Here is a 44,976-nt window from a genome sequence, read left to right as displayed (position 1 = left end):
AAGTTAAGACTGCTTGCGCTGATGGTACTGCCCTTTTAAGGGTGGGAGAGTAAGTCGACGCCACTTTTTAAAAACCTCATACATTCATTTGTGTGAGGTTTTTTGTTTTATATACTTTTTTTATTTGCGTTGATGATACTGTCCGTCAATCGATGGGTAGGTTATTTATTCGATTCAATCTGTTTGTAGTATATTATGATTTTAAATCCAGTTTATCACTAAACTATATATTCGAGAATATTGAATTCCACTAATGTTTTTATAAAGCCAAAAGTTTTAACTTTATATTATATTTTAATTCATAAATCAATGAAACTCCTAACAACACTTCCGTTACTTTCTATCATTCTTTCTTGTAATTCTAATCAAAATGAAAATTATCATGTCTTGACTGATATAAATGTTAGCGAATCTGATGTACTAGAAGAAGCTTCACAAAATGAAGATGAATTAATGATGGGAGAAAGAATTGATGGTCCAGCAAATATTCGAGATAAGCCAAATGGAGATGTGTTATTTGAATTATATGATAATGTCCTAGTAGATGTATCTTCGAAGTCGAATAACGGTTGGCATGAGCTCGTAGTTTATTTTGATTTAAATGAAGATGAATATGATTTAGATTCATTAACTACAAATCGACCAATTCTTTCTAGTAATGATACAATTGGTAAAATTCTGAAAGGTCATTATGTTAGTACTGGGAGAGGAAAAGAAGATGTGTATGCTATGCTTTATGGATACACCTATGAATCCAACATTAAACCTGAATCTGTCATAGAAACTGTTTTGACCGAATACTTAGATTCAAAAAGTAGAAATTATAATGACTGGAAGCCTTTTATCCATACATTTCAATTGATGGATGATGCGGTAGATTTTAAAGGTTTAAATACTTATTATAACTATGAGAATGTTGTTGATGATCCCTCTCCAGGATTCAGAATAGTGTTATTATTTAAAGAGAAAATATTAGTTGGTATTTTGCACTCTCGAAAACTTCTGGTTGAAAATATGCAAACACATAAATTAAATTGGAACTATTACACATCCTTTTTTAATGATTACCCTGAAGACGATCAAAAGAAGTTTATAGAGTATATGAATGAATGGTTAGAGGGAGTAGATTAAATCGATTACTGGATTCCAAAATTGAATTCTAAAACTCAGAACTGTTTTTTTTTTTTTTCTAAATTTAAATAAACAAAAAAAAGGAACATCTTTCGATATTCCTTTTATATAATTTTATGGTTTTGGAAATTACAGTCCTAACAATACTTGATAAGGATCTTTTCCTCCAAAAATCATTCTTTCTGGATTTTCCAACATTTCTTTCACTTTCACTAAGAAACTAACTGATTCTTTACCATCAATAATACGGTGGTCATACGAAAGTGCTAAATACATCATCGGACGAATTTCAACTTTACCATCAATGGCCATTGGACGTTCAACGATGTTGTGCATTCCAAGAATAGCTGATTGTGGTGGGTTGATGATTGGCGTAGACATCATCGAACCAAAAACACCTCCATTAGTAATCGTAAATGTACCTCCAGTCATTTCGTCTGGTGTAATTTTTCCATCACGTGCCTTAATTGCTAATCTTTTGATTTCCTTTTCGATTTCAGCTAATGACATTTGCTCTGCATTACGCACAACTGGTACCATTAATCCTTTTGGAGAAGAAACAGCAATTCCGATATCTGCATAATCATGCATAATCATGTTCTTACCGTCGATTTGTGCATTAACAGCTGGGTATAAATTTAACGCTTCTGTAACCGCTTTTGTGAAGAAAGACATAAATCCTAAATTCACTTCATGGTGCTCAGAGAACGATTTCTTGTATTGCTTTCTTAAGTCCATAATTGGCTTCATGTCTACTTCGTTAAAAGTAGTCAACATTGCAGTTTCGCTTTTTACAGCAACCAAACGTTCAGCAACTTTACGACGTAGCATTGACATTTTCTTAGGATTCTTTTCGCGTGTTCCACCCCATCCTGAAGTAGATTCTGTATCAAATCCTGCAGCCATTGCACTAACAACATCTTGCTTTGTGATACGTCCATCTTTACCTGTACCAGATACTTGGTTAGATGAAACGTTATTTTCTTTCATTATTTTAGAAGCAGCAGGAGAAGCTGTTCCTGAAGCGTAAGAATCTTTAGCAGCTGGTTTTGCCTCCTCTTTCTTTTTTTCTTTTTTCTCTTCCTTAACTTCTTTAGCAGGAGCTTCCTTTTTCTCCTCTTTTGGTTCTTCTTTTTTCTCTGGTGCTTCAGCTGAAGTGTCGATTAAACAAACCACTTGACCAACTTCAACAGTGTCTCCTTCTTCAGCTTTAAGCGTGATTTTACCCGCTGCTTCTGCAGGAAGTTCTAAAGTTGCTTTGTCAGAATCTACTTCTGCAATTGTTTGATCTTTTTCTACATAGTCTCCATCAGAGACAAGCCATTCAGCGATTTCTACTTCGGAAATAGACTCTCCTGGACTTGGTACTTTCATTTCTAAAACTGACATCTGTTCTTAAAATTTTATTTTGCAGCTACAGCCGCATATTGAAATAAGTTATCGTGTAATTCTTTTAACCTTCTTAGATGAATTTCTTTTGCTCCAGCAGCTGGTGCAGCAGAAGCTCTACGTGAAACACATTTCAAATCAATGTGTCTTAAATTCATTGCCATAAAGGTCCATGCACCCATGTTTTCTGGCTCTTCTTGTCCCCAAATGATATTTTCTGTTTTCTTATATTTTGCTAAAATATCATCTATTTGTTTCTGAGGTAAAGGATAAAGTTGTTCAACTCTAACAAAAGCCATATCCGTAATTTCTCTTTTTTCTGCCTCAGCAAGGAAGTCGTAATAAGCTTTTCCTGAACATAAAACTACGTTTGTAGCTGTATCATGAATGTTACGTGGATCATCAATTACTTCTTGGAAACTACCTGTTGCTAAATCATCAATTGTTGAAACTGCTTTTGAGTAACGTAACAACATTTTTGGAGAAAATACTATTAATGGTTTTCTAAAGTTTCTTTTTAATTGTCTACGCAATGCATGGAAGTTATTTGCTGGAGTCGTTGGATTAATCACTTGCATGTTTAAATCCCCACAACTTTGTAAATATCGTTCCATTCTTCCTGAAGAATGCTCTGCTCCTTGACCTTCATATCCATGAGGAAGTAGCATAACCAAACCTGACTGAACATTCCATTTGTCTTCACCAGCACTAATGAATTGGTCAATCATAATTTGTGCACCATTCATAAAGTCGCCAAATTGGGCTTCCCAAATTGTTAAACCGTTTGGTTGTGCAATTGAATATCCGTATTCGTAACCTAAAACTCCATACTCAGAAAGTAGTGAGTTGTAAATCGACATTTCTGCTTGGTCTTTTTCAAGTAGATTAAGCGTAATAATTTCCTCTTCTTCATCCTCTGTTTTTACAACAGCATGACGGTGAGAGAATGTTCCACGTTCAACATCTTGACCAGAAACTCGAACAGGGTGTCCTTCAACTAATAATGTTGCATAGGCTAGCATTTCTGCCATTCCCCAATCCAATTTGTCGTTTTCAATCATCTTCAGACGATCTTTAAACAACTTAAGTACTTTTCTAAATACTTGTTTACCTTCAGGAAGTGTAGCTAACTTTTTACCAAGTTCAACTAACTTTTCTTTAGGGAATTTTGTGTCAATTACTTTTTGGAAATCTTCTTCTGTTGCTGATTCAAAATCAGTAGAGCTGTCGTCTAAGAAGTTGGTAACACTTACCTTATCTTCTTTTTTAGAAGCTTCGTATTTTGAGTCGAGCTTTCCTGTTAATTCCTCTTTAATCTTTTTATCGTAAGCTTCATCAATAACACCTTCTTCGATCAATTGAGATTTGTAAATCTCTCTTGGGTTAGGGTGTTTAGAAATCTTATTGTAAAGTTTTGGTTGCGTAAATTTCGGTTCATCACCTTCGTTATGACCATATTTTCTATAGGATAGTAAATCAATAAAGATATCCTTATTGAATTTCTGTCTGTATTCTAAAGCAATTAAAAATGTTTGTGCAACTGCTTCAACATCGTCTCCATTTACGTGGAAAACTGGACTTAAAGTAGTTTTAGCAATATCCGTACAGTATGTACTTGATCGACCATCTTTATAATTTGTGGTAAATCCAACTTGGTTGTTTACAACAATATGAATTGTACCTCCAGTTTGGTAACCATCCAATTCAGACATTTGAATTACTTCATACACCACACCTTGTGCAGCAATGGCAGCATCACCATGAATGATAATTGGAACAACTTCGTTTTCTGATTCTAAATAATCATCCACTTTAGCTCTTGTAATTCCTTCTACAACCGGACCTACGGCCTCAAGGTGAGAAGGGTTTGGAGCAAGTGTAAGTTGCATTTCCTTATCCTTAACTTTAACGTTACGCGTTAATCCTAAATGGTATTTTACATCACCGTCAAAAGTGTCAGCATCATCGAATTCTTTTCCTTCGATCTCTCCAAACAACTCAGTTAAATCTTTGTCAAAAATATTCACCAAAGTATTCAATCGACCTCGGTGTGCCATTCCAACAACAAATTCTTTAACGTTTAGGTCAGCACCTCTTCGAATCATTAACTCTAAACCAGAAATTAAAGATTCACTTCCTTCTACTGAGAAACGCTTTTGACCAACATATTTCTTTTGTAAGAATTGTTCAAATAAAGTTGCTTCACTTAGTTTTCTGAAAATTTTCTTTTTGTCATCCCCTGTGAATTTTGGTCGATTATCCAACTCTAATTCATCCATAAACCATTGCTTACGCTTTGGATTTCTGATGTAGTGGAATTCTAAACCGATACTTTCGCAGTAAGCACTTTTCATATGTGCCACAATATCTTTCAGTGTTGCTGGACCTAATCCAATTCTTGAACCGGCTTGAAAAACAGTGTCCAAATCACCTTCAGATAAATCGAAGTTTTCGATAGAAAGATCCGGTGCGTATTGTCTTCTTTCACGAACTGGATTCGTTTGTGTAAAAAGATGACCACGCGTACGGTAGGCTTCTATTAAGTTTATTACTTTAAATTCTTTCTGGAAATTTTCTGGTACTTCACCACCTTCTTCATAGTTGGTTTGACCAAATTCAAATCCTTCAAAAAATTTTCTCCACCCTTCGTCTACACTATTAGGGTCTTTTCGGTACGTGTTGTACAGTTCGTCAATTGCATTAACGTCGGCGTTGCCTATATATGATACTTTGTCCATGTTATTTTTAAACATTATCTGGAATAGCAAATTTAAAATTTTATTACAGTTATTACATCAAATAATACGAATTTGTTTTGAGTGTTTAAATTCACAATAATCCCAGTTTGTATTTTCTTTTAAAATTCACTTTTTCAGCAGCTCTTACCAATAGCATTTTTGCTAATTCATCAACGGGATTTTCCGCGTCTTGAATTGCCGTTTTGACTTTGCTTTCTGGAATGTCAGCCAAATAGAAAAGTTGGTCAACCCTGTTAGAAGAGCTACGCATAATCAAATCAAGCTCCTCTGATAGCCTTTCTTTGAATGCTTCAAATGTTGCTAAATCATCCTCGTTAAATTCTATTAGGATTCCAACTTTACCGAATTCTTTTGTTAATTGGGAAAAAACTTCTTTCGCGAAATCACTCTCATTGAATGATGAAATTAGTTCTGTACTTTGGGGCTGCTCTAAGTCTTCCATTTTGGTTTTAGTTCTTCTAATTTTATTTTTGTTCTAGAAGATTGAAGGGTCTAATATAATAAGATTATTTTCGCAATGAAAATCTAAAGGCATGAAAGTATTTAAATTTGGTGGAGCATCTGTTAAAACAGCTAAAGCAGTTCGAAATGTGAAAACTATTTTGAGTCAATCTGGTCAAGAACAATTGTTTGTGGTGATTTCTGCAATGGGGAAAACGACCAATGCGATGGAAGGAATTGTGAAGGCGCTTTATGATAAAAATTATACCATTTTTGATCGATTGGTTAAAGACCGAAAAGAATTTCATTTAGAGATAATGCTTGATCTTTTCGAAGATCAAAATCATTCGATTTTTAACGAAGTAAATGACATTTTTGAAAATTTACTTGCCTTGAAGTCTCAACGATTAGTTGAAAATTACAATTTCCAGTATGACCAAATAGTGTCACTAGGAGAAATTTTATCAACCAAAATTATAGCCGCTTACCTTTCTATTTGTGATGAGAATGTTGCTTGGATGGATGCTCGAACATTTATTCGAACTGATGATCATTACCGACAGGCAGAAGTCGATTGGGTAAAAACACAAGAATTACTTGATTTTGAATTGGCATCAAATAACGCTCGAATTTTAATTACGCAAGGTTTTTTAGGTCATACTAAAGAAGGTTTTACTACTACTTTGGGGAGAGAAGGTTCAGATTTTACAGCTGGAATTATCGCCTATTGTACGAATGCCGAAAGTGTAACTATATGGAAAGATGTTCCAGGAATGCTCAATGCCGACCCAAAATGGTTTGAAAACACAGTGAAACTTGACAAAATTTCATTTAAAGAAGCCATCGAACTCGCCTATTACGGTGCTTCTGTAATTCACCCAAAAACAATAAAGCCATTACAAAATAAAAATATTCCACTTCTAATTAAGTCATTCCTCGACCCAAATTCTGAAGGTTCGATAATTCAAGATTCTACCGAACACGATGATTTAATTCCTTCTTTTATTTTTAAAATCAATCAAGTTTTATTGTCCATAACACCAAAGGATTTTTCTTTTGTCGTTGAAGAAAACTTAAGCGATATTATTAAAAAACTAGCCTTGTCTGGAGGACACATAAACGTGATGCAGAACTCTGCAGTGAGTTTTTCAGTGTGTTTAGATATTGATAATTTCGGACTTAATCGTTTGGTTGGAATGTTACAAGATGAATATGAAGTTCGTTATAATAACAACCTTGAATTAGTAACGATTCGTCATTATGACCAGGCAACAATTGATCGTGTAACTCATGGACGTGAAATCTTGATGGAACAGAAGACGAGGCAAACTGTGAGGATTGTGATGCGGAATTTGGAGTAATAGTTTTGTACATTAAATTCTGTACAATTAAAAATCGAAAGAGTTTTGAGTATAATTATGCCTCAAAACTCTCATTTAATTCTGCTAATGAAATGTTATAATTTGAAAAAATCCAAAACCTTATCTGCCAAAACATTACTCAACTTAAAATAACTTTCTACCGTCCATCCACCAACGTGTGGAGAGAATAGAACTTTATCTGATTTTAAAAGCGCATTAAACTCAGGATGTTCATCTCCCGAAATTGTCTTTTCAAACGAGGTACTTTCATATTCTAATACGTCTAAACAAGCTCCTAAGATTTTACCCGAATTTATTCCTTTAAGTAGGGCAGAAGTACGAACAATCTTACCTCTAGCTAAATTGATCACATAAATTGGATTTTTAAAAGCGTTAAAAAACTCGTCGTCAGCCAAAAACATCGTTTCTTCGTTCTGTGGAATGTGAAATGAAATTACATCAGCTTCCTTATAAATTTCTTCCATAGTTTCAGCTTGGGCATATTGATTTCCGTAATTCTCTTTGTATTTATCGTAAGCCAAAACTTTTACATCAAAACCAGCTAATTTCTTGGCAAATGCTCCTCCGTTATTTCCAAATCCAATAATTCCAACAGTTTTTCCATCGAGTTCAATTCCACGATTTTCTTCACGATCCCAAATTCCTTGACGGACTTCTTTATCTCCTTTGTTAAGATTATTAAATAAAGAAAGTAACATTCCAAGTGCATGTTCACCAACTGCATTTCTGTTTCCTTCAGGAGCATTAAAACATTGAATGTTGTGTTGCTTGGTATATTCTAAATCAATATTTTCCATTCCAGCTCCACTTCTTGCAATGAACTTTAATTGTGTTCCATGTTTTAGGAAATCTTCATTCATAGGAAAACGAGAACGAATAACAATGCCATCCATTTGTGGAAGGGCATCTATACATTTATCTCTAGACCAAGAAGTCCCATCTATGCAAGCCCCCCCCTTTTCTGTTAATCGTTCTTCTAAAATTGGGTGAACTGTATCGATGAATAGTACTTGCATTTTATTTTGTTTTAAATAATTATTTTGTCTTCAAATCTTAATAAAATTATTTCTCCAAAGTTTCAGAAAAGTAATTTCTCAAAATCTTCGCTTTTGCTAAACCAACAACCTCAACCAATTCTTTTTCGCTTGCCGCTTTAATTTTTGAAACAGTTTTAAAATGCTTCATTAATTCTTCTTGCGTTTTATCTCCAATTCCTTTGATTTGAATTAATTCTGAAACCAAGGCTCCTTTACTGCGTCGGTTTCGGTGATGTTCAATTCCAAATCTGTGCGCTTCATTTCGCATGTGTTGAATCACCTTTAAACTTTCACTTTTCTTGTCTATATATAAAGGTAAACTATCCCCAGGGAAAAATATTTCTTCTAAACGTTTAGCGATTCCCACAATTGGAAGTTTTCCACGCAATCCAAGTTTCTCTAAGGCATCTAGTCCTGCGCTTAATTGACCTTTTCCACCATCGACTATGACCAATTGTGGTAAGTCTTGGCCTTCTTCAAGCATTCTTTTATAACGGCGATAAAGCGCTTCCCGCATGGACTCAAAATCATCAGGACCCTCAACGGTTTTGATATTGAAATGACGATAATCTTTCTTGCTTGGTTTTCCGTTTTTAAAAACTACGCACGCCGAAACAGGATTTGTTCCTTGAATATTTGAGTTGTCGAAACATTCCATATGATAAGGCATTTCTTTTAATCTGAAATCCTTTTGAATGGTTTTTAATATACGCTCCGTTTTAATTTCTGGATTTTTTAGAGTCTCCTGTTTTTGCTGTTGAAGTTTAAAATACTTCGCGTTACGTTTTGAAAGATCTAATAAATGTTTTTTGTCTCCTCTTTGTGGCGTGAAGAATGTTAACCCTTCAATTTTATATTTATCAGCGTTTTCAATCAGAATTTCTTTAGACTGACTATTGAATTTTTCCCGCATATTCAATAAAACAAATGAAAGTATTTCTTCGTCTGTTTCATCTAATTTTTGTTTTACTTCAACTGTAAATCCATTAATGATTGTACCATTATTGATGACCAAATAATTAACGAAAGCCCTGTTTTCAGATCGCTCTAAGGCGATAACATCTACTTGATGGATAGTTGGAGAAACAACAGTTGACTTAGCTCTGTATTTCTCTAAAGCGTTAATTTTCTGTTTGAATTCTTCTGCCTCTTCAAAAGCAAAGCGCTCAGCGGATTCGGTCATCTTTGTTTTTAGCATGCGAATCACTGAAGCAATATTCCCTTTTACAATGTGTTCAATTTGATTGATGTATTCATTGTAATCGGCTTCTTTTTCTTTCCCAACACATGGCGCCTTGCAATTACCGATATGATATTCAAGACACACTTTATATTTTCCAGCATCAATTTTCTCCTGATTTAAGTCATAATTACAATTGCGTAAAGGATACAATTCACGCATTAAATCCAACAAAGTGTTCACCACATAAACAGAAGGATAAGGTCCGAAATATTTTGAACCGTCTTTTATTACTCTACGTGTTGTAAAAACCCTAGGGAACCTTTCGTTTTTGATACAAATCCAAGGATAAGTTTTATCGTCCTTTAATGCGATATTGTATTTGGGTAAATATTTTTTTATCAGGTTGTTTTCCAGTAATAATGCATCAGTTTCATTATCGACCACGATGTAATGCATATCATGGATTTTGCGAACTAAAATTCTTGTTTTCGCAGTGTCATGATTCTTTGTGAAATAGGAATTAACACGCTTCTTTAAATTCTTTGCTTTACCAATATAAATGATCTTTCCAGATTCATCGAAATACTGATAAATTCCCGGCTTATCGGGCAGCGTTTTGATTTTCTCGTTGAGTTTTTTTAACCTTTCTGACACTTTACAAAGATAGGTTTTTTATGAGAATGTAAGAGGTGTTTGGTTGACATATTGTATCGACATACGGCCGTTACTATTTGAAGTGCCCCAATTATTTAATTCAGTGGGGAAAGGATAAGCTTTGAGAAGAAAATGTCAAAAACAAGGCTTGTGTAGATTTTAATTGCATGAGTTTATTTCTAATAAATGATTGCAATTAAAAGCAAACATAACGCAGGATTTGGTTTTTTCTTACAAAGATTTCTTTTTTTTATATACAGGGACAGTAGAACAAGGCTCTCCGTACATTATGCTTTTTACGACAGGCTGTAATTTTTTTACTAATTCTGTCATGGCAAATGCTGGGTGTGCAACATCAGAACAACCTTTAATGATTAATCTTCCGTCGGTATATTCATTTAAGTCAATTGCAGAAATATTGGCCAATATCAATTGTTTTTCAACTTCATCTTGATCGCCGACAAAAGCTATGACACCATGTTCTTGTAACTTTGAAATCACGAGCATGAAAGCCCAAGTAGGAATAATTGCATCAACAGAACAATAAACACCAATCACTTTTCCTTGATATTTTGTCCAATCGTTTTCCTTAATAAAAGCACGAAAATCCTTTTCCTTAAGCGCAATTCCTTGCCATAAATTTTCTTTTAAATCAAAAAGTTCAATTTCTTCTTTTGGTTTAAAGTCCGCTAAATCCATTTGAATTAAACCACTTTGCTTTATTTTATTTACAATCTCTGACATCTCAATTTGTTTGTTCTAATGTTTAACAAATGTATAAGAAGTTTGTTGATTATTAATTATGAATTACCAAGAGAATTCTAACTTCGTGGAAATTGAGTTTGGTTTTACACGTAGGTTTTAGGGAGGAGTCACAGAGTACCACGGAGTTGTTTGGGTTGATGGTTTTACTCTTAGAACACAAATCTTTTTATTCCATTTTTTAATAGTTTTTCATTAAAATTGATCAATAGACCTAAATCATATCCGCCTAATTTCATACATGTTAGAATTTGAGCGGTATGTACATCGGTAAATTTTTCAACTGCTTTTAGCTCAATAACAATTTTGTTCTCCACTAATAAATCAATTCTGTAACCATGGTCAATAACGACTTCTTTATAAATTATCGGTAAAGCTATTTCACATTGGACATTTAGGCCTCTTAATTCCAATTCATAGGCTAAACATTCGTTATATGCTGATTCAAGAAGTCCTAGTCCAAGTGCTTTATGAACCTCGATTGCGCCCCCAATTATTTCTGATGTTACTTTATTGTCAATCACCGTTTTTGTTTTTAATATAAATATAGTGTTTTCTTTATTGTCTTTAAAAATCAATCAGTTATATTTTTTTTTCTCCACATAATTTACCTTTTTTTACTCTGTGTACCTCTGTGAAAATTATCTTTTTTCCCTCTGTGTAAAATTCAAGTACCGCAGGTGATAACAGTATTGAGCAAGAGTATAGAGTTTTGAGGTGAAATAATTGAAAATTCTTTTTTTTCTCTGAGATACTCTCTTGATAACTTTAAACCTAATCCCCGTGTAAATACCAGATATTTTATGATTTTTGTATTATGAAATTAAAAAGCTGGATTCAAGCCGCGCGATTAAGAACTTTGCCATTATCTCTTTCTGGGATTATTGTTGGAAGCTTCGCTGCTTATCAATATGGTTTTTGGGATGCAACAATCTTTTCCCTAGCAATGCTAACAACTTTGTTTTTACAAGTCTTGTCGAATTTCGCAAATGACTTAGGGGACAGTTATAAAGGTGCTGATAACGAACATAGGGTAGGACCAAAGCGTGCTATTCAATCTGGAGCAATCTCTCAAAAAGAAATGATTATTGGGACAATTATTATGGCAATTTGTTCTTTATTGACTGCAATTCCGCTCATTATAATTGGAACCGCTCAAATGCCTGCTTCTGTTTTATGGACCTATGTTGTTTTGGCCATGTTGTGTATATTAGCAGCAATTACTTATACTGTCGGGAAAAAAGCATACGGTTATAATGGAATGGGAGACGTGATGGTCTTTATTTTCTTTGGATTGGTTGGTGTACTTGGTGTTTTTAGTTTGTACACCAAACAATTTGATTATAGTATGGTTGGATTGGCTATAGGCGTTGGATTGTTGAGCGTTGCAGTATTAAATTTAAACAATATGCGAGACCATGAAAATGATAAAGCAGTAAATAAAATCACACTCGTTGTTTCGATGGGATTCAATACAGCTAAAATTTACCATACTTTATTAATCATTGGATCATTTGTAGGGTTTGTGATTAGTTTTTGGTTAAATGAGTGGTGGTTCAGTATGTTAAGCTTGTTGCCTTTTGTATTGTTAATCAAGCACCTTGCAACAGTTTGGCAAACTAAAATTCCCCAAAGTTTAGATCCTGAATTAAAGAAAGTAGCCTTGTCTACCTTTTTTATTTCCATCCTATTTTTAATATCGTCGTTTTTATGAGTTTAAAAGCCAGTTTCGAAAAGAAAATATTTGAATTTAAACGTCCAAGCGGAACCAGTCGTGGTATTTTGACTGAGAAAAAAGCTTGGTTCATAACAGTATGGAATAAACATAATCCTGAAATTAAAGGAGTAGGAGAGTGTAGTATTATTCCTGGACTTTCACCCGATTATGAAAATGATGAATTATACGAATCGAAGGTTAATTCGGTAATAAAAGATGTTGATTATTTCTCAACGAATCCGGATGAGATTAAAGACTTTCCTTCTATTTTCTTTGGATTGGAAATGGCACTTTTGGATCTTAAAAATGGAGGAAAGGGCGTTTTTTATGATACAGAATTCACCAAAGGAAATCAATCTTTGCCAATCAATGGATTGATATGGATGGGCGATGAAGATTTTATGAAATCTCAGATTGAAGATAAACTAAAAGAAGGTTTTTCTTGTATCAAGATGAAAATTGGTGCTATTGATTTTGAAAAGGAATTGGATATTTTAGCTGGAATTCGAAAACAAGTTTCTGCAAAAGAAATCACTTTAAGAGTAGATGCGAACGGCGCTTTTTCTCCAGAGGACGCACCAGAAAAATTAAAAAGACTATCTCAATTTGAATTACATTCCATAGAACAACCGATTCGTCAAGGTCAGATAGCAGCAATGCACCAACTTTGTGTAAAAAATATTCTACCGATTGCTTTAGATGAAGAATTAATCGGGGTTCATAATTACGAAGACAAAAAACAACTTCTAGACGATATTCAACCACAATATATTATTCTAAAACCAAGTCTAATTGGAGGTTTCAAAGGAACAAAAGAATGGATAGAACTGGCTGAAGAAAGAAATATTCCATGGTGGATTACCAGTGCTTTAGAATCCAATGTTGGCTTAGATGCCATTGCACAATTTACAAGTACCTATGAAATTACGCTGCCGCAAGGTTTGGGAACTGGAGCGTTGTATACGAATAATACACCGAGTTTATTGAAGGTGGAGAATGGTGATATTTCGAGGGTGATTGTGTAGGGGCGATTAGCAAATCGCCCCTACACAAACCACCTCTACCAATACCTATCCAACAAATACAACAACGCACTCAAACTCCCAGCACCTAAGTGCAATTCTCGTTTGTTTACATTCTCGAAGACATCATTTGCATTGTGGTGAAAATCAAAATAACGTTGACTATCTGGGACAAGTCCGATTAATCCAATATTTTCAAATTCGTTTTTTAAAGGACCAATATCAACACCACCAAATCCAGGTTCAAAATAATGAATTAAATAAGGTTTAAATAAACTTTTAAATGAGCGAACTAATTCAAGGTGCTGGGTATTTCCATCTACAGCAAAACCGCGTGGACTAAAGCCACCACGATCGCTTTCAATTGCTAAGATGTGATTTTCTCCTTTTGCTTTCACTTTTTTGGCATAAGTTTTTCCACCCATATTTCCATTTTCTTCATTCATAAAGAAAACAACTCGTAAAGTGTTTTTAGGCTGATAATTCAATGCTTTTAAAATACGCACAGCTTCCATGGAGTGAACAATTCCCGCACCATCATCATGTGCGCCTTCACCTACATCCCAAGAATCTAAATGCCCTCCAATTGTGATGATATTGTTTGGATTTTCACTTCCTTTAATTTCAGCAATTACATTGTGGGATTTTTTATCTGGCAAAACTTTACAATCCATTTCAAAATGAAAAGTGACTGTACTGTTGCTTTCTTGCATAAAAGCTTCAAGTTGAGTCGCGTCTTCTGTGGAAATAGCAGCAGCCGGTATTTTATTTAAGCCTTCTTCATAATGCATTGTTCCTGTATGCGGATGTTCATGTTCACTCAAACTTAAAGAACGAATAATTACAGCTTTTGCACCAAGTTTTGCAGCGCCTATTGCGCCATAACCTCTGATCGGATAACAAGCTCCATACGCTCTGAAAGTGGTAATCATTTTTTGATCCATTGGTTGAGCGATAAATACAATTTTACCTTCAATATCTTTTTTGTCTGCTTTTAATAATGCATCACGATTTTTAAACATGATCATTTCACCTGTCATTGTTCCATTGGTTGGAACAGAACCACCAAGCGCCAAAAGATTTACTTTGGTTATCTTACCATCTGATGTTATATAATATCCATTTTCTCTTGTGCCTCTTTCCCAATGTGGAACCATTACTTCTTGCAAGTAAACGGTGTCAAAATCATAACTTTTTAATTTGTCATACCCCCATAGAACCGCCATTTCTGCACTCACTGATCCAGAAAGTCTTGCCCCAATATCTTTACATAAACCTCTTAAATCGTCATACGCTCTTCCTTTTTCTAAGGCCTCATCAAAAACTTTACGTACCATGATACTGTCTTTGGTAGAATTAGTTTCTTGTGCATTAAATATTGAGGAATAGAAGATGGAAATAATCAAAAAGAAAGGAGCTAAAAGTCGCATTTTATTAAGTTTTTAGGCGCAAAATAAGAATAAAATATTAGTCTTTAAATGGAGATGAAAGGATGCACACTTTGAAATCTTTTAGATTCGATTAACTTTGTATAGAAACAATTTCTAATTATGAAAAGTAAACTCAAACGCGGATTAAATTTTTTAATGTTGATCTTTCTTATGATTTCAGCAATTTACGTGTTCTTTTATTATGTGAGTGCTGATCAAATTGCAGATCTTCGTAATTTACCAACAGCCATCCTTGTTGCGGTTATTGTTTATCTTGCGATCCAATTCGTTAAACGATATTTACAGAAAGTAATGCCGTGGTACAATTGGTTATATTATATAGGTATAATTGCGATAATAATTCCATTACCTCTTTTTTCTGTAGAAGGAGATTGGGTTTTTTCCGTTACAAGATGGGGGTCTTTATTTCTATTAATTCCACCAGTAATAGAATTTCTTGTTCTTTTAAAAGCTAAGGAGAAGTAGTATTATCTCATTATAATTATAACCTTTTTTAGCCTATAAAGTTAATTTAGCTAAAAAATAGCTGGTGTTTAACGGAAGTTTTTGGGTATTGGTCGAAAAGTTTATTCAGAATCCATATTGTTTTGATATTACTTCGTAATTAATTCATAACTTGCTCATTTAATTACAAGTACTACATGTCGATTGATTTATTAAATAGCGTTGATAAGGAGGAGGATCCTGTTAAGATTACTTTGTTTATTGATGTAATTCATCAATTCAGTCAAGATATTATTTCGGCAAAATCAGAAGTAGAAATTTTCAAAATATTAGCCAATGAAGTTGCGCGCCAGATGGATTTTCTGGATTGTGTGATATATAAGGTTGATAATTCACAAAAGAGATTAAAACAAGTTGCATCTTTAGGTTCTTCAAAATATTCGTCACTTGGAGTTTCAAATTCTATTGAATTAGATTTTGGTCAGGGACATGCAGGAACTGTGGCTCAGACAGGAGAGACACTGTTGGTTGATGATGTAACAAAAAGTAGTAATTATCTTTTGGATATTGTTCAAGCGGGTTCTGAACTTGTGGTACCAGTAAAAATTAATAATGTGGTGTATGCTGTAATTACTAGTGAGCATCCAGAAAAATATTTTTACAAAGTTCATCATCAGAAAATATTGGAAGTTATTACCTCCATTGCTGTTGGTGCATTGGTGAAAATTCAAGAGACAAAGGAGCTTGAAGCTGTTAAGGAAAAGTTAGAGATTGTAATTCAGAAGAAAAGTTCAGATTTAGATATTGCAATAGATACCTTATCCGAGCAATACTCTACCTTGAAGTATCAACATGAACGTCAAGAGTCTTTAATTCAAGAGGTGAATCACCGAGTAACCAATAATCTTCAAATTATTTCGAGTATTCTTCGATTGTATTTAGCTCAAGAAAAATCAGAATCAATTAGTTCGCTTAAAGAAGTTCATAATCGTGTTCAAGCGATGGCATTAATTTATAAAAATGTTTATAAATCAATTGAGGTGAATCTTGTGAATATCAATTCGTATTTATATGATTTGATTAGTTATTTGAAAAGCTCCTTGACTGGCAATAACTTTGAGATTGACGTTAAAGCCGAGTTTGAACATTTTGGTGCTGACGTTCTTGTTCCTTTAGGTTTGTATATTACTGAAATGTATTATTATTGGTTCGCTCATTTACCTTCAGACACAACTGTACATTTAGAATTAAATTTAACAAAAGAACAAGAAGGTGATTATGCATACTGTATTTGTTTGTCTGATAATTCAAATATTCAATTTTCAAATATTACAGAAGATTTTGAAAGTGATGAGGTGAGTTTAACCTTGATATCTGCCTTAGTTGATCAATTAGATGGTCGATTTGTCCAAGAGTTCAACAATGGGAATATTTTAAAATTAAAATTTTAGTTTCTTCTTTTTAATTCCCTTTATTGTCATTTGTACATTTTTATTTGATGATATCCTAAAAAGATTAATTTTGTAGCTTTTGTTTATAAGTTATAATCAAGTCATGAGGATACTGTATATCATTACAAAATTCATTTTAAAACTTACCCTTTGGGTTTATTATCCTAGAAAAAAAATTGTAAACGCTCCACAAAAGCGATTTACTAGAACCATATTTATGTGTAATCATCCATCTTCATTTATGGATCCTCTAGCTGTGGTTGGAAGTCAAAAACCGATTACATTCTTTATGACAAGATCGGATGTCTTTAAACCTTTTTTAAAACCGATACTTTGGGCAGCACACATGTTACCAATATATCGTCAACAGGATGGTGTAGATACAAAAAAGAAAAATGAAAAAGTTTTCGATAAATGCGCTACAATTTTAAAGAATGGTCGAGGGCTTATAGTTTTCTCTGAAGGATTTACAGATAATGTTTTTATTCGAAGATTGAAACCGATTAAAAAAGGTGCTGTAAGAATTGGTTTTACTGCATTAGAAAAAATAGATTGGAAGAAAAAAATATACCTTCAAGCTGTGGGGTCTAGCTTTGCAGATCCAAATCAATTGGGTAGTGATTTAGTGATTTCTAACGGTGATCCGATTTGTTTAAATGATTACAGAAAAGATTATGAAAAAGATCCAAATAAAATTATTCATGAGTTAACTTTGAAAATGGAACTTCAAATGCGAGATCAAATTGTTGATGTTCGTAATGAAAAAGTAGCACCCTTTCATGAAAATGTAATGCGTATCACTAGAAAAGGGATGAATGCAAATGATAGTGATTTCAATATTCCTTTATTGAAAAGGTGGAATTATGCGAAGAGATTAGCCGATTGGTTTAATAAAGTAGATGTAGAAAATAATGAAGAATTGATGAAGTTAAAAGCGAAGTTAGAAGCGTATTTTAATCTTCAAAAGGAAGAGGGTGTTGAAGAGACACCATTATATAAAGTTCTTTCTGATCAACGCAAGAAAAATCAAGATCTTTTCTACCTTATTGCTTTATTCCCTGTAATGCTTTTGGGCTTAATTCATTGTTATTTACCTTATCGTTTTATTAAAAACTTCGTAGAGAAATCCTTTAAAAGAAGAGTTTTTTGGGGAAGTGTGAAGATGTTGCTTGGTTTTGTGGCTATTTGTATTTATAACTTACCTATTATCTTTTTAATGAAATCGCTTTTGGGTATGGACGGAGCTTTAGCAATGCTTTATTACCTGACGGTTATTCCATTATCTGGTGTTATTGCCTACAATTGGTTTAAGGTTAAATCTAAACATCAAAAGATGAATGTGCTTGAAAAGTCAGATGTGTCAAAAATTGCAGAAATGCGAAATGAAATTGAAAATGAAATTGACCGTCTAATTCCAGTTGCTTAATTTAAGTTCTATTTTGAATGGTTCGTCTATAAAAGTAATGAAAGACAAAAGCAACTGATGTGCCCCAAATTGTACCTCCAATAATATCTGAAGGATAGTGGACACCCAGATACATTCTGCTGTAGCTCACCAATAATGCCCAAAATATTAATAAAGGAGCAATATATTTAAATTTGGACTTCAATTGAAGTATAAACATACACGCGATTACGAATGAATTAGTAGCGTGTCCCGAAATGAAACCATATTGTCCTCCTTTGTAGAAATTTCCAGGTCTTGTTTCATAGAACCTTAGTTGCTCGCCCAACGTGAGATGGTGAGAAGGGCGATATCTCATAATGGTATGTTTGAAGCCGAAGTTGGCAGTAAAATCTGCAAATCCCACCGCAGCAAATCCAAACAAGGTGAACCACAATGCGTGTTTGAGGGAGTACTTTACATAAACTAAAACAAATAGAAGAATGTATAAAGGAAACCAAATAAACTTATCACTCACCAACCACATGAATTCATCCAAAAAAGGAGTGTGTGACTGATTAATCGCAATTAAAACAGTTTGTTCAATTTCCTTAAGCCATTCAATCATTTGCTAATGTTTTCCAGATTAGATCTTTTAACTCATTAAGATTTTGTTGAGCAACTGAAGAGATAAATAATGATTGAACATCTGGTAACTCTTCTTTTATTTCAGCTTTTAATTCGTCATCTAACATGTCAGACTTTGTAATAGCTAATAGCCTTTCTTTATCGAGTAGTTCTGGATTGTACTGTCTTAACTCATTAACTAATATTTCGTACTCTTTAGCAATATCATCACTGTCTGCCGGTACCATAAATAGTAAGAGAGAGTTACGTTCAATATGTCTTAAGAACCTTAATCCTAGTCCTTTTCCTTCGTGAGCTCCTTCAATAATACCAGGAATATCTGCCATCACAAAGGAGCGACTTCCACGGTAGCTCACGATTCCAAGATTTGGACGTAAGGTTGTAAATGGATAGTTTGCTATTTCTGGTTTTGCTGCAGTTAATACTGAGAGTAGAGTACTTTTTCCTGCATTTGGGAACCCTACTAAACCAACATCAGCAAGTACCTTTAATTCTAAAATAGACCATCCTTCTTCGCAATCCCCTCCGGGTTGTGCATAGTCAGGGGCTTGATTAGTAGAACTTTTGAAATATGTATTTCCACGTCCACCTTTTCCACCTCTTTTAAGGATTTTTTCTTGGCCATCTTCGTCGATTTCAAAAAGAATCTCATTCGTTTCAGCGTCTCGAACAATTGTTCCAATAGGTACATCAACATAAACATCGTCTCCTTCAGCTCCAGTCTTTTGTTGACCAGAACCATTCTTACCGTGTTCAGCTTTGATGTGTTTGTGAAATTTTAAATGCAGTAATGTCCACATTTGTTTGTTTCCACGGATGATTACGTGACCACCACGACCACCATCACCACCATCAGGACCACCTTTTGGTACATGTCGTTCTCTTCTCATATGACGAGAACCTCCACCACCATTTCCAGATCGGCAATGTATTTTTACGTAATCAACGAAGTTATCAGAAGCCATTACTAGTCTTTTATTGAATCAATTGTTTTAACGATTTCATTAGAAATTTCTTCAATTCCTCCTAAACCATTAATGTTGTGAAGCTTATCTTGTTTGTTATAGAAATCTTTTACAGGCGCTGTTTCACTGTTGTAAACAGAAATTCTGTTTGCAATGATTTTTGGATCCGCATCGTCTGTACGTCCAGAGTCAATAGCTCTTTTACGTAACCTTTCTTTTAATTCATCTTCTGGTACCTCCAAGGCAATCATTCCTGCAATCTTGGTTCCTTTTTCCTCTAAGAACTTATCCAAAGCCTCCGCTTGTGGTGTAGTTCTTGGAAATCCATCGAAAATAAATCCTTTTGGATTGTCCGCTTTTTCAACTTCAGATTTCAACATGTTGATCGTTACTTCATCTGGTACCAACTGACCTTTATCAATATATGACTTGGCTAGTTTTCCTAATTCTGTTTGATTTCCAATATTGGCTCTAAAGATGTCACCAGTTGAAAGATGGATTAAACCAAATTTATTGATGATTTTTGTTGATTGGGTTCCTTTTCCAGCTCCTGGAGGCCCAAATAATACTAAGTTTAACATATATGTTTTATTCTGTTATCTGGTAAATGTCTCTTGTGTTTCTACCTTGTTCTAGATAGTCTAATCCATATCCAACAATGAATTTATTCGGAATTTCAATTCCTACATATTTAGGTGGATATTTTCCTTTGAATGCGTCAGGCTTGTATAAAAGTGTTGCAACCTCCACAGAAGTTGGTGAATTATGATCAATCATAGAATACAATTTACTCAGAGTTAATCCTGAATCAACAATGTCTTCCAAAATTACAACATGCTTATCTTTAATGTCCGTACTTAATCCTATTAACTCGTGGACTTGCCCTGTGCTAGACGTTCCTTTATAAGAAGAAACTTTAACAAAAGATATCTCACAATCAAGTGCAATGTTTTTCATTAAATCGGCAGCAAACATAAATGCGCCATTTAAAACTCCAACAAAAATGATTTTCTCACCTTTATAATCTTCGTTTATTCGATTTGCTACTTCCTTAATTGATTCCTGAATCCTTTCCTCAGAAAGATATAATTCGAATTTCTTATCTTCTATTTGCACTTCTTCTTAATTTGTACTTTCTACAAAGATAATATTTTTAAAGATTTAAAATGTTCTCTAACTGCATAATTGTTTATTTAAGTAAAGTGTTTATGAATTGACAAGCAATTTTTTAACCGAAAGTTTAAATTCTTTAATTCCCTTCTGTATCTTCGCACTTATTTTTAGAAAATTGAAGAGTGATGATTAAGAAATGGTACGGTGATACGTTTAAGTTAGGTGTTTTAGGTGGTGGACAGCTCGGTAGGATGATGATCCAGTCTGCAATGAATTTTGATGTTCATGTTTATGCAATGGATAGGTCAAAGTCTGCGCCATGTGGAACTTTAGCTTATGATTTTACAGAAGGAAATATTCAGTCATACGACGATGTGATTGCTTTTGGAAAAGATAAAGATGTACTCACCGTTGAAATCGAACACATCAATGTTGAAGCGCTTGAGCAATTAGAGAAAGAGGGTGTTAAGGTTTTTCCTCAACCAAGAGTTCTTAAATTGATTCAAGACAAAGGTCTTCAAAAAGAATTCTATAAAAAAAATAATATACCAACAGCTCCATTTCATTTAATCGATCAAAAGGAAAATCTAAGTAATTACGAAAATGAATTGCCTTTTATTCAAAAAATGAGAAAAGGAGGGTATGACGGTAAAGGAGTTACTTCCTTAAATACAACTGCAGATTTTACATCTAAAGCGTTTGACACTCCTTCTTTAATCGAAGAAAAAGTTGATTTTGAGAAAGAATTATCTGTACTCGTTGCTAGAAATGAACATGGAGAGGTCCAAACATTTCCAGTCGTTGAATGTGAATTTAGTGAAAAATTAAACTTGGTTGAATTCCTTTTTTCTCCAGCAAATATAGATCCGTCTATTGAAGAAAAAGCAACAGTTTTGGCAGTTGATGTCATTGAAAAGTTAGATATGGTGGGGTTACTTGCTGTAGAGTTGTTTTTGACCAAAGACGGTGAGCTTTTGGTTAACGAGGTGGCTCCAAGAACGCACAATAGTGGACATCATACGATTGAGTGTAATTATACTTCACAGTTTGAACAACATTTACGTGCAATATTAGGGCTCCCTTTAGGAGATACTTCAATTATAACTCCTGGTGTGATGATTAATTTGTTGGGTGATGAAAAGTTCGAAGGTCCAGCAGTTTATCAAGGCATGGAAGATGTAATATCTCGAAAAGGAGTATATGTACATTTATACGGAAAGCCAACTACAAAACCAAACCGTAAAATGGGGCATATTACCATTACAAATGATGAAATAGATCAAGCCAAATCAGTAGCTCGTGAAGTTCAAAATTCTATAAAAGTAGTCTCGAATTAAAAACTTTTACAATACTATCAGTATTTTTTGTAGCTTTATAAGATAGTTTTTCTTTTTTATGAGGCTGCTAAAATGGATTTTATATGTTTCTTTTCTGGTTGCAAGCTGTTCTTTAGCTGTAGCCCAAAATTATACGTTTAAGAATTTTAGTCACGAAGAGGGAATGAATTTGATTTCAATTCTCTCTGTTGAAGAGTCAAATGATGGTTATATCTGGTTTGGAACAGACGGAGCCGGATTACTACGGTATGATGGAGCTGATTTTAATTCTTTAGTTGAAATTCAAGGTAGAAATAATCGCCATGTCAATAATATAACATTCCATAAGGATGATATTTTATTTTCTACACGATTTAGAAGTATCTTCTCTTTGAATAGTCAGGGACTTTCTGCGGTACCTTTTGAGACAAAATTAAGAGGTAGTAAGGCTATTAATATACATAATGGGAGGTATATTGTGTTGCAAACTTCTGGAGTAAAAATGTTTAAGGATAGCGTCCTTATTCATAGTAAAAAGGGGGTGAAAAAAGAAGGTGATTTCAGATATTATGAGAGTTCTGACTTGGGTGACGAACTGCTTATTTTTACTTCTAACTCAAATTTTTGTATTCGGAATGACTCTATTATGAGGCTCCATGAATGGCTAGGTGTTGATGAATTGTCGGTGAATAATTTTGTGGCAGCTTATCAGAAGAATGATAGTCTTTATATACTCGATAAATATTTTTATAAAACATTGTCTGTACCAATTGATAATGTGGGTAGCGAAAATATTGTAGTAAAAACCAATAATGAGAGCGTTCTAAAAGCCAATGAAGAAGTCGTTAAGTGGGATTTGAAAGATAGCTCTATTGCCTTTGTGACCAATCAAGGACGCATCATGATTTATGATATCATGACTTCAAAGTTAAAATTAATTACAAGAGAATCTGACGTTAAAATAACAGAGCCTACAGATATCCTAATCGATCGAAATAATGATATATGGGTAACATCTGCAGTGAGCGGAGTATATCGTGTTTCACAAGAACCTTTTACCTTCTCAAATCGTTCAGAGATCTATAAGGAACCACATATTGTTTATGTTGGAAAAACGAATGAAGGAAAAAAGCTAATTTCTACTAAAGGTAAAGGAACATTTATTGAAAAGGAATCGAAGGAGGATGAATACCTAAATCTAAAAGAGCTTGTTGTTAGCGGATTGACAGTGCTAGATGGTGTGAATATTATTTCCACAAACAAAGGGGTGTATAAACTTATGAAAGGTGAACTTGAATTGTATGAGCCTTTAGCATTGTTTGAAGGAAAGAGTGTAAGTTTTATTAAGAATGCTTACGAGTCATTATGGTTTTCTGTGTCAGGAAAAGGTTTGTCTAGAATGAACTTGGAATCAAATGAAGTAGAGTCTGTTGGAGGGAACGGAATTTTTTACAATGATGCTATTTTAAATCAAGACTCCTCAATTTTGTATTTTATTACAAATAAAGGAATAAAACAGTTTGATCCTATTACGAATAAATTAGAGTATTTCTACTCACCTGAAAATGGAGATCCAGTAAAAGGATATGTAGGAAATACGGCCATGGATAAATTCGGTACCATCTGGTTTAGTATGGATCATGGTTTGTTTGGAATTAAAAGTGAAGACGAAATCGTTAAAATAACTGCTGAAAAATACCTACCCTCTTTGTTAATATATACTTTGAATGCAGATGAGTTTGGAGATTTAATTGTGGGTAGTAATAAAGGTGTAACGGTGATCAAAATCTCAGCAGAAGGAAATCCACTCTCAAGTAAAACTTACAATAAGGAAAACGGATTTTACGGATACGAAACCCATATGAGAGCATCATATCATGATGAGGATGGTTCTGTTTATTTAGGAACGCTTGGTGGTCTAGTTACAGTTAGACCAGAGTTTTTTGAAAAAAAACGCAGATTAAACAAGCCAATCATAGCTTCTTTTAAGAATAAAAATATTGAAAGGTTTATAGATGAAGACTCAGTGATTTTGATTGACTCTGAGGATAATAGTGTGCTTATAGAATTTAAAAGTGTTAACACCAAATCAAGCTTTGTAACTTATAAATATCGTTTACTTGGTGGAGAAGAAGAGTTGTCAGTTTGGTCTGAATGGTCACCTGAGAAAGAGGCTGTTTATAATAATCTGATGGCAGGAAATTATGTCTTTGAGGTAAAGTCTTCAATTGAGGGAGAGAGCATAAGTGAAACAAGAACTCTACCTTTTAATATCGATATCCCATTCTATAAAAATAGATGGTTTATTATTCTGATCACTGGTCTTGTTGTATTGCTAAGCATTCTCTTTCTTGATAGGTCAAGTAATTTTAGTAAAAAGAATATTATTCTTTCACGTGATGTCGTTGCAGATCGATCGGTAGCAAAAAGTATTCTGGCATTTGGAGCTTTTGCAAATACGCTAGGACATATTATCGTTTCACGAATAGATGAAAGTATAGAGTCTCATGATTTAAGTGCGATTATTATAGGTGTGATTGTACTTGGTCTTTATTTGACTCTGCGTTTTGTAGATCAAAAATTGAATCATGCAAGACTCTATCTGACATTTGGTTTTTTATTGCTTTTGGGATATAATTTAGCTTATGTTTATATTTCGGATATTCATCCTTTCTACTTTTTAGCTTTAATTTTAGTTACTTATATTGCGCCATATACATTAGAGAAATTACGGTCCTCCGTTTTTGTTGGTTTGGCGCTTGGTATACTAAGTGTAGCAATTATCTTTTTTGTTGATGAAGCTGTCTTTAATAGGTATGTATTCCTTATAGGTATGGCTATGATCATTTTTCTGATGATTTACAATAGTTATTTAAGAAATAATTCTCTTGAACAATTGATCTTTACCTCGGGAGTTGTGAATAAAGGAAATGCCTTAGTAATTGCTTTTGATAAAAAAGGAATTATTTCTTATTCAAGTGAAAATATTGAGGTATTGCTGGGGATGAAAAAATCGTTGAAAGGACAGAATATTCTATTCTTAAAAGAATATCAACCGACTTATAATGATATGAAAAGCTTCAGTGAAGTTGATCTGGAAAATAATTTTAGCGAGGGAGCAATTTTTGTAACCCCGTTAATTACAGAAGGAGGTGAAGTAGCCTATTATCAATGGTCGTGTAAACAGTTTTCTGATGAGTTAAGGGTGATTTTGGGGCAAGATGTGACTGAAAAAATCAACTTGGAAAACTATTATGAATTAATTGTAAGAAATGCCGATGATTTAATATTTCAAACAGATAGAGAAGGTCGTTTTACTTTTGTAAATCAAAAATGTTGTGAAGTTTTAGATCAATCAAAAGTTGGGCTCATCAACTCATCTTTTTTCAAGTATGTTAAACCTGCTTTTAAAAATCAACTGGAGGACTTCTTTAATGAATATCTGAAAGAAAATAAAAAAGGAGGATACCAAGAATTTCCAGTTATAACTGCTACGAATGAATTGAAATGGCTTGGTCTAAATCTAACTCCAATGAAAAAGCCAGGTGCAAAAAATGTAGTTACTGGTTTTTTAGGTCTTGCCCGAGATATAACAAGTACAAGAGAGGCCAATGCTATTATTAAAGAGCAAAATAAGGACATTACTTCTTCAATCAATTATGCCAAGAAAATACAATTTAATATGTTGCCTTTTCATTCTGATTTTGAAAGGTTATTCGATGAACATTGTATATTCTTTCAACCAAAAGATATTGTTTCAGGAGATTTTTTCTGGTTGAAAGACGTTGGAGATAAAACTGTTCTCGTGCTCTCAGATTGTACAGGGCATGGTGTTCCTGGTTCCTTTATGACTTTGCTTGGAATTAATATTTTGAATCAAATCGTGTTGGAGTCAAAGATTTTCGATCCTGGTGAGATATTAAATCAATTAGATGTTCGTTTGGCAGAAGTGCTCCCAAGAGATGGTGCTAATCGATTGCAAGATGGAATGGAGGCGGTTGTATGTGTTTTTGATCAACATTCCAATAAAGTGGAATACGCATTGGCAGGTGGTCGATTTATAATTACCGAAAAAGGAAGTTCAAACCTTGAGGTGATAAAAGGGCAGATTAAACACATTGGCGATGTTCCTTTTGAAAAAGATTTCTCATATAAAACTGAGTCACTGAAATTGTTAAGTAATCAAACCTTATATTTATTTTCTGATGGATACCCTGATCAGTTTGGTGGCGATCGAAATAAAAAGCTAACAATAAAAAGATTCCTTTCTATAATGGAAGAAACTGCACAATTAAATTTAGATCAACAAAAAAAACATTTACAAAAAGTTTTTAAAGACTGGATTCGAGATTATCCACAAACGGATGATGTAACAATTATTGGGGTGAAGGGGGTAAAGGCAAATAAGGAGTAGTATTCTTTCTTGTAGTAGCTATTTTTACCAAGATAGATTTGGTGGTTTTAATTGTTTTTTATTATCTTAATATATAAATCTAAAAACCACCTTATCATGCAAGAAGAATATTTGCATTATCTCTGGCGTATGAAGCGTCTAAATTTCAATCAGTTAAAATTAACCGACGGTTCTACCGTTAGTGTGTCCCAAGTGGGTTGGTATAACCTAGATGCCGGACCTGATTTTTTCAATGGAACTGTTGCTATTAATGGTATAAAATGGTCTGGAAACATTGAACTTCACATCAAATCATCGGATTGGTATTTACACAAACATCATTTGGATCAAGCGTATGATAATGTAATTTTACACGTTGTATATGAACATGATAAAGAGGTCTTAGTTAATGATGTTCCTTTACCAACAATTGAACTTAAAAGTCAAATAGACCTTTCGCATTTTCGAAATTATCAACGTATTATTTCAACCACAAGAAAAGTACCATGTTCAGATGTAGTGATGGATCATCAGCTGGCTCTGTTACAACAAATAGATGTCCTTTTTCTGCACCGTATTGAGAGAAAAGGCTTGGAATTGATAGAGTTGATGAATGTAGAAAAAAGAGGGCAAAACGAGATTCTTCTGGCGGCAATTTTTAAAGCTATAGGAGGTAGAGTGAATAAATTACCGATGCAGGAATTGGCTTGTATAATTCCTTATCAACTTGTTTTGAAAGAACGGTGGGATACTACACGTTTAGAGTCATTGTTTTTTGGAGCAGCAGGATTACTTAATGATCCAATAGAGGATCATTATTTTTTAAAGTTACAAAGCTTATGGAAGTTATTAAAACATAAACATGGGTTGCCCGAAATGAATGCGTCTTCATGGAAGTTTAGTGGAATACGACCCCATAGTTTTCCGACAATTTTAATTGCACAAGTAGTTGCATTACTTTCTTATTTTGAGTTTCATAATTTGTCTGCACTAACAAGTTTGGAATTAATTGAGAAAATTAAACATCTTCCAGATAGTACTATTAATGCATATTGGAAAACACACTATGTTTTTGGGAAAAAAGCAAAACCAAGAAAGTTGGGCTTTTCAAGATTGTTTAAACAAAACTTATTGATTAATGGTTTTGTACCTTATTTTATTGCATTGAAACATCTTCGCAATGATTTTGGTTTTAGTGATAAAATCATTGATTTAATGGAAGAGCTTCCTCCAGAAACAAATAATGTGGTGAAATACTGGGAGAATATTGGTTTTCGTCCAAAAAATGCATTAGAAAGTCAAGGATTGTTAGAATTAAACAATGAATTTTGTAATTTTAAAAAATGTTTGTCGTGTAAAGTTGGAATGGCAAATTTAGAAAAGTGATTATGCGTAAGTTTATTCAAAAAATAGTGTTTTTCTTTGAGATGCGTTCTTTCGGGGTGAGCGAATGGTGGGGGAAAAAGTTAGGCGTTCGATCCTCAAAAGTTCGATTGTTTTTTATTTATAGTTCTTTTATTGCTTTAGGTTCTCCATTGGTCATCTATTTGGGAATGGGTTGGATTCTTGAAAACAAACATATTTTTAAAATGCGTAAAAAAAGAACCTCGATTTGGGAATTATGAGTCAATCAAAAAACAGAATTTTGATTACAGGAAGTAACGGTCTTCTTGGTCAAACGTTAACTAAACATTTTATAGAAAATCAAATAGAATTTCTAGCAACTGCAAATTCAGAAAACAAAATTTCATATTGTCCAGACAATGATTTTCGTGCCTTAAACATCCAGAATAAAGAGCAGGTAAAAGAGGTAATTCAAGAATTTAATCCTACTCATATAATAAATGCTGCAGCGATGACCAATGTTGATGCCTGTGAAGATGAGGTTGAGAGATGTTTTGGAGTCAATGCCACAGGTGTTAAAAATATTTTGGAAGCGATTGAAAATACAGAAATTCATTTAATTCAAATTTCAACAGATTTTATTTTTGATGGACAGAAAAAGAGTTATTCCGAAGAAGACACAGCAAACCCTTTGAGTAATTATGGTAAATCCAAATGGGATGGCGAGCAGATTATTTTCAAAAGTGGTTTTGAAAAAGTAACTATTTTAAGGACTTCAATTGTATACGGTGTAGGTGAAAAATTGAATAAAGGGAATATCTTTAATTGGTCGATGCAAGAATTGAGAAAAGGAAATCAATTGAAAATTGTGAATGACCAATTTAGAACTCCAACTTTTGTAGAAGACCTTGTGCAAGCTTGTCAAAAAGTAATTAATTCTAATTCCTTTGGTGTCTATAACATAGCAGGAGGTGATCTTAAATCTATGTTTGATTATATTATTCTTGTGGCTGAATATTTAAAAGTTGATACAGATTTGGTCTCAGCAATCACATCAAAAAACTTAAATCAAAAGGCAAAAAGGCCTATTTCCTCTGGCTTAATTATCGATAAAGCAAAGAAAGGATTTGATTATAATCCGACAGACTTTATGGTAACCTTATCGAAAATAGATCCTGAAAATTGAAATAATATTCATAAATTAGCCAAATCGACCTTATTTTTAACAAAGGTTATTAATTTATTTATTCGAACACAAAAATAATTATTTATGAGATTAGCTAAGATTTTGGCTACGATTTTCCTTTTGAGCAACTTTGCATTCAGTCAAGATAAACCACTAAGTGCAGAAATTTCTACCAATGACCAGTCACAAGCTATTGATGATGTTGAAGTCATAATTGAAGCAGAGGGAGGTGAAAGACCTTATAAATATGTGTGGAATGATGAAAACATATCAATCTATAACGATAAGTATAGTGGTTGGTCGGAAGGTGATTCAGTGATTGTTACTGTTATTGACGCCAAAGATGATTCAGTAACTGTTAGGGCTTTTGTTGAACCAAATAGTTTTTCCGAACACGTTAATAATACCATGAAACCAGCCGTAAATGTTTTGCAAACTATATTATTTGCAGAGCCATGGTCTGATACAGTTAAAGTTAATGATTTTGTGCTAAAAGCTCCTTTTGCAATCAATGCTGAAAAAACAAATTATACGCTTAAAAAATGGTTGAAGGAAGATGGTGAGCAGGTTGAGCACCTGGAACCTGTTGCAATTCTAAAAGATGGAGATAAAGAATTCCCTTTTTATGCAATGGGAAATGGAACCTTAGTTTATGGAACCCATGAAGGCCAAAAGGTTAAAGAGGGAGATAAAGTTTACTTTAAAAATAAAAGAGGGAATCGCTCTGAAAAAGTTTTAGGTAAGATAGATTATGCTGCTCCTCAGCCTTTTTATTTTAAAAACTTATCAAATAAATCTCAGGGAATCCCATTAATCGTTGTTTGGTTAGTTTGTGGAGCAATTTTCTTCACTATCCGAATGAAGTTTATTCAATTTAGAGGAGTGCGTCATGCCATAGATTTAGTGCGTGGACGTTATGATGATCCAAATGAACATGCTGGTGAGGTTACACATTTCCAGGCTCTTGTTACTGCTTTGTCTGCAACCGTTGGTTTAGGTAATATTGCAGGTGTTGCAATTGCAATTAGTATGGGAGGTCCTGGTGCGACTTTTTGGATGATCTTGGCTGGTTTAATTGGGATGGCTTCTAAATTTGTTGAATGTACTTTAGGAGTAAAATATCGTCACCAAAAGGAAGACGGAGAAGTTTTTGGTGGTCCAATGTATTACCTTAGTCGAGGATTAGAAAAAAGAGGTCCTGGTTTCAAACAACTAGGAAAAGTATTGGCAATTCTTTTTGCTATTCTTTGTGTTGGAGGTTCGCTTGGAGGTGGAAATATGTTCCAAGTAAATCAAGCATTCAATCAGTTGGCTGAAATTCCAGGATGGGAAGGATTCTCTTCTTATGGTTTATATTTCGGAATTGGTATGGCCATTTTAGTAGGAATTGTAATCGTTGGAGGTATTAAAAGTATTGCAAAAGTTACGGATAAAATTGTTCCTACAATGGTCGGGATCTATGTGGTTTCAGCTCTAGTAATTATTGGATTTAACTATGATAATTTAGGACATGGATTTAGTACAATTATTTCTGGGGCATTTAGTCCAGACGCAATGTATGGTGGATTTATTGGAGTTTTAATTTTAGGGTTTCAACGTGCTGCATTTTCAAATGAAGCGGGTGTGGGATCTGCTCCTATTGCACACGCAGCAGCGAAAACTGATGAGCCAGTGAGTGAAGGTGTTGTAGCTATTTTAGAACCATTTATTGATACTGTTGTAGTTTGTACAATGACTGCCTTGGTGATTATTTTTACAGGGTATGCACAGGATCCAGAAGGGTTGGAAGGAGCGGCACTGACTTCAGCAGCGTTTTCATCATCTTTAGGTGATTGGTCTCTATATGTATTGTCTTTTGCTGTTGTACTTTTTGCATTCTCAACGATGATTTCTTGGTCTTATTACGGCTTGAAAGCATGGACTTATGTTTTTGGTGAAACAAAGGTTTCTGCATTAATATATAAATTCATCTTCTTGATTTTCGTTGTAATTGGTGCTTCCGTTGGATTAGGAGCGGTAATTGATTTTTCAGATTTAATGATTCTTGGAATGGCCTTCCCTAATATTTTAGGATTGCTTATTATGTCTGGTGAGGTTAAAAATGACCTTAAAGATTATTTCTCAAGAATAAAATCAGGAGCTATTAAAAGATTTAAATAAATAATTTGGCAAAAAAGAGCTGGGATAGTGATTGGATTCATTTTTCGAAACGAGCCCGTAAAGGGATTGTCGTTTTACTCTTTGTTTTTGTCATAGTTTCGATTAGTCCCAGAATTTATTATAATTATTTTTATACACCTCCAACGCATGAGGTGAATTCTGGAAAATTGTTTATTGATAAGAAAGTTGCAAAAGAAATAGCGCCCGAGAAGAAGAAAAGTACACGTTACCATCGACCAAAAAGTCTTTTTAACCCAAATGATTATTCCTTGGAGCAATGGCAGTCTACAGGTTTGTCTAAAAAACAAGCTCAATCGATTCTCAATTACCTAAAAAGTGGAGCAACACTACGAATTAAATCTGACCTTAAGAAGTTGTATGTGGTAGATGATGAATTATATCAGGTATTAGAACCAATGGTTGATTTGCCAGAAAGAATTGAAAAAGTTACCACCGAGACGCAAAACTACAGAAAAGACGAGGCCCCTAAAACTAGTTATTCCCAAAAAGATACCTCTACTTGGAAGAAAAGTAATAACAAGAAAGTTAAAGAAGTTAAGCCTGTTTCGGTAAATACTGCAACAGCATGGGATTTGAAAAGTATTCCAGGTATTGGACCTTATTTTGCTAAAGAAATTATTAAAAAGCGAGATGAATATGGAGGGCTGATTTCTTTGGACCAACTTTTTGATATATATAAACTTGATAAAGAAAAGCTAGATGAAATAAGTCCTTACTTAATTATTGATAAAACAAAAATTGAACCTATTAATATAAATTTAGCTACTCAAAAGGAAATGAGTAAGCACCCTTTAATTGATTATAATGTTGCAAAGTCTATTGTTTTTCACCGCGAAAATTATGGTAAGTTCAAGCGAATAGATGAAGTGCTTTTGACTCCTTATATAGATAGAGATGATTTTGAAAGGTTAAAGGTTTATTTAACAGTTGAATAGGTGTTTTTTTAGAAGAGTTTAAAAATATACTATCTTTGCAACTCGAATTATTGAATTTTTTACGAACTTAAATTATATAGAATGAATTTTGAGCTTAATGAGAATCAGATTATGATTCAGCAAATGGTTAGAGATTTTGCTGAAAAAGAGATTAAACCAAACTTTATGGAGTGGGATGATAAAGAACACTTCCCTGTAGATGTAATGAAAAAACTTGGTGATTTAGGATTACTTGGTATTTATGTTCCAGAAGAGTATGGCGGAAGTGGATTCTCTTATGATGAATATGTAACTGCACTTATTGAGTTAGGAAAAGTATGCGGTGGATTAGGCCTTTCTGTTGCTGCTCATAACTCATTATGTACTGGACATATCTATTATCACGGTTCTGAAGCTCAAAAAAAGAAGTACCTTCCTAAATTAGCTTCTGGGGAGTTTATTGGTGCATGGGGTTTAACTGAGCCTAATACTGGTTCTGATGCCATGAGGATGAAAACAACTGCAGTTAAAGATGGTGATGATTGGATTATCAATGGTGCCAAGAACTGGATTACTCACGGTTTATCAGGAGATGTTTCTGTTGTATTGGTAAGAACAGGAGAATTGTTAGATAGTAAAGGGATTTCTGCTTTTATCGTCGAAAAAGGTACTCCTGGATTTTCTGCTGTAAAAATTAAAGATAAGTTAGGGGTGAGAGCAAGTGAGACTGCAGAGTTGATCTTCGATAACGTTCGTGTTCCTAATGAAAACCTTATTGGTGAGGTAGGAAAAGGGTTTATGCAAGCGATGCAAGTTTTAGATGGTGGTAGGATTTCTATCGCAGCTTTAAGTTGTGGAGTTGCACGTGGTGCTTATGAAGCTTCAGTTAAATACGCTAAAGAACGTGAGCAGTTCGGAAAATCAATAGCACAATTTCAAGGAATTAGCTTTAAATTAGCGGATATGGCTACAAATGTAAAAGCTGCTGAACTACTTACTTTTAATGCTGCTTCGTTGAAAAACAAAGGAGAGAAGATGACGGAAGAAGGAGCGTATGCTAAATACTTTGCAAGTGAAACTTCTGTAATGTGTGGAAATGAAGCGGTTCAAATTATGGGAGGATATGGTTATACAAAAGAGTATCCTGCTGAAAAGTTTTTGCGTGATGCAAAGCTAATGACAATCGGTGAAGGAACTTCTGAAATACAAAAAGTTGTAATTTCTAGAGAAATTTTAAAATAAATATTGTTCATAAGATTTATCTTATTATCTTTGCAGACCTATTTGTAGAATAAGATAACGAATTTAAATATATAATATGTTAGTAGTACCTGTAAAAGAAGGAGAGAACATAGAGAGAGCTCTCAAAAAATATAAGAAAAAGTTTGAAAAAACTGGACGTATGCGCGAAATCCGTAGACGTAAGGAGTTCATTAAGCCTTCTGTAAGAGAACGCCAAACAAGAATTAAGGCTGCTTACAAACAAAGATTGCAGTCTAAAGAGATATAAAATATTCTTTGAAAGAATACGTTAAGGAGTCTATAATATATAGGCTCCTTTTTTTTGTTTTATATGGTAGAAGAATTTTTAGTTTACATTAGTAAAGAGAAAAGAGTGTCAAGTCATACTTGCACTGCTTATAAAAACGATATTGAATCCTTTTTATCCTTTTCTGCTATCGAAAATAATACAGACTTAAAGGAGGTATCATATCAAAATGTTAGATCTTGGATCGTTGAATTAATTAATTTAGGTTATTCTAATCGAACTGTGAATAGGAAGTTATCCTCCTTAAGGACTTTTTTTAAGTGGGCGCTTGGTTTAGGTTTTGTTGATTTGGATCCAATGTTGAAAATCAAAGGACCAAAACTTGAAAAAAGGTTACCTGAATTTGTGAAGGAGGAGGAGATTGATGATTCTGAGTTGAAACAACTTTTTCCTGATGGTTTTTCTGGGTTTCGAGATCGATTAATGATAGAGGTATTGTATCAAACCGGTATTCGATTGTCAGAGTTAATCAATTTAAAGCGTTCCGATATTGATCAGGATAAGATTAAAGTTTTAGGAAAAAGAAATAAGGAGCGTTTTATTCCTTTAACTGTTGAGTTGTTCCAGCAAATAAGTGCTTATTTAGATCATGAGGTGTATAAAGAAGCGGGGATTGAATATGTCTTTATAACTGATAAGGGGAAAAAGCTGTATCCTAAGTTTGTTTACAGAAAAGTAAATTACTATTTATCCCTGTTGACGAACTTGTCAAAAAGAAGTCCTCATATTCTAAGGCATACATTTGCAACTCACATGTTGAATAATGGAGCAGGGTTGGAGACCTTAAAAGAGGTGTTAGGACATGCGAGTTTAAGTGCAACTCAGGTTTACACCCATAATTCTTTTGATCAAATTTCAAAAATTTACAAGCAATCACATCCACGTGGGGAGAAAAAATAGAAATTTTGATATTAAAAGGTGTTGATTTTATACTTGAAGTAGCTTTTTTGTGATTGTGATAGAACAGCTTTTATCACGATTTTCAGTTCAGATTGAAAAAAAGATGAAAAAAACTGAATTTTTTTTAGAAAATTATTTTCTTGCTTTTCTCGCTGTAAAACAAGAGGTTAAATATCGTTTTTGGAAGGTGGTGAGAAAAAAAAGAAAAAAAAATCAAACTTTTTTTCAAAAAGCCCTTGCAGTTGTTTAATAATTGCTTACATTTGCAACCCCGAACGGATTGAGAAAAACAAGTGAGGGAGTTCTTTAAAAGATTATTAATTACCAATTAAAAGTGCCGATGTAGCTCAGCTGGCTAGAGCAGCTGATTTGTAATCAGCAGGTCGGGGGTTCGAGTCCCTTCATCGGCTCATATACTTTTGTTGGGGGGATACTCAAGCGGTCAACGAGGGCAGACTGTAAATCTGCTGGCTTAGCCTTCGAAGGTTCGAATCCTTCTCCCCCCACTAGAAAGTAGCTTTTATAAAATTTAAGCGGGAGTAGCTCAGTTGGTAGAGCGTCAGCCTTCCAAGCTGAGGGTCGCGAGTTCGAGTCTCGTCTCCCGCTCAAAATAATCTTTTATTGGCTCGCGCCGGTGTAGCTCAGGGGTAGAGTGCTTCCTTGGTAAGGAAGAGGTCACGAGTTCAATTCTCGTCATTGGCTCGAAATAAATAGAGGAGTCACTCATTTTAATGGGTGAATTTTCTAGTATGTACAAGAAGGTTATTAAATAGTATATTAACAAGTAACAAATAAAAAATGGCTAAGGAAACATTTACTCGTTCCAAACCACACTTAAACATTGGAACAATCGGTCACGTCGATCACGGAAAGACAACATTAACTGCTGCTATTGCTGCGGTTTTGTCAGCTAAAGGTTTTGCTGAAGCGCGTGATTTCGATACAATCGACAACGCTCCTGAGGAGAAAGAACGTGGTATTACAATTAACACAGCTCATATTGAGTATGAAACTGAGAATCGTCACTATGCACACGTGGATTGTCCAGGTCACGCCGACTATGTAAAGAACATGGTAACTGGTGCTGCCCAAATGGATGGTGCAATTTTAGTTGTTGCAGCTACTGATGGACCAATGCCACAAACTCGTGAGCACATTCTTTTAGGACGCCAGGTTGGTATTCCTAGAATTGTTGTATTCATGAACAAAGTTGATTTGGTTGATGATGAAGAATTGTTAGAGTTAGTTGAATTAGAGATCAGAGAGCTTCTATCATTCTATGATTATGATGGTGATAACTCTCCTGTAATTCAAGGTTCTGCACTTGGAGGTCTTAATGGAGATGAGAAGTGGAGTCAAATCGTATTGGACTTGATGGATGCTGTTGATTCATGGATTGAATTACCTCCTCGTGAAGTAGATAAGCCATTCTTGATGCCAGTTGAGGATGTATTCTCAATTACAGGTCGTGGAACAGTAGCTACAGGACGTATCGAAACAGGAGTTATTAACTCTGGTGAAGAGGTTGATATCTTAGGTATGGGAGATGAAAAACTTAAATCTGTTGTAACAGGTGTTGAGATGTTCCGTAAGATATTGGATAGTGGTGAAGCTGGTGATAACGTTGGTCTTCTTTTAAGAGGTATTGACAAGTCAGTTATTCGTCGTGGAATGGTTATTTGTAAACCAGGTTCTACAACACCACACGCTAAGTTCAAAGCTGAGATTTATGTTTTGAAGAAAGATGAAGGTGGACGTCACACTCCATTCCATAACCGTTACCGTCCACAATTCTACTTCCGTACAACGGATGTAACTGGTGAGATTCACCTAGAAGAAGGTCGTGACATGGTTATGCCTGGTGATAACGTAACAATCACTGTAGACTTAATCGTTCCAATTGCAATGGACAAAGGACTTCGTTTCGCTATCCGTGAGGGTGGTAGAACTGTAGGTGCTGGTCAGGTAACTGAGATCTTAGATTAAGCATTGAATATATTAGAAAGAGGGGAGGATGTATTTTCAGACTCCCCTTTTTCAACTACGGGTGTAGCTCAGTTGGTAGAGTACTGGTCTCCAAAACCATTGGTCGTGGGTTCGAATCCTACCGCCCGTGCAAAAAGAAAGAAATTGGCAAATATTGTAGAATATCTTCAGGACACATACCATGAGCTGGTTCACAAAGTGAGCTGGCCGACATGGACAGAATTACAGAACAATACTATTATTGTAGTTATAGGTTCTGTTATATTTTCCTTACTTATATTTGTAATGGATTTTATCTTCGGAATAAATCCATCGACATATTTCTGGAAAGGAATTCTTGGATTGATTTATCCATAATTAAGAATACTGATAAATTTTAACAGGATTACTGTGGAAGAAGTTAAAAAAAGATGGTACGTAGTTCGAGCTATTAGCGGTAAAGAAACTATGGTTAAGGAATATCTAGAGATGGAAATTAGTCGTCAAAAATTAGACGACTATTTTGGTCAAATACTTATTCCAACTGAAAAAGTTTTTCAAATTAGAAATGGTAAGAAAATTTCTAAAGAGAAAACATTCTTGCCTGGATACGTACTAGTTGAAGTTGCTTTAGTTGGTGAGGTTCCTCACGTAATTAAAGGAGTGCCTAATGTAATTGGATTCCTTGGTGCAGAGAAGCACGGAGATCCATTACCAATGAGAAAGGCCGAAGTGAATAGAATCCTTGGTAAAGTCGATGAAATGACTGAAAACGAAGAGGAAATGAAAATCCCTTACGTTATTGGTGAGTCTGTCAAAGTAGTTGATGGACCATTTAATAATTTCAACGGTACCATAGAGGAAATCAACGAAGAGAAAAAGAAATTGAAAGTAATGGTGAAAATATTCGGTCGTAAAAACTTGGTCGAATTAAGCTATATGCAAGTAGATAAAGAAAGTTAATAAGTTTTTAACCCGTAGGAGTGATGATGATGATTAAAGCTTCCCATCGATTGAATCACGATTGTACTACACAAATTATATATAAATGGCTAAAGAAGTAGCAGGTTTGATCAAATTACAGATCAAAGGTGGTGCAGCAAATCCTTCTCCGCCCGTTGGTCCAGCACTTGGTGCTAAAGGTGTCAACATTATGGAGTTCTGTAAGCAGTTTAACTCAAGAACTCAAGATAGAGGTGGAAAAGTATTACCAGTTGTAATCACTGTTTATAGTGATAAGTCGTTCGACTTTATCATTAAAACTCCTCCAGCAGCAGTTCAATTATTAGAAGCAGCTAAGCTTAAGAAAGGATCATCAGAACCTAACCGTATTAAAGTGGCTAGTGTATCTTGGGATCAAGTAAGAGCAATTGCTGAAGATAAATTAACTGACTTAAACTGTTTTACAGTTGAATCAGGAATGAAAATGGTTGCTGGGACAGCAAGAAGTATGGGAATCACTGTAAAAGGAGAATTTCCTTCAAACTAAAAAACATTAATCATGGGACGTATTTCTAAGAAAAGAAAAGAAGCGCTTTCAAAGGTAGACTTTGATAAAGCATACTCGTTGACTGAAGCATGTGATTTAGTAAAGGAAATCACGAATACAAATTTTGATGCTTCTGTTGATATCAGTGTACGACTAGGTGTTGACCCTAGAAAAGCTAATCAAATGGTAAGAGGTACCGTTGCTTTACCACATGGAACTGGAAAGGATGTAAAAGTATTAGTACTTTGTACTCCTGATAAAGTTGATGAGGCAACTGCAGCAGGAGCTGATTATGCTGGATTAGACGAGTATATTGAGAAAATAAAAGGAGGATGGACTGATATCGATGTGATTATCACTATGCCATCTGTAATGGGGAAAGTAGGTGCCTTAGGTCGTATTTTAGGACCTAGAGGTTTAATGCCAAACCCTAAAACTGGTACTGTAACAATGGATGTAGCGAAAGCAGTTCAAGAAGTTAAAGCTGGTAAAATTGATTTCCGTGTTGATAAATTCGGTATTGTACACTCTAATATTGCAAAATCTTCTTTTGAAGGAAGCAAAATTAAAGATAATGCAACTGAATTGTTAAGCACTTTGATTAAAATGAAACCATCTGCAGCGAAAGGAACATATATCAAAAGTATATACATGAGTTCAACTATGAGCCCAGGTATCCAAATTGACGCTAAATCTGTTGTCGCTTAAAATTTTTAAATATGAATAGAGAAGAAAAAGCGCAGTACATTGATGATTTAACAGCAGAACTTAAAGATGCAGGTATTTTTTACCTTGCTGATACTTCTGAGTTGACTGTTGAAGCTATCAACGATTTAAGAGGGAAATGTTTCAAGAACGGAGTGAGTTTAAGAGTAATTAAAAACACTTTATTTGCAAAAGCAATTGAACGTATTGAAGATAGAGATCTTGGAGAGTTGAAAGATGTTTTATCAGGACCAACATCAATTATGTTCGCTGAAGTAGGTAATGCACCTGCTAAGATCATCAAAGATTTCCGCAAAAAACATGATAAACCAATCCTTAAAGCAGCTTACGTTGAAGAAACTATTTATGTAGGAGATGAAAATCTAAATACATTAGTTGAAATCAAAAGCAAGGATGAACTTATCGGAGATATTGTTACATTGTTACAAAGCCCAGCTAAAAATGTTGTGTCTGGACTTAAAGGACAAGGTGGCAAGATTGCTGGAATCCTTAAAACGCTCGAAGAAAGAGCATAGATTAATTATAAATTATTATTGAACCTTTTTTAAACAAAATAAAATGGCTGAATTAAAAGAAATAGCTGAAACATTAGTTAACCTTACAGTAAAAGACGTTAACGAATTAGCAAACATCCTTAAGGATGAGTACGGAATTGAACCAGCTGCTGCTGCTGTTGCAGTTGCAGGTGGAGGAGCTGCTGGTGATGCTGCTGAAGAAAAAACTGAGTTTGACGTAATCCTTAAATCTGCCGGAGGTAGTAAATTGGCTGTCGTAAAATTAGTTAAAGAATTAACTGGTCTTGGATTGAAAGAAGCAAAAGCATTAGTTGACGGTGCTCCAGCTCCAATTAAAGAAGGAGTTGCTAAAGACGAAGCTGATAGCTTAAAATCTTCTCTAGAAGAAGCAGGAGCTGAAGTTGAAGTTAAGTAGTAACTATACTTATTTTACAGTACAGGCATCCTCGATTTTCGGGATGCCTTGTGCTGTTTTTATGCATTATATGCATCTGGTTCTTTTTTCTAACAAAATTTCGTAGTCTTGGCAACATCAAATAATATCGCTACAAGAATTAATTTCGCTTCTAGCAAAAGTGTTTTTGAATATCCTGACTTTTTGGATGTTCAACTAAAATCGTTCCGTGAGTTTTTTCAATTGGAAACTACTCCTGAGAACCGTGAAAAGGAAGGTCTTTTCAAAGTTTTTTCCGAAAACTTTCCAATAACTGATACAAGAAATCAATTTGTCCTTGAATTTTTGGACTATTTCATTGATCCGCCTCGCTATTCTATAGAAGAGTGTATAGAACGTGGATTGACATATAGTGTTCCTTTAAAGGCAAAATTAAAACTGTATTGTACAGATCCAGAACATGAAGATTTTGAAACGATAGTTCAAGATGTTTATTTAGGTACAATTCCTTACATGACTCCAAAGGGGTCTTTTGTTGTGAATGGTGCTGAACGTGTTATAGTATCTCAATTGCACCGTTCTCCTGGTGTTTTCTTTGGACAATCTAGACACGCAAATGGTACAAAATTATACTCTGCAAGAATTATCCCTTTTAAAGGTTCTTGGATAGAGTTCGCTACAGACATTAATAATGTCATGTATGCATATATCGATCGTAAGAAAAAGCTTCCTGTGACAACTTTGTTCAGAGCTATTGGTTACGAAAGCGATAAAGACATTTTAGAGATTTTTGACTTAGCAGATGAGATTAAAGCCAATAAAACAAACCTTAAAAAGGTAATTGGTCGTAAACTAGCTGCAAGAGTATTAAAATCTTGGATCGAAGATTTCGTTGATGAAGATACAGGAGAAGTTGTATCTATCGAACGTAACGAAGTAATCTTAGATCGTGATACAGTTCTTGATAAAGATAATATAGAAGAAATCATTGAAGCAGGTACTAAAACCATCATTCTACATAAAGAAGATGTAAACTCTGCTGATTTTACTATTATATATAATACATTACAAAAAGATACTGCTAACTCTGAGAAGGAAGCAGTTGAAGTAATCTATAGACAATTACGTAACGCTGAGCCGCCAGATATTGAAACGGCACGTAGCGTATTTGATAAATTGTTCTTCTCTGATACACGTTATGATTTAGGTGAAGTTGGTCGTTTTAGAATCAACAAAAAACTTAAAATATCAGATGACGAAGAATCAAGAGTACTTACTAAAAGTGATATCATTAAGATCATTAAGTATCTTATTGAATTGATTAACTCTAAAGCTGAAGTAGATGATATTGATCACCTTTCTAATCGTCGTGTTAGAACTGTAGGTGAGCAATTATTCTCTCAATTTGGTGTTGGTCTAGCGCGTATGGCACGTACAATTCGTGAAAGAATGAATGTTCGTGACAATGAAGTCTTTACTCCAATTGACTTGATTAACGCAAAAACACTTTCTTCTGTAATTAATTCATTCTTTGGTACCAACCAGTTATCTCAATTCATGGATCAAACAAATCCATTATCAGAGGTAACACATAAGCGTCGTTTCTCGGCACTTGGACCTGGTGGTTTATCTAGAGAGCGTGCAGGATTTGAGGTACGTGATGTTCACTATACACACTACGGACGTCTTTGTACAATTGAAACTCCTGAGGGACCAAATATTGGTTTGATTTCATCTCTTTGTGTATTTGCGAAAGTAAATAAACTTGGATTTATCGAAACACCTTATAGAAAGGTAGTAAATGGTAAGGTTCAATTAGATGAAGAACCAGTATACCTATCAGCAGAAGAGGAAGACGCTAAAATGATAGCTCAAGCAAATGCACCATTGAACGATAATGGTGAGTTTACCAACGAAGTTGTTAAAGCGCGTGAAGAAGGTGATTTCCCAGTTGTTGAGCCAAAAGACATTGACTTAATGGATGTTGGTGCGAACCAGATTGCTTCGATTGCAGCATCTTCTATTCCATTCTTGGAACATGATGATGCCAACCGTGCTTTGATGGGATCAAACATGCAGCGTCAGGCATTACCATTATTAAAACCAGAATCTCCAATCGTAGGTACAGGAATCGAAAGATTAGTAGCTCGTGATTCTCGTGTATTAATTAATGCCGAAGGAAATGGTATCGTTGAATATGTAGATGCCCGCGAAATTGTGATTAAGTATGACCTTTCTAAAGAAGAAGAAATTGTTTCTTTTGATGGAAATACAAAAACATATAGTTTAACTAAATTCAAGAAAACAAACCAAGGTTCAACAATGAACTTGAAACCAATCGTTAAGAAAGGTGACATTGTAGAAGAAGGTCAGGTTTTATGTGAAGGTTATGCAACACAACAAGGAGAATTAGCCTTGGGTCAAAATATGAAAGTAGCATTCATGCCTTGGAAAGGGTATAACTTTGAGGATGCGATTGTAATCTCTGAACGTGTAGTACGTGAGGATGTATTTACATCTGTTCATATTGATGAATACTCTCTTGAAGTTCGTGACACTAAACGTGGAATGGAGGAATTAACTGCTGATATTCCTAACGTTAGTGAAGAAGCAACAAGAGATCTTGATGAGCATGGTTTAATTAGAATCGGTGCTGAAGTGAAAGAAGGTGACATCTTAATTGGTAAGATTACTCCGAAAGGAGAAACAGATCCTTCTCCAGAAGAGAAATTATTACGTGCCATCTTTGGTGACAAAGCTGGTGATGTAAAAGATGCTTCATTAAAAGCTGGACCTTCATTGAAAGGTGTGGTAATTAACAAGAAGTTATTCTCTAGAGCAGTAAAAGATAGAAAAACAAAAGCTCAGGATAAACCAATTCTTGAAAATCTAGATGCTGATTACGAGAAAGATTTAGGTGAATTGAAGAATGTTCTTGTTCAAAAATTACTTGTTATTCTAGAAGGTAAAAAATCTTCAGGTGTAACAAATAACTTTAGAGAAGAAATCATTAAGAAAGGTTCTAAATTCTCAGAAAAAGCGCTAAGTATTATAGACTATTCTATTGTTAACCCTAGTAAGTGGACGGAAGATGCTGAAACGAATTCTATGATTCAGCAAGTAATCCATAACTTCACTATTAAGGCGAATGATTTATTGGGTAACTATAAACGTAAGAAATTCCATATCTCAGTTGGAGATGAATTGCCTTCAGGTATCGTTAAATTAGCAAAAGTTTACTTGGCTAAGAAACGTAAGTTGAAAGTTGGTGATAAGATGGCTGGTCGTCACGGTAACAAAGGTATTGTTGCAAACATTGTACGACAAGAAGATATGCCATTCTTAGATGACGGAACTCCAGTAGATATCGTATTGAATCCATTGGGTGTACCATCTCGTATGAACCTTGGTCAGATTTATGAAACTGTTCTTGGTTGGGCAGGACAAAAACTGAACGTTAAATTTGCCACTCCAATTTTTGATGGTGCATTGCCTTCAGAAGTTGCAGAATACTGTGATAAAGCTGGAATTCCACGTGCTGGTAAATCTTACCTTTACGATGGAGGAACAGGAGAGCGTTTCCACCAACCAGCAACAGTTGGGGTTATCTACATGTTGAAATTATCTCACATGGTTGATGACAAAATGCACTCTCGTTCAATCGGACCATACTCATTGATCACGCAACAACCACTTGGTGGTAAGGCATTATTCGGAGGTCAGCGTTTTGGTGAGATGGAGGTATGGGCATTAGAGGCATTCGGTGCATCTAATATCCTACAGGAAATCTTAACAGTGAAATCTGATGATGTGAATGGTAGAGCTAAGGCATACGAGTCAATCGTAAAAGGTGATAACCTTCCTAAGCCTGGAATACCAGAATCATTCAATGTACTTCTCCACGAATTGAGAGGTCTAGGTTTGAACATCAAAATGGACTAATAGTCAAAGTTTAATAGAAAATACTCGTTAAAATGGCGTATAAAAAAGATACTCAAAATACGGTGAAAGATTTTTCTAAAATCACCATTTCATTGGCTTCTCCAGAACAAATTCTGGAGCAGTCAAGTGGAGAGGTTTTAAAGCCGGAAACAATAAACTACAGAACTTACAAACCAGAAAGAGATGGTTTGTTCTGTGAACGTATTTTTGGTCCTGTTAAGGATTATGAATGCCACTGTGGAAAATATAAACGAATTCGTTATAAAGGAATTGTTTGTGACCGATGTGGTGTTGAGGTAACAGAAAAGAAAGTACGTCGTGAGCGTATGGGGCATATCCAATTGGTTGTTCCTGTAGCACATATTTGGTACTTCAGATCTTTACCAAATAAGATTGGTTATTTACTTGGTTTACCGACTAAGAAATTAGATCAAATTATTTATTACGAAAGATATGTTGTAATTCAGTCAGGTCTAGCTAAAAACGCTGATGGTGAACCATTAGATGTTATGCAATTCATAACTGAAGAGGAATACTTGGATATTCTTGATGAACTTCCTCAAGATAACCAGTATTTGGATGATTCAGACCCTAACAAGTTTATCGCTAAGATGGGAGCTGAAGCTATCTATGACTTATTGAAAGGATTAGATCTTCACCAATTGTCTTACGATTTAAGACACAAAGCAAATCATGAAACGTCAATGCAACGTAAAAACGAAGCATTGAAACGTTTACAAGTTGTTGAAGCGATGCGTGATTCACAAGATCGCATTGAGAACCGCCCAGAATGGATGGTGATCAAAGTTGTTCCTGTAACACCACCAGAATTAAGACCATTAGTTCCTCTAGATGGTGGACGTTTTGCAACTTCTGACTTGAATGATTTATACAGAAGAGTAATTATCAGAAATAATCGTTTAAAACGATTGATCGAGATTAAAGCTCCTGAAGTAATTTTACGTAATGAAAAACGTATGCTTCAAGAATCTGTTGATTCATTATTTGATAACTCTAGAAAATCTAGTGCTGTTAAAACAGAATCTAACAGACCTTTAAAATCACTTTCTGATTCATTAAAAGGTAAACAAGGTCGTTTCCGTCAAAACTTACTTGGTAAACGTGTTGATTATTCTGCACGTTCTGTAATTGTTGTTGGTCCTTCTTTGAAACTACACGAATGTGGTTTACCTAAAGATATGGCTGCTGAGCTTTACAAACCTTTTATC

General features: G+C 34.5%; 39 protein-coding genes and 5 tRNA genes (1 of these 44 only partly in view). 32 read left to right on the top strand and 12 right to left on the bottom strand.

Annotated features, from left to right (window positions below):
* The first annotated feature begins 309 nt into the window (after positions 1–309).
* Entirely contained in the window at positions 310–1,131 is an 822-nt protein-coding gene (locus DXU93_RS08740) for a hypothetical protein (protein WP_116880896.1), read from the top strand.
* A 129-nt stretch (positions 1,132–1,260) separates the two neighbouring features.
* Here the strand turns inward: DXU93_RS08740 and odhB are convergent, their stop codons facing one another.
* From odhB to DXU93_RS08725, 3 genes are all read right to left on the bottom strand, one after another.
* Positions 1,261–2,520, bottom strand: coding sequence for a 2-oxoglutarate dehydrogenase complex dihydrolipoyllysine-residue succinyltransferase (odhB, locus tag DXU93_RS08735; protein WP_116880895.1), 1,260 nt, complete (start codon positions 2,518–2,520; stop codon positions 1,261–1,263).
* Positions 2,521–2,534: 14 nt separating this feature from the next.
* On the bottom strand, positions 2,535–5,258 hold the full coding sequence (locus tag DXU93_RS08730) for a 2-oxoglutarate dehydrogenase E1 component (protein ID WP_116880905.1): 2,724 nt from the start codon (positions 5,256–5,258) through the stop codon (positions 2,535–2,537).
* 91 nt (positions 5,259–5,349) lie between these two features.
* Positions 5,350–5,721 (bottom strand): hypothetical protein, encoded by a 372-nt coding sequence (locus DXU93_RS08725; RefSeq protein ID WP_116880894.1) that lies wholly within the window; start codon positions 5,719–5,721, stop codon positions 5,350–5,352.
* Between the two features lie 91 nt (positions 5,722–5,812).
* On the opposite strand from DXU93_RS08725, the gene DXU93_RS08720 reads away from it, so the two are divergent.
* Positions 5,813–7,081 (top strand): aspartate kinase, encoded by a 1,269-nt coding sequence (locus DXU93_RS08720; protein ID WP_116880893.1) that lies wholly within the window; start codon positions 5,813–5,815, stop codon positions 7,079–7,081.
* A gap of 95 nt (positions 7,082–7,176) precedes the next feature.
* Here the strand turns inward: DXU93_RS08720 and DXU93_RS08715 are convergent, their stop codons facing one another.
* The 4 genes from DXU93_RS08715 to DXU93_RS08700 all read right to left on the bottom strand — a co-directional run bounded on the left by DXU93_RS08715 (position 7,177) and on the right by DXU93_RS08700 (position 11,316).
* Complete coding sequence (locus DXU93_RS08715) at positions 7,177–8,118, bottom strand: NAD(P)-dependent oxidoreductase (protein ID WP_116880892.1); 942 nt, start codon at positions 8,116–8,118, stop codon at positions 7,177–7,179.
* A gap of 46 nt (positions 8,119–8,164) precedes the next feature.
* Positions 8,165–9,976, bottom strand: a complete 1,812-nt coding sequence (gene uvrC / locus DXU93_RS08710) for an excinuclease ABC subunit UvrC (protein ID WP_116880891.1) — start codon at positions 9,974–9,976, stop codon at positions 8,165–8,167.
* A 231-nt stretch (positions 9,977–10,207) separates the two neighbouring features.
* On the bottom strand, positions 10,208–10,720 hold the full coding sequence (locus DXU93_RS08705; protein WP_116880890.1) for a DUF2480 family protein: 513 nt from the start codon (positions 10,718–10,720) through the stop codon (positions 10,208–10,210).
* Positions 10,721–10,890: 170 nt separating this feature from the next.
* Complete coding sequence (locus DXU93_RS08700) at positions 10,891–11,316, bottom strand: GxxExxY protein (RefSeq protein ID WP_317126916.1); 426 nt, start codon at positions 11,314–11,316, stop codon at positions 10,891–10,893.
* Between the two features lie 239 nt (positions 11,317–11,555).
* Here DXU93_RS08700 and menA point away from each other — a divergent pair, with 239 nt between their 5' ends.
* Both menA and DXU93_RS08690 read left to right on the top strand, forming a co-directional pair.
* A complete protein-coding gene (gene menA, locus DXU93_RS08695) occupies positions 11,556–12,452 on the top strand; it encodes a 1,4-dihydroxy-2-naphthoate octaprenyltransferase (protein ID WP_317126915.1) in 897 nt (298 codons plus the stop codon).
* The gene (locus DXU93_RS08690) at positions 12,449–13,480 is read left to right on the top strand and encodes an o-succinylbenzoate synthase (RefSeq protein WP_116880888.1); all 1,032 of its coding nucleotides are present in this window, start codon (positions 12,449–12,451) and stop codon (positions 13,478–13,480) included. Before menA ends, DXU93_RS08690 begins: the two co-directional genes overlap by 4 nt.
* A 35-nt stretch (positions 13,481–13,515) precedes the next feature.
* Here DXU93_RS08690 and DXU93_RS08685 read toward each other — a convergent pair whose 3' ends face one another.
* The gene (locus DXU93_RS08685) at positions 13,516–14,907 is read right to left on the bottom strand and encodes a M20/M25/M40 family metallo-hydrolase (RefSeq protein WP_116880887.1); all 1,392 of its coding nucleotides are present in this window, start codon (positions 14,905–14,907) and stop codon (positions 13,516–13,518) included.
* Between the two features lie 120 nt (positions 14,908–15,027).
* On the opposite strand from DXU93_RS08685, the gene DXU93_RS08680 reads away from it, so the two are divergent.
* The 3 genes from DXU93_RS08680 (at position 15,028) to DXU93_RS08670 (ending at position 18,249) form a co-directional block, all read left to right on the top strand.
* Positions 15,028–15,393, top strand: a complete 366-nt coding sequence (locus DXU93_RS08680) for a hypothetical protein (protein ID WP_116880886.1) — start codon at positions 15,028–15,030, stop codon at positions 15,391–15,393.
* A 176-nt stretch (positions 15,394–15,569) separates the two neighbouring features.
* Positions 15,570–16,823 (top strand): histidine kinase dimerization/phosphoacceptor domain -containing protein, encoded by a 1,254-nt coding sequence (locus DXU93_RS08675; protein WP_116880885.1) that lies wholly within the window; start codon positions 15,570–15,572, stop codon positions 16,821–16,823.
* Between the two features lie 103 nt (positions 16,824–16,926).
* Positions 16,927–18,249, top strand: a complete 1,323-nt coding sequence (locus DXU93_RS08670; RefSeq protein WP_116880884.1) for a 1-acyl-sn-glycerol-3-phosphate acyltransferase — start codon at positions 16,927–16,929, stop codon at positions 18,247–18,249.
* 1 nt (position 18,250) lies between these two features.
* On the opposite strand, the gene DXU93_RS08665 is transcribed toward DXU93_RS08670, so the two are convergent.
* From DXU93_RS08665 to hpt, 4 genes are read right to left on the bottom strand one after another with little or no spacing between them, the layout of a single operon-like run.
* Positions 18,251–18,835: a phosphatase PAP2 family protein gene (locus tag DXU93_RS08665; protein WP_116880883.1), complete on the bottom strand. Its 585-nt coding sequence runs from the start codon at positions 18,833–18,835 to the stop codon at positions 18,251–18,253.
* Positions 18,828–19,820 carry a GTPase ObgE gene (obgE, locus tag DXU93_RS08660; RefSeq protein WP_116880882.1) on the bottom strand — a complete coding sequence of 331 codons (993 nt, stop codon included), beginning with the start codon at positions 19,818–19,820 and terminating at the stop codon, positions 18,828–18,830. The genes DXU93_RS08665 and obgE overlap by 8 nt, the downstream gene beginning before the upstream one ends.
* 2 nt (positions 19,821–19,822) lie before the next feature.
* Positions 19,823–20,401: an adenylate kinase gene (locus tag DXU93_RS15330; RefSeq protein WP_116880881.1), complete on the bottom strand. Its 579-nt coding sequence runs from the start codon at positions 20,399–20,401 to the stop codon at positions 19,823–19,825.
* 7 nt (positions 20,402–20,408) lie between these two features.
* A complete protein-coding gene (hpt, locus tag DXU93_RS15325) occupies positions 20,409–20,936 on the bottom strand; it encodes a hypoxanthine phosphoribosyltransferase (RefSeq protein ID WP_116880880.1) in 528 nt (175 codons plus the stop codon).
* A gap of 182 nt (positions 20,937–21,118) precedes the next feature.
* On the opposite strand from hpt, the gene DXU93_RS08645 reads away from it, so the two are divergent.
* The 25 genes from DXU93_RS08645 to rpoC form a co-directional block, all read left to right on the top strand.
* Positions 21,119–22,270, top strand: a complete 1,152-nt coding sequence (locus DXU93_RS08645; RefSeq protein ID WP_116880879.1) for a 5-(carboxyamino)imidazole ribonucleotide synthase — start codon at positions 21,119–21,121, stop codon at positions 22,268–22,270.
* A 58-nt stretch (positions 22,271–22,328) separates the two neighbouring features.
* Positions 22,329–26,663 carry a SpoIIE family protein phosphatase gene (locus DXU93_RS08640; protein ID WP_116880878.1) on the top strand — a complete coding sequence of 1,445 codons (4,335 nt, stop codon included), beginning with the start codon at positions 22,329–22,331 and terminating at the stop codon, positions 26,661–26,663.
* Between the two features lie 96 nt (positions 26,664–26,759).
* Positions 26,760–28,028 (top strand): DUF2851 family protein, encoded by a 1,269-nt coding sequence (locus DXU93_RS08635; RefSeq protein ID WP_116880877.1) that lies wholly within the window; start codon positions 26,760–26,762, stop codon positions 28,026–28,028.
* 2 nt (positions 28,029–28,030) lie between these two features.
* Positions 28,031–28,267: a PspC family transcriptional regulator gene (locus DXU93_RS08630; RefSeq protein ID WP_116880876.1), complete on the top strand. Its 237-nt coding sequence runs from the start codon at positions 28,031–28,033 to the stop codon at positions 28,265–28,267.
* On the top strand, positions 28,264–29,172 hold the full coding sequence (locus tag DXU93_RS08625) for an SDR family oxidoreductase (protein ID WP_116880875.1): 909 nt from the start codon (positions 28,264–28,266) through the stop codon (positions 29,170–29,172). The genes DXU93_RS08630 and DXU93_RS08625 overlap by 4 nt, the downstream gene beginning before the upstream one ends.
* An 84-nt stretch (positions 29,173–29,256) precedes the next feature.
* A complete protein-coding gene (locus DXU93_RS08620; protein ID WP_116880874.1) occupies positions 29,257–31,332 on the top strand; it encodes an alanine/glycine:cation symporter family protein in 2,076 nt (691 codons plus the stop codon).
* A 5-nt stretch (positions 31,333–31,337) separates the two neighbouring features.
* A complete protein-coding gene (locus DXU93_RS08615) occupies positions 31,338–32,288 on the top strand; it encodes a ComEA family DNA-binding protein (RefSeq protein WP_116880873.1) in 951 nt (316 codons plus the stop codon).
* Between the two features lie 81 nt (positions 32,289–32,369).
* The gene (locus DXU93_RS08610) at positions 32,370–33,509 is read left to right on the top strand and encodes an acyl-CoA dehydrogenase family protein (protein ID WP_116880872.1); all 1,140 of its coding nucleotides are present in this window, start codon (positions 32,370–32,372) and stop codon (positions 33,507–33,509) included.
* Between the two features lie 76 nt (positions 33,510–33,585).
* Positions 33,586–33,777 (top strand): 30S ribosomal protein S21, encoded by a 192-nt coding sequence (gene rpsU, locus DXU93_RS08605; protein ID WP_116880871.1) that lies wholly within the window; start codon positions 33,586–33,588, stop codon positions 33,775–33,777.
* A gap of 63 nt (positions 33,778–33,840) precedes the next feature.
* Positions 33,841–34,716, top strand: a complete 876-nt coding sequence (locus DXU93_RS08600; RefSeq protein ID WP_116880870.1) for a tyrosine-type recombinase/integrase — start codon at positions 33,841–33,843, stop codon at positions 34,714–34,716.
* A gap of 103 nt (positions 34,717–34,819) precedes the next feature.
* Positions 34,820–34,966 carry a hypothetical protein gene (locus DXU93_RS15035; protein ID WP_165851369.1) on the top strand — a complete coding sequence of 49 codons (147 nt, stop codon included), beginning with the start codon at positions 34,820–34,822 and terminating at the stop codon, positions 34,964–34,966.
* Between the two features lie 86 nt (positions 34,967–35,052).
* Positions 35,053–35,126, top strand: a tRNA-Thr gene (locus DXU93_RS08590).
* Between the two features lie 14 nt (positions 35,127–35,140).
* Positions 35,141–35,222, top strand: a tRNA-Tyr gene (locus tag DXU93_RS08585).
* A 27-nt stretch (positions 35,223–35,249) separates the two neighbouring features.
* Positions 35,250–35,322, top strand: a tRNA-Gly gene (locus DXU93_RS08580).
* A gap of 24 nt (positions 35,323–35,346) precedes the next feature.
* A tRNA-Thr gene (locus DXU93_RS08575) sits at positions 35,347–35,418 on the top strand.
* 96 nt (positions 35,419–35,514) lie between these two features.
* A complete protein-coding gene (gene tuf, locus DXU93_RS08570; RefSeq protein ID WP_116880868.1) occupies positions 35,515–36,702 on the top strand; it encodes an elongation factor Tu in 1,188 nt (395 codons plus the stop codon).
* Positions 36,703–36,759: 57 nt separating this feature from the next.
* Positions 36,760–36,832, top strand: a tRNA-Trp gene (locus tag DXU93_RS08565).
* Complete coding sequence (gene secE, locus DXU93_RS08560) at positions 36,808–37,059, top strand: preprotein translocase subunit SecE (RefSeq protein WP_205679248.1); 252 nt, start codon at positions 36,808–36,810, stop codon at positions 37,057–37,059. Before DXU93_RS08565 ends, secE begins: the two co-directional genes overlap by 25 nt.
* Before the next feature lie 33 nt (positions 37,060–37,092).
* Positions 37,093–37,644, top strand: coding sequence for a transcription termination/antitermination protein NusG (gene nusG, locus DXU93_RS08555; RefSeq protein ID WP_116880866.1), 552 nt, complete (start codon positions 37,093–37,095; stop codon positions 37,642–37,644).
* A gap of 85 nt (positions 37,645–37,729) precedes the next feature.
* A complete protein-coding gene (rplK, locus tag DXU93_RS08550; RefSeq protein ID WP_116880865.1) occupies positions 37,730–38,170 on the top strand; it encodes a 50S ribosomal protein L11 in 441 nt (146 codons plus the stop codon).
* Positions 38,171–38,182: 12 nt separating this feature from the next.
* On the top strand, positions 38,183–38,878 hold the full coding sequence (rplA, locus tag DXU93_RS08545) for a 50S ribosomal protein L1 (RefSeq protein WP_116880864.1): 696 nt from the start codon (positions 38,183–38,185) through the stop codon (positions 38,876–38,878).
* 11 nt (positions 38,879–38,889) lie between these two features.
* Positions 38,890–39,411: a 50S ribosomal protein L10 gene (gene rplJ, locus DXU93_RS08540; RefSeq protein WP_116880863.1), complete on the top strand. Its 522-nt coding sequence runs from the start codon at positions 38,890–38,892 to the stop codon at positions 39,409–39,411.
* Between the two features lie 43 nt (positions 39,412–39,454).
* The gene (gene rplL, locus DXU93_RS08535) at positions 39,455–39,826 is read left to right on the top strand and encodes a 50S ribosomal protein L7/L12 (protein ID WP_116880862.1); all 372 of its coding nucleotides are present in this window, start codon (positions 39,455–39,457) and stop codon (positions 39,824–39,826) included.
* A gap of 108 nt (positions 39,827–39,934) precedes the next feature.
* Positions 39,935–43,747, top strand: coding sequence for a DNA-directed RNA polymerase subunit beta (gene rpoB / locus DXU93_RS08530; RefSeq protein ID WP_116880861.1), 3,813 nt, complete (start codon positions 39,935–39,937; stop codon positions 43,745–43,747).
* A 32-nt stretch (positions 43,748–43,779) separates the two neighbouring features.
* A protein-coding gene (gene rpoC, locus DXU93_RS08525) for a DNA-directed RNA polymerase subunit beta' (RefSeq protein WP_116880860.1) crosses the window boundary here: on the top strand, positions 43,780–44,976 show its start. 3,078 nt of this gene lie beyond the right edge of the window; only the first 1,197 of its 4,275 coding nucleotides appear in the window; its start codon is at positions 43,780–43,782; its stop codon lies beyond the right edge, outside the window.

Source organism: Brumimicrobium aurantiacum (assembly GCF_003402975.1).
Taxonomy (GTDB): domain Bacteria; phylum Bacteroidota; class Bacteroidia; order Flavobacteriales_D; family Crocinitomicaceae; genus Brumimicrobium; species Brumimicrobium aurantiacum.
This window is presented reverse-complemented; position numbering and strand designations above follow the sequence as displayed.

Excerpts from the sequence above, each read along its gene's own strand:
- DXU93_RS08740 (WP_116880896.1), top strand. The coding sequence starts at position 310 with ATGAAACTCCTAACAACACTTCCGTTACTTTCTATCATTCTTTCTTGT.
- odhB (WP_116880895.1), bottom strand. The coding sequence starts at position 2,520 with ATGTCAGTTTTAGAAATGAAAGTACCAAGTCCAGGAGAGTCTATTTCC.
- DXU93_RS08730 (WP_116880905.1), bottom strand. The coding sequence starts at position 5,258 with ATGGACAAAGTATCATATATAGGCAACGCCGACGTTAATGCAATTGAC.
- DXU93_RS08725 (WP_116880894.1), bottom strand. The coding sequence starts at position 5,721 with ATGGAAGACTTAGAGCAGCCCCAAAGTACAGAACTAATTTCATCATTC.
- DXU93_RS08720 (WP_116880893.1), top strand. The coding sequence starts at position 5,813 with ATGAAAGTATTTAAATTTGGTGGAGCATCTGTTAAAACAGCTAAAGCA.
- DXU93_RS08715 (WP_116880892.1), bottom strand. The coding sequence starts at position 8,118 with ATGCAAGTACTATTCATCGATACAGTTCACCCAATTTTAGAAGAACGA.
- DXU93_RS08705 (WP_116880890.1), bottom strand. The coding sequence starts at position 10,720 with ATGTCAGAGATTGTAAATAAAATAAAGCAAAGTGGTTTAATTCAAATG.
- menA (WP_317126915.1), top strand. The coding sequence starts at position 11,556 with ATGAAATTAAAAAGCTGGATTCAAGCCGCGCGATTAAGAACTTTGCCA.
- DXU93_RS08690 (WP_116880888.1), top strand. The coding sequence starts at position 12,449 with ATGAGTTTAAAAGCCAGTTTCGAAAAGAAAATATTTGAATTTAAACGT.
- DXU93_RS08685 (WP_116880887.1), bottom strand. The coding sequence starts at position 14,907 with ATGCGACTTTTAGCTCCTTTCTTTTTGATTATTTCCATCTTCTATTCC.
- DXU93_RS08680 (WP_116880886.1), top strand. The coding sequence starts at position 15,028 with ATGAAAAGTAAACTCAAACGCGGATTAAATTTTTTAATGTTGATCTTT.
- DXU93_RS08675 (WP_116880885.1), top strand. The coding sequence starts at position 15,570 with ATGTCGATTGATTTATTAAATAGCGTTGATAAGGAGGAGGATCCTGTT.
- DXU93_RS08670 (WP_116880884.1), top strand. The coding sequence starts at position 16,927 with ATGAGGATACTGTATATCATTACAAAATTCATTTTAAAACTTACCCTT.
- DXU93_RS08665 (WP_116880883.1), bottom strand. The coding sequence starts at position 18,835 with ATGATTGAATGGCTTAAGGAAATTGAACAAACTGTTTTAATTGCGATT.
- obgE (WP_116880882.1), bottom strand. The coding sequence starts at position 19,820 with ATGGCTTCTGATAACTTCGTTGATTACGTAAAAATACATTGCCGATCT.
- DXU93_RS15330 (WP_116880881.1), bottom strand. The coding sequence starts at position 20,401 with ATGTTAAACTTAGTATTATTTGGGCCTCCAGGAGCTGGAAAAGGAACC.
- DXU93_RS08645 (WP_116880879.1), top strand. The coding sequence starts at position 21,119 with ATGATTAAGAAATGGTACGGTGATACGTTTAAGTTAGGTGTTTTAGGT.
- DXU93_RS08640 (WP_116880878.1), top strand. The coding sequence starts at position 22,329 with ATGAGGCTGCTAAAATGGATTTTATATGTTTCTTTTCTGGTTGCAAGC.
- DXU93_RS08635 (WP_116880877.1), top strand. The coding sequence starts at position 26,760 with ATGCAAGAAGAATATTTGCATTATCTCTGGCGTATGAAGCGTCTAAAT.
- DXU93_RS08630 (WP_116880876.1), top strand. The coding sequence starts at position 28,031 with ATGCGTAAGTTTATTCAAAAAATAGTGTTTTTCTTTGAGATGCGTTCT.
- DXU93_RS08625 (WP_116880875.1), top strand. The coding sequence starts at position 28,264 with ATGAGTCAATCAAAAAACAGAATTTTGATTACAGGAAGTAACGGTCTT.
- DXU93_RS08620 (WP_116880874.1), top strand. The coding sequence starts at position 29,257 with ATGAGATTAGCTAAGATTTTGGCTACGATTTTCCTTTTGAGCAACTTT.
- DXU93_RS08610 (WP_116880872.1), top strand. The coding sequence starts at position 32,370 with ATGAATTTTGAGCTTAATGAGAATCAGATTATGATTCAGCAAATGGTT.
- rpsU (WP_116880871.1), top strand. The coding sequence starts at position 33,586 with ATGTTAGTAGTACCTGTAAAAGAAGGAGAGAACATAGAGAGAGCTCTC.
- DXU93_RS08600 (WP_116880870.1), top strand. The coding sequence starts at position 33,841 with ATGGTAGAAGAATTTTTAGTTTACATTAGTAAAGAGAAAAGAGTGTCA.
- DXU93_RS15035 (WP_165851369.1), top strand. The coding sequence starts at position 34,820 with ATGAAAAAAACTGAATTTTTTTTAGAAAATTATTTTCTTGCTTTTCTC.
- tuf (WP_116880868.1), top strand. The coding sequence starts at position 35,515 with ATGGCTAAGGAAACATTTACTCGTTCCAAACCACACTTAAACATTGGA.
- rplK (WP_116880865.1), top strand. The coding sequence starts at position 37,730 with ATGGCTAAAGAAGTAGCAGGTTTGATCAAATTACAGATCAAAGGTGGT.
- rplA (WP_116880864.1), top strand. The coding sequence starts at position 38,183 with ATGGGACGTATTTCTAAGAAAAGAAAAGAAGCGCTTTCAAAGGTAGAC.
- rplJ (WP_116880863.1), top strand. The coding sequence starts at position 38,890 with ATGAATAGAGAAGAAAAAGCGCAGTACATTGATGATTTAACAGCAGAA.
- rplL (WP_116880862.1), top strand. The coding sequence starts at position 39,455 with ATGGCTGAATTAAAAGAAATAGCTGAAACATTAGTTAACCTTACAGTA.